The following is a 44,570-nucleotide window of genomic DNA, read 5'->3' as shown; positions in this document are numbered from 1 at the left end:
TCAACACAAGACCCCGAATGACCCTCGGCTGGGCCAACCCAGCTGACAAAATGGCCCAACTACTCGGTGTTGCAACCACCGGTTGAGCTCGCCTATGGCGACGCTGGAGCTCCAAGATCTGGCTGGTCTGCGGCGCGAAGCGGGCGAATCGCCCGCCTCCGCCGCCCCGCTGCCTTCGGCGGGATCAAGCGCGCCCGCGACGCGGCATCGGCCCCCCAGGACGCCCCGTCCGGCCCGCCCTCGACGGCCGTGAGCGCACACATCCGCCACACACCTGCCACAGACCCGCCGATCAAGGGCAAACCCATCGATCAAGGGCAAACGCACGCGGAAAAGAGATCCAACCGCGTGCATTCGCCCTTGATCGGCGGCGATGGCGCGGCGACACGCCGCCACACCCGGCGGATCGCGCGGCGACACGCCGCCACACCCGGCGGGGATGGCGTGGCGCCACGCCGCCCTTGGACGGCGGCGGCGTGGCGACGCCGCCTTACCCAGCGGAGATGGCGTGGTTGCGCGCCGCCTCGCGGGATGGACGTCAACAGCGCGGAGAGCGCGGCGACCAGCCCACGCGGACAGCCCAGCCCGCGCGCGACGGCTCGACGGGCGGGACGGCATGGCCCGCGGGACGGCATGGCTGCGTAGCGAGCGGAGCGGACGGCTAGAGGAGGGCGCCCTCGTCGTGGAGCCAGTCGACGAAGGAGGTGGCCACCGCCGCCCCGCAGTCGAGCATCTCGACGACCAGCGCGTCGTGGGCGCCAGCGCTGAGCGGCACCTGCATCTCGGCGTAGATCGGAAGCTGGCCGCGCTCGGTGGGGTCGCCGACATACGCCTTGCAGAACCGGCGCGTGTGGTTCCACTCGTTGACGACTCTGTAGGCGCGATCGGCCCAGTCGGGCGGGACGGTGGAGTGTGGCCGGGCGCGCATGACGAGGATCTCGTCGTCAGGCCCCTCCAGCGTGAAGAGCACCGCGTGCCGCTCCCACATCGCCAGCAGGCTGCCGTCGCCGTCGGCCAGATATCGCACATCGAGCAGGTCGAGGGCCTCGCCGATGCGGCTCAACGTGACCGGGCCGACCGCCACCGCCATGTCGTCCATAGTGGACACATCGGCTGGCAGGGTCACATGCTCCGGCTCCCGCTGCGCCGGCACCCCCACACGCCGGACTGTGCTGCGTTGAACTCCACGGGCTCCGCTTCGAGTCTCCGGCTCACCACTACCGGTGTGACCAGAGCGCCATGACCACCACGGCATCGCTCGCGCACCTCACTCCCCAGCGGATCCAGCCGCCTACGTTGCGTTGGACCCGACGCACGACGGTACCCGGACAGCCGGCTTCAGGCATCCCCCCAACGGCCCCACCAATCCAGAGAGACTACGGGACATCAGCCGTTCGTACGAGTGGTAGCTGGTCGTACCGCGAATTGACTTACAGGAAGTAGCCAGGCAATGCCGTAAGGTGCGGCAAGCCCGATCCACCGGCCAGCAAGTTGTACGTTGACGGTGCCGGCAGGGGTCATGTCCGATCGGCCGAGAAAGCCCATCCGGGCGACGCCCTGTACCAGCCGTTGCGGCACCTCGATGTGAGCCCCATCGGTCGTTACCACGATCGCCACATGGTCGAGGAGAGCGTCGCGCACCGCGCGTTCGGCCACCGGGCGCCCACCCACTCCCTCGGTGGCCGCGGCGCGCAGCGTGCCCGCGGCGGCCGCGGCGATGCGCCGCACCTCCGCGGCGGGCAGCTGCTCGACGACGCGGCCCGCCGCCGGCGGCAGCGGCCAGCGCCATTCCGCGTCGCGCCGAGCCGGCAACACCAGGTCACCCGGCAGATCGACTGCCTTCAACAGGTCCGCGGCCGCCACCGTCGCGTCGTCGGGTCCGGCTCCCGCCACGGTACGGCTGACGAGCACCGCCCACGGCAGCCGCCCCCACAGGGCGGTGCGATCGGGGGCGACCCGGCGGAGCCGGACGAGGGCGGCCGCATCCAGCCGGTTCAGCCGGGCCAGGAACGCGCCAACGTCCTGGCGGTCGGGTGTCATCGGTACCCGGTCAAGAAGGACCGCTCCGCGTCGGTGAGCCTGCGCGGACGCTGCCCCCGCAGGTCATAGGGGGCGCAGACGGACCGCGCCCGGCTGGCGACCTCGTCGCCGTCGAAAAGCTCGTATGCCACGGTGAACCGCGCGGCGCGGATCTCCTCGATCCACATCTCGATGCGGACCGGGTCGCCGTAGTCGACCGGGCGCAGGTAGTCGATCTCGTGCCGGACGATGACCACGCCCTCTTCGAGGGTGGTGACGCCGGCGTCCCGGGCGGCGACGAACATCATCGCCACCCGGGCCTCTTCGTAGAGCGTGAGGAATCGCGCGTTGTTGACGTGGCCGTAGACGTCCATGTCGGACCAGCGCAACGCGCAGTGGAAGACGAACCGGTCAGTCACGGGTGAGCTTGCGGTAGGTCACCCGGTGTGGCCGGGCCGCCTCCGCGCCGAGCCGGTCGATCTTGTTCTTCTCGTACGCCTCGAAGTTGCCTTCGAACCAGAACCACTTCGCCGGGTTCTCCTCGTCACCTTCCCAGGCGAGGATGTGCGTGGCGACCCGGTCGAGGAACATCCGGTCGTGCGAGATGACCACGGCACAGCCGGGGAACTCCAGCAGCGCGTTTTCGAGGCTCGACAGCGTTTCGACGTCGAGGTCGTTGGTCGGCTCGTCGAGCAGGATCACGTTGCCGCCGATCTTCAGCGTCATCGCGAGGTTGAGCCGGTTGCGCTCGCCGCCCGACAGCACCTTGGTCGGCTTCTGCTGGTCGGGGCCCTTGAAGCCGAACGCGGCCACATAGGCCCGGGACGGCATCTCGACCTTGCCGACCATCAGGTGGTCGAGCCCGTCCGAGACGACCTCCCACACCGTCTTGTTGCCGGCGAGACCCTCACGGTTCTGGTCGACGTACGACAGCGAGACCGTCTCGCCGACCTTGACGCCGCCCTTGTCGGCCTGCTCCAGACCGACGATGGTCTTGAAGAGCGTGGTCTTACCGACACCGTTCGGGCCGATGATGCCGACGATGCCGTTGCGGGGCAGCGAGAACGACAGGTTGTCGATCAGCACCCGGTCGCCAAAGCCCTTGACCAGCCCCTGCGCCTCGATCACCGTGCTGCCCAGGCGCGGGCCCGGCGGGATCTGGATCTCCTCGAAGTCGAGCTTGCGGGTGCGGTCGGCCTCGGCGGCCATCTCCTCGTACCGGTCGAGTCGCGCACGCGACTTCGTCTGCCGGGCCTTGGCGTTCGAGCGCACCCACTCCAGCTCCTCGGAGAGGCGCCGCTTGAGCTTGGCGTCCTTGCGCCCCTCGACGGCCAGCCGGGCGGCCTTCTTCTCGAGGTACGTCGAGTAGTTGCCCTCGTAGCCGATCGCGCGACCGCGGTCGAGCTCGAGGATCCAGCCCGCGACGTTGTCGAGGAAGTACCGGTCGTGCGTGATCGCGAGCACGGTGCCGGCGTACTTGGCGAGGTGCTGCTCCAGCCACTGCACGCTCTCGGCGTCGAGGTGGTTGGTGGGCTCGTCGAGCAACAGCAGGTCGGGCGCCTCGAGGAGCAGCTTGCACAGCGCCACCCGGCGGCGTTCACCACCGGAGAGCTGGGTGACGTCGGCGTCCGGCGGCGGGCACCGCAACGCGTCCATCGCCAGCTCCAGCTTGGAGTCGATGTCCCACGCGTCGCTGTGGTCGAGCTCCTCCTGGAGCTTGCCCATCTCCTCCATCAGCTCGTCGGAGTAGTCGGTGGCCATCTGCTCGGCGATCTTGTTGAACCGCTCCAGCTTGGCCTTGGTCTCCGCGACCGCCTCTTCGATGTTGCCGAGCACGGTCTTCGCGTCGTTGAGCGGCGGCTCCTGCGCGAGCATGCCCACGGAGTACCCGGGCATCAGGCGCGCCTCGCCATTGCTCGGCCGGTCGAGACCAGCCATGATCTTGAGCAGGCTGGACTTACCCGCGCCGTTCGGGCCGACCACACCGATCTTGGCGCCCGGCAGGAAGCTCAGCGTCACGTTGTCGAGCACGACCTTGTCGCCGTGCGCCTTACGCGCCTTCTCCAGGACGTAGATGTACTGGGCCACGGTGCGGCCTACCTCCAATAGATGTTTTCAATCCTGCGCCGTCGTCAATCCTGACAGGTACACGGTGCGAGCCGCGAATCACCCCTGTGGTGAGGGCACGCCAAGGGTTTTTATCCCCCGACATGCCTGCAACCTCTTGCTGTGGGGTTCGTGAGGTCTTAACTTCCCGCGGCATGGGACAGCTAACTATTGAGCGCACCGCGGGCGAGCGTTATTCCACCAACGCGGCGGCTGGGGCTACGGTCGGCGATATGACCCAGCAGGTCACCCTGACGCTCCCCGACGACGTCGTCGAGTTGCTCGCCAAGAAAGCCGATCCGTCCGCGTTCGTGGCGGAGCTGGTTCGCGGCCGGATGATGGGTGAGGTCGTTCGGGAGCAGCTGCGCGCCGCCGGCTTCGCGATCACCGACGAGGGCGTCGCGGAGGCTCGTGCCGAGATCGAGCGCCTGCGCAAGAGCATCACGCCGGAGACACGAGCCAAGGCCGCCGAGCTGTACGCCGAGGTCATGCGCATGAGGGCAGGCTTCCGTGGCTGAAGCGCAGATCGTGCTGGAGACGAGCGCTCTGCTGGCATACGCCCAGGGATCGGAGTGGGTGGGCCAGCACCTGACCCGCGCCACTCAGGACGCCGAAGACGTCGTGGTCCCCGCGCTGTGCCTGGCTGAGGCATACCGGCGCACCGACAGCGAGGGATGGCACATGCTCGACGTGCTCGCCGTCCATCCCAGCGTGGTCGTAGCGCCGGTCGAGCAGGACATGTGCAGCGTCCTCGGCGGCTGGAGCCGAAAGATGAAGACCATGGATCTCGCGCAGGCCGCGATCGAGGCAGCGGGCCGGCCGATGGCTCCCGTGATGACCGACAAACCTGAGCTGATCAGAGAGCATTTGCCGGAGGAGTGGCCGGTGGTGGAGCTATAAGTTGACGGCTGGCTCGGTGGCTCGGGTGCCGTCGGGGGTTTGGATGATGAGTTCCTTGGACGAGACGGAGTACACCGTCACTGAGCCGCCCTTGGTGTTGCGGGCGCGGTAGCCGTACTGGGTCGCCTCGACGTCCGTGAGAAAGATCGCGTTTACGTCGTTGACCAGTTCCTCGCCCGGCGGGCCGCTGTGGCCCTGGTAGTACAGCTTTTCGTCGGCGTCCACGCAGATCCAGACCTCCGACCGGCCGGTGCGCACGTAGAGCAGCCCCGTGAGGTCCTTCCCCGCCTTCTGCTGCGTGGAGGCAGGGCAGACGACGGCCGTCGGAGACGGTGACGGCGAGGGTGAAGGGGACGGTGTGAAGGGGTCGCCGATGTCCTCGCCAGTGTTCCGATCCGCCCCAGTGTTTTGCGGGTCGTCACCCCGATTGCCCAATACGAAACCTACCGACGCGCCGATGACGGCGAGAAATACGAGCGCGACGAGAAGCGGGCCGACGATGCGCGGCCGCGGGGTCGGTTCGGGTGTGGGCACGGTTCCAGCGTCCCACGGTGGGGCAATGACCTGCGGGACAAGTAGGCTCAGGGGAACCTGGACACCGGAGGTGTACGGAGCGTGACGGTCCGTAGTTCGTTCGTCGTGGTCGCCAACCGCCTGCCAGTCGACGAGATCACGACGTCCGAGGGGCGACAGTGGCGGCCCAGCCCGGGCGGTCTGGTCACCGCGCTGCACCCCGTTCTCGCGCAGTACCGGGGGACCTGGGTCGGCTGGTCAGGTGGGGTCGGTGAGGCGCCTGAGCCGTTCGATCTGGAGGGCATCCGGCTGCACCCGGTGCCGCTGAGCGCCGACGAGTTGGAGCGCTACTACGAGGGCCAGTCGAACGCGACGATCTGGCCGCTGTACCACGACGCGGTGGAGACGCCGGTCTTCAAGAGACGCTGGCGCGAGGCGTACCGGACGGTCAACGCGCGCTTCGCGGAGGCGGCCGCCGAGGTGGCCGCCGAGGGCGCCACGGTGTGGGTGCAGGACTACCAGCTCCAGCTCGTGCCGGCGATGCTCCGGGAGCTGCGCCCCGACCTGCGCATCGGGTTCTTCCTGCACATCCCGTTCCCGCCGATCGAGCTGTTCATGCAGATGCCACTGCGCGCCGAGGTGCTGCGTGGCCTGCTCGGCGCCGACCTGGTGGGCTTCCAGCAGCGGCTGGCGGCGCAGAACTTCGTCCGGCTGGCTCGGCACCTGCTCGGCCTGCGCTATGAGGGGCAGACGATCATCGTCGACGGGCGGCGGGTCAAGGCGGGCGCCTTCCCGATCTCGATCGACGTGGCCGAGATGGAGCGGATGGCCGCCGACCCGCAGGTACAGGCCAGGGCGAAGCAGATCCGCGCCGAGCTGGGCGACCCGAAGACGGTCGTACTGGGCGTCGACCGGCTCGACTACACCAAGGGCATCGAGCGCCGGCTCAAGGCGTTCCGCGAGTTGCTCGCCGACGGCAAGCTGTCGGTGCCGGACGCGGTCATGGTGCAGGTGGCGACGCCGAGCCGGGAGCGGGTGGAGCACTACCAGGCGTTGCGGGTGAAGGTCGAGCGCGAGGTGGGCCGGATCAACGGCGAGTTCGGCCGTGTTGGCGTACCGGCCGTGCACTACCTCCACCAGTCGTACAGTCGCAGTGAGCTGGCCGCTCTGTACTGCGCGGCCGACGTGATGATGGTGACGCCACTGCGAGACGGTATGAACCTCGTTGCCAAGGAGTACGTGGCCTCGCGCGCCGACACGGGCGGTGCGCTGGTGCTCAGCGAGTTCGCGGGCGCGGCCACCGAGCTGCGCCAGGCGTTCCTGTGCAATCCGCACGACCCCGATGGCGTCAAGGACGCGCTGCTGCGCGCGGTGCACGTCGACAAGGTCGAGGCGCGCCGCCGCATGCGGATCATGCAGCGTCACCTGCGCGCCCACGACGTCGGCCAGTGGGCCCGCTCCTTCCTGAACGAGCTAGGTGTCCCGGAGGCCACCTGATGGCTGAGCTAGCTGGCGCTCGCTACGCTCGCGCGAGTCATGCACCTCTGGTGCCTCCCTGTAGGCGCCAGTCGCTCCGGTCGCTGTCCTCGCTGCCGTCAGGTGGCACCACCCGCTTGGTGGCGCCTGCGGGAGGCGGCGCATGACTCAACTCGGGCGCCGCAGGCGGACCGACCTAGCCGACCTCGATCAGCGGGAAGTGGGCGAGATCGAGCCGGGGCTGCGGTCGGCCATCGGTCGGATCGCCCGGGCGCCTCAGCTGCTGGTCGCCTGCGACTACGACGGCACGCTCGCGCCGATCGTCACCGACCCGACGAAGGCGGTGCCGTTGCCCGAGGCGGTGGCCGCCGTTCGGGCGCTGGCCTCGCTCCCGCAGACCACGGTGGCGGTGGTGTCCGGACGAGCGCTGCGCGATCTGGCGGCGCTGTCCCGGCTGCCGTCCGAGGTGCACCTGGTGGGCAGCCACGGCTCCGAGTTCGACATCGGGTTCGTGGAGCGGCTGGCGCCGGAGCTGGTCGAGACCCGCACCCGGCTGCAGCAGGCGGTCCGCGAGGCCGTCGCGGGTGCCGTGGGGGTACGGCTGGAGGCGAAACCGGCGAGCGTCGCCGTACACGTGCGCGCGGCTGAGCCCGATGTGGCCGCGCGGGTCATCGAAGCGCTTCGAACAGGGCCGGCCACCTGGCCCGACGTGACCGTCACCAACGGTAAGCAGGTCATGGAGCTGTCGGTACTGCCGACCAACAAGGGCGCGGCGGTCGACCAGTTGCGCGCGCAGATGTCGGCGAGCGCGGCGCTCGTGATCGGCGATGACATCACCGACGAGCAGGCGTTCGCCCGGCTGCACGGTCCCGACGTCGGCATCAAGATCGGGCCCGGTGACACCGCCGCGGGTTACCGCGTCGGCGAGCCGATCGAGGCCGCCCGCGTACTGGCCCTGCTGCTGCAGACCCGGCGCAACTGGCTCTTCGGCGAGCGGGCGGTGCCGATCGAGCGGCACACCATGCTCGCCAACGGACGCACCGTCGCGCTGCTCACGCCCGAGGCCAAGGTGTCGTGGCTGTGCCACCCCCGCCCGGACTCGTCAGCCCTCTTCGCCGACCTGCTCGGCGGCGCACCGGCGGGACACTTCACGGTCGCGCCCGATCGGGGCGGCATCCCGCTGGGCCAGCGCTACCGCACCAACACGATGACCGTCGAGACCCGCTGGTCGGGGCTCACCGTCACCGACTGGCTGGACGACGCCGACGACTCCACGCTGGTCCGGGTCATCACCGGGCACGTGCGGGCGCGGCTGGAGTTCGCGCCCCGGCCCGAGTACGGGCAGGTGGCCGTCCGGCTCCAGCCGCTCGGTGACGGCCTGCTGGTACTCGGCTCTCCCGAGCCCGTCACGCTCTACTCCCCCGGCGTCGAGTGGGACATCGTCTCCGACGGCGGGCACGACACCGCGCGGGCGGTCGTCGACCTGTCCGCGCGCGGCGGTCAGGTGGCCTTGGAGCTGCGGTTCGGGTCCGACAGCCTCGACCACTCGGTCGTACCCCTCACAGAGCGCCAGGCCGCCGCGGAAGGCGCGTGGCGCGACTGGGCCGCGTCGCTGCGGCTGCCCGCCACCGCACGCGACCTGGTGCTGCGCTCGGCGCTCACGCTGCGCGGGCTGTGCCACGAGCCGACCGGAGGCATCCTCGCGGCCGCGACCACGTCGCTGCCCGAGGAGATCGGCGGCGTACGCAACTGGGACTACCGGTACTGCTGGTTCCGCGACGCGGCGATGACCGCTCGCGCGCTGGTCGACCTCGGCTCGCTCGACGAGGCGGAGCGCTTCCTGCGCTGGGTCGACGGCTGTGTGGAGCGCACCGGCGGCCACCCCGAACGGCTGCACCCGCTGTACACGGTCGAGGGGTACGAGTTGGGGGCCGAGGCGGTCATCGACACGCTGCCCGGCTGGGCCGGCTCCCGCCCGGTCCGGGTCGGCAACCTGGCCAACCACCAGCTCCAGCTCGACGTCTTCGGCCCGGTCGCCGACCTGCTGGCCGCCGTCGCCGACGCGCGCGGCTCGGTGCGCCCCGACGAGTGGCGGGTACTGGAAGCGATGGTCCAGGCCGTCGAGCGGCGGTGGCACGAGCCCGACCACGGCCTGTGGGAGGCCCGCCTGCCGCCGCGCCACCACGTGTACTCGAAGGTCATGTGCTGGATGACCGTCGACCGGGCACTGCAGGCGGTGCGCCGGCACGGTGACGGCGATCGGCCCGAGTGGGTCGAGCTGCGCGACCGGATCGGCCACAACGTGCTGGAGCACGGCTGGCACGACGGGGCGGGCGCCTACACGGTGGCGTACGGGGACGAAGACATGGACGCGTCCAGCCTCTGGATTGGCCTGTCCGGGCTGCTGCCCGACGACGACCCGCGCTTCCTCGCCACCGTGCTCAAGATCGAGGCCGAGCTGCGCAGCGGCCCGGTCGTCTACCGGTACCGGTGGGACGACGGGCTGCCGGGGCGCGAAGGCGGGTTCCACGTGTGTACGGCATGGCTGATCGAGGCGTACCTGCGCACCGGGCGGCGCGGCGACGCCGAGGAGCTCTTCGCGCAGATGCTCGACACGGCCGGACCGACCGGCCTGCTGCCGGAGCAGTACGACCCGCTGGCCGAGCGCGGCCTCGGCAACCACCCCCAGGCGTACAGCCACCTCGGCCTGATCCGCTGCGCCCTGTTGCTCGACTCCTAGGGCAGTACGCCCACGACCTCGCCGACCACCACGATCGCGGGTGGGCGGAACGACGACGCGACCTCGGTAACCGCACCCAGGGTCGTGCGGACCGTGCGTTGAGACGCCGTCGTGCCCTCCTGCACCACCGCCGTCGGGGTGTCCGGCGAGCGGCCGTGCGCCAGCAGCGTGGCGGCGATCGCGGGAAGGTTCTTCAACCCCATCAGCACCACGAGCGTGCCCCGCATCCGGGCCAGTGCCGGCCAGTCGACAAGAGACGTCGGGTCGTCGGGTGCCACGTGCCCCGACACCACCGTGAACTCGTGCGCCACCCCGCGATGGGTCACCGGGATGCCGGCCACCGCCGGGGCGGCGATCGAGCTGCTCACGCCCGGGATGACGGTCACCGGTACGCCCGCCTCGGCGCACGCGATGGCCTCCTCGCCGCCCCGCCCGAAGACGTACGGGTCGCCGCCCTTGAGCCGCACCACGAGCAGGCCGGCGCTCGCCCGCTCCACGATGATGCGGTTGATCTCTTCCTGCGCCCGCGCCGGCCCGTACGGGATCTTCGACGCGTCGACGAGCTCCACCTCGGGGCGCAGCTCGTCGAGGAGCAGCCCGGGGACCAGCCGGTCGGCGACCACCACGTCGGCCTCGGCCAGCATCCGCCGTCCCTTTACGGTGATCAGCTCAGGGTCGCCGGGCCCGGCGCCGACCAGCACGACGCGCCCACCGCCGACGACCTCGGCAGCCTCAGCGGGCCGCCCAGCGGCCACGGCTGGCGTGACGCACCCCGGCAGCGTCCCGTCGAGCAGGCCCTCCCGGATCGCGTCGCGGATCACCACGGCCCGGGGCGGGTCGCCGCCGGCCGTCACCGCGACCGTCACCGGCCCGTGCCGGGTCACCGCTGGCGTCCACGCCGTTGCCTGGTGCCGGTCGTCGGCGCGTACGCAGAAGACCCGCCGTTCCAGCGCCGCCGCGCTGACCGCCGCCGCCGCGAACCGGTCGTCGACGGCCACCTGCACCAGCCAGGCACCGTCTACATCGGACGCCTCGAAGCGGCGCGGCTCCCAGTGCAGCTTGCCGGCGTCGACCAGCGACTGAAGCGCCGGGGTGAGGCTGGGGCTGACCAGTACCACCCGGGCGCCGGCCTCCAGCAGCGCGGGCACCCGCCGGCTGGCGACCGCCCCACCACCGACGACGAGTACCCGGCGCCCCTCCAGCCGAAGCGCCAGCGGATATAAGTTCATTTTTCCGATACTCCCGCCGAGTCGAACGTCGCCACCTCGTGCAGCACGCGCACCGCCGCCGCCACGATCGGCAGTGCCAGCACGGCACCGCTGCCCTCACCGAGCCGCAACCCCAGGTCGATGAGCGGCTCCAGCCCCAGGTGCCGCAGGGCCACCGTCGCGCCCGGCTCCGACGAGCGGTGGCCACCGACCATCGCGCCCACCGCGTCCGGCGCCAGCGCCGCCGCGGCCAGGGCGGCGGACACCGCGATCACCCCGTCCAGGATCACGGGTACGCGGCGGGAGGCGGCGCCGAGGATGTAGCCGGCCAGGGCGGCGTGCTCCAAGCCGCCAACGGCCGCCAGGACGCCGACCGGGTCACCCGGGTCGGGCGCGTGCAGCCGCAGGGCCGACTCGACGACGGCGACCTTGCGGACGTACGTGTCGTCGTCGACCCCGGTGCCGCGGCCGGTCGTCGCGGAGGCGGGAGTGCCGGTGAACGCCGCGATCAGGGCCGCCGACGGCGTGGTGTTGGCGATGCCCATGTCGCCGGTGAGCAGGATGCCGGCTCCCTCGTCGATGAGACGGAACGCGATGCGGGTGCCCGCTTCGAGCGCGGCGGTCACCTCGTCGCGGGTCAGTGCCGGCCCGACCGCCATGTCGCGGGTGCCGGCGCGCACGCGGGCGTTGACGAGGCGGTCGGCGGCTTCCAGTGGGGCGGCCACCCCGACGTCCACCACGGTGACCGACGCGCCGACCTGCCGCGCGAACGCGTTGACCACCGCACCGCCGGCCAGGAAGTTCGCCACCATCTGCGCGGTGACCTCCTGCGGCCACGGCGTCACACCCTGGGCGTGCACGCCGTGATCACCGGCGAACACCGCGAGCGCCGCCGGCTCTGGCAGCGGCGGTGGACACACTCCCGCCAGCCCGGCAAGACGCACCGACAGCTCCTCGAGCTGCCCCAACGAGCCAGCCGGCTTGGTCAGCCGCGCCTGCAGCGCGCGGGCAGCCTCCATAGCTTCCTCGTCGAGCGGTGCGATCCCTTCGAGCATTTAAGCCTCCTGCTTTTCTTTAGGGTGGGGTGGCGGGCACGTAATCAGCAGAGCAACTGCGGTCACGAACGCGTCCGTGGTGGCAGTGTCCCGCACCGCGATCCGTAACCATTCGGTACCTAGCCCCGGAAACGTGTCGCCGCGCCGCACCGCGTACCCCTGCTCGCGCAGAGCCAGCCGCACGCGGTCCGCCCCCGCGAGCCGCACCAGGACAAACGAGCTGGCCGGATCGCCGGCCACCACGACGCCCGGCAGGTCGCGCAGCGCCGCCACGAGATGCGCCCGATCGGACGCCAGGCTCGCCGCTATCTCACGCTCCGCCGCCACGGCGACGGCGTCCGCACACGCGAGCGCCGCCGCGAGCGCCGGCGTCGACACGGCCCACAGCGGCTGTACGGTCGACAACCGGCCGAGCACCGATGGCTCGCCGAGCAGGTAGCCGATCCGCAGTCCCGCGAGCCCCCACGTCTTGGTGAGGCTGCGGACCACTACGAGACCCGGTACGTCGCGGCGGGCGGCCAGCGACTCGGTCTCGCCGGTGGTGTCGGCGAACGCCTCGTCGACCACCAGTACCCGCCCGGGGCGTGCCAGGGCGGCCACGGTGGCGGCCGGGTGCAGCACCGACGTGGGGTTCGTGGGATTGCCGATGAAGACGAGGTCGGCGTCGTCCGGTACGAGTGCAGGGTCGAGCCTGAAACCGGTGGCCTCCGGCAGGATCACGCGCGTGACCTCGTGACCGGCGTTGCGCAGGGCGGCTTCCGGCTCGGTGAACTGCGGGTGCACCACCACGGCACGGCGCGCGCCACGAAACGCCTGTGCCAGCAGCACGAACCCTTGCGCGGCGCCAGCGGTCAGCAGGACCTCGTCGACCGGACGCCCGTGCCGCGCCGCCACCGCCGCGCGGGCCGGGCCCTGATCCGGGTACGCCGCCAGGCTTCGCAGGGACTCGACGATCGGCTCGGACAGCCACGGTGGCATGGGATCGCGGCGCACGTTGACGGCCAGGTCCACCAGGCCGGGCGCCACCTCGGCATCACCATGGTGTGCCAGGTCAAGGCTGTCCGCGTACCCCATGCCTCGATCATGCCGGGCGGCGCGCAAGCCGGCGGCGCAGGGGGACACAGTCCTGGTTTGCCCGTTTAGATCATGTCTTAAGCTCTTATGTCCTAAGGTTTGTACGGTGATGAAGCGCGTACTCACCGCCAGCAGCAAGCTTGCGCCACTCGTGCGTGCCGGGCTCATCGCCGGGGTCATCGTCGCGGGCGCGGCGTATCCGATCGCCGCCGCCGCCGGACTCGGCGCCAAGAAGACGGCCGAACTGGTCGAGGGCATGCCATCCGTGCTCAATGTCACGCCGCCCGCGCAGACCACGTACGTGTACGCGGCCGACGGACGGACGCTGATCACGGCGTTCTACGAGGAACACCGCAAGTACATACCGATCAGCGAGATGTCCACGACGATCCAGCACGCCATCGTGGCGGCCGAGGACTCGCGCTTCTACGACCACAACGGCGTGGACGCCAAGGGCATCGCGCGCGCCTTCGTCGCCAACCACCAGGGCGGTGAGGTGCAGCAGGGCGCGTCGACCATCACGATGCAGTATGTGCGGATGGCGTTGCGCGACAGTGCCAAGACGCCACTGGAAGTGCAGCAGGCCACCGAGCAGACCAGCACCCGCAAGCTGCGCGAGATGCGGCTCGCGGTCGAGCTGGAGAAGCAGGTTTCCAAGGAACAGGTGCTGGAGCGGTACCTGAACTCGGCCTACTTCGGCCACCGGGCGTACGGGATCTTCGCGGCCGCGCAGGTGTTCTTCTCCAAGACGCCCAAGGATCTCACCGTGGTCGAAGCCGCCACGCTGGCCGGGCTGGTGAAGGCGCCGTCGGAGTTCGACCCGGCGAGCAAGGACAAGCGGGCCGCCACCGAGCGGCGCAACTACGTCATCGACCGCATGGTGGCGCTCACGTACCTCACGCCCGCCGCAGGCACCTCCGCGAAGGCGGAACCGATCAAACTGCGGCTCACCACGCCGGCCAACGACTGCGTCTCGGTTCCCAAGTCGCGCAACAACTGGGGCTTCTTCTGCGACTACTTCAAGTCATGGTGGACGGAGCAGAAGCAGTTCGGCAGCAGCCCACAGGAGCGCGAAGACCGCCTCCGCCGCGGCGGCTACCGCGTCGTCACCTCGCTCGACCCCAAGGTGCAGACGTTCGCGCAGAAGCATGTGTTCGCGAAGGAGCCGACACGCAGCAAGTGGGCTCACGGGCTGGTGATCGTCAAGCCCGGCACCGGACACATCAAGGCGATGACCGTCAACCGCGTCTACTCGCTCAACCAGAAGGGCAACGGGCCGCACTCCGACCCGAACAAGCGCGCGAGGCTGAAGGGGAACTACCCCAACACGGTCAACCCGTTGCTCGGCGGCAGCGACATGCCCGGGTACCAGGCCGGATCGACGTTCAAAATGTTCACGATGCTGGCCGCGCTCGACGCCGGACTGCCCATGTCAACATCGTTCTACGCGCCACAGCGGTACGTGTCGAAGTACCTCGCCGGGCCCGGTGAGCCGGGCAGTTGCGGCGGCCGGTGGTGCCCCGTCAACGCAAGCGGGTCGATGACGGGAAAGCACGCGATGTGGTCCGGTTTCGGAAAATCGGTGAACACGTACTTCGTCCAGCTCGAACAGAAGGTGGGCGCCGACAAGGCCGTCATGATGGCCGAGCGGCTCGGCCTGCGGTGGCGCACCGACATCGACCAGCTCCAGGCGTCACCCGCGAAGCGGAAGGGCTGGGGCGCGTTCACCCTCGGCGTCTCCGACGTCACGCCGATGGAGATGGCGAGCGCCTACGCCACGGTGGCCGCCGACGGCCGGTACTGCGAACCGTTGCCCGTCATGTCCATCACCCGGCCGGACGGCTCCGCTTTCACCGAGGCCACCGAGCCGCGCTGCAAGCAGGTGATCAGTACGGCGGTCGCCCGGGCGGCGGCGGACGCGGCGCGTTGCGTGACCGGGTACCGCGCGGCACGCGGCAACTGCGGCGACTGGTCGACGGCGCCCGGCGTGTACGGGATCGTGAAGCGCCCGGTGGCCGGCAAGACTGGTACGACGGACAACACGCGGGCGGCGTGGTTCGTGGGCTTCACGCCCGATCTGGCGGGTGCCAGCTTCATCGCCGACCCGGACAACCCGCGCAACGCGGTCGGTGACTGGCAGTCCCTAAAACCCATCAACTCGGTCTCGGAGACGTTACGCGACGCCCTAAAGGGCCAACCGATAGCCCGCTTCACCCCACCCCCAGACTCCATCCTGAAATAACCGTGATCAGGGCGGGGTGGCTAGCGGAGGTCGGCGGCTACCAGGGACCAGACCTCCAGGTCGACGCGGCCGGTGTGGACGTGGCCGGCGTTGCGGAGGAGGCCCTCGTAGGTGAAGCCGGCCTTCTCCGCCACCCGGCGGGACGCCGTGTTGCCGGGCGCTACCCGCAGCTCGATGCGCTGGAAATCGTGCTCCAGCAGCAGCGCGATCGCCACCGCGTCGACGGCTTCGGCGGCCACCCCGAAGCCTCGGGTGTCGGGGGCCACCGCGTACGCGACCTCGGTGACCCGCGAGACCCAGTCGGTGCGCTTGGTCCACAGGCAGCCGACGAGCCGGTCGTCTTCTCTGCGGATCACCGCGTAGTGGTCGCCGTTGCCGCTGTCGCGGCGCTCCTGGGCCATCTCGCCGCACCAGGAGGAGCCCTCAATCTGCCCAAACTCCGCCGGAAACGGCAGCCACCGCTGAGTTTGCTTGTCGCTGAAGATCTCGGTGACCGCCTTGGCGTCGGCGAGGTCGACCGGGCGCACGTGCAGCCGGGGCGTCGACACGGTCAGCGAGGGGAAGCGCCGCAACGCCACCTGGCCCGTCACGCGTTGACCTCGTCGCTCGGGCTTACCAGGCTGGGGTCGGTCGGCTCGTCGGAAGGAGGCCGCTGGGCGGGCGGTGTGGGCGGTGCCGGCGGGGTCGGTACGGGAGATGGCGGCGCGGCGGGTGCCGCGGCGGCCACCAATCGGTGCGCGATCTCGGGCACTCCGGCCCAGTGCAGCATGAGCTGCGAGGCGTGTACTCGTCGCAACACGAACCCCTCCGGTGAGCTGCCGCCCCAGGTCCAGGCGGGGTTCTGCCCGGAGCGCGGGTTGACCATGCCCCGGTGCTGCTTGTAGCCGACGACCCGGGCACCCACCTGTGCGACCGGCGTCGACGCCCGCGCGGTGGCCTCCCGGTACCCCACCACCATCTGGTCGGTGCTCATGCCGGTGGCGTCGATGACCCCGCACATGGGGCGGCCGTCGAACTCGCGCGCCAGCCACAGCAGGCCGGCTCCCTCGGCGATGATCGGCCGGCCGGCCTCGGCGAGGGCGGCGACCTCGGTGCAGAGGCGCCGGTTGGCGGACAGCTCCTCGGCGTACGACTCGGGCAGGCCGCCGCCGATGACGAGCGCGTCGGTGCCCTCGGGCAGCTGCTCGTCGCGGAGCGGGTCGACAGGTACCACCGTGGCCCGCGCCGCCGTGAGCAGCTCGGCCGTCTCGGCGTACGAATAGGAGAGCCCGGAGCTGCCGGCGAGCGCGACGACCGGGCGGCGACCGACCGCGACCGCCGGGGTTTCGCCCCTTGCCGACCACGGCTCGACCGTGAGCTGCGGAGCGGAGCGTGCCAGCGCGAGGAGGCGTTCGAGGTCGACGGCGCCCGCGATGCCCTCGCCCAGCCGGCGCACGCCGCGCGCGGCCTCGACGGCCCGGTGCACGACGGGCACCACGCCGTCGTGACGGGGCGGCAGTGTGGGCGGCAGGTCGCGCCGGCGGAGCGCGCCGAACACCGGCACCCCGATGTCGTCGAGCGCCTCGCGGAGCAGCTGCTCGTGGCGGTCGGAGGCGACCCGGTTGAGGATGACGCCGCCGAGCCAGAGCATCTCGTCGTACGCGCGGAAGCCGTGCACGAGCGCCGCGACCGACTGCCCCATGGCGCCGACGTCGACGACCAGCAGTACAGGTGCCCGCAGCGCCGCCGCGACGCCGGCTGTGGAGTGCGAGTCGGCGCGCCCGGTCAGGCTGTCGAACAGGCCCATCGTGCCTTCGACGACCGCGATGTCGGCGCCGTTGGCGCCGTGCGTGAACAGCGGCGCGACGCGCGGCGGCCCGACGAGCCGGGGGTCGAGGTTGCGACCCGGACGGCCGGCGGCGAGGCCGAGGTAGGCGGCGTCGGTGTGGTCGGGTCCGATCTTGAAACCGGACGCCCGCAGGCCGCGCTGGGCCAGCGCGGCGAGGAGTCCGACGGTCACGGCGGTTTTGCCGTGCCCTGACGACGGTGCGCTCACCACGATGCGTGGGACAGCGGTCATCTGCGGCTCCTCCCCTGTCTCGGCCGGCGACGTGAGCCGGCACCAGACTAGTGCCTGAGATCACACGAGTAGCCTCGTGCTGTGTACCGGTTCCTTCTCACCCCTCGCTGGCTGGGCTTAGGCGCCCTCATGGGCGTGGCGGCCGCCGTGATGGTGCTGCTCGGAAATTGGCAGCTCCACCGGTACCAGGAACGTAGCGCGATCAACGAACGGATCGACGCGACCGCCCAGCAGGCACCCGCGCCACTGGCCAGCGTGCTGCCCGGACCGGTCGGCACCGCGGCGCCCGCCGACGCGGCATGGATCCGTGTCACCGTAACCGGTCGATACGACCCCGCCAACGAGATCCTGGCACGGGGCCGCACCGTCGACGGGCACGTGGGCTTCGAGGTGGTGACCCCGCTCGTGCTGGCGGACGGTTCCGCGGTACTGGTCGACCGCGGTTGGGTACCACCGGCGCCGGGCGGTGCCCTGGCGGTACCTGACGTGCCGTCGGCGCCGTCGGGGCAGGTGACGCTGGTGGGGCGGGTACACCTGTCGGAGAGCCAGCCCGATTCGGTGACCCGGCGCGAGGGGCGGCTCGAGACGCGCCGGATCGGGGTGCATCGGCTGGCCGAGGAGCTGCCCTACCCCGTCTACGGCGCGTACCTGCTGGCCGAGGAGGTCGGGCCGGGGCTGACCGAGATTCCGATCGGGCACGAGAACTCCTGGCAGAACGCCGGGTACGTGGTGCAGTGGTGGCTGTTCGCCGCGATGGCCGTCATCGGGTTCGGCTGGCTGGCACGCCGCGAGGCGCACCCGCACTCCCCCGAAGACCGCGACCGGGCCGCGAAGCCCCTTGACCGCGTCGCGGCGGCGGACGCGGAGGGCACCGGGGTACTACCGTGACCCCATGTTCCCGCCGCCCACCGACCCCTGGTCCGTGCCGGACCCGACGGCGCCCCTCCCGGCGAGCGCACCGCCCGTAGACGCGGGCGTGGTGGTCGCGCAGATCGGCGAGATCGGCGTCACCGCCACCACCGTCCACACTCCGGCGGGCGCGATCCCGCTGGCGGGTTCCACCTGGCAGGTATCGGACTTCTGGCACACCGAGCAGAAGACACCCACCTGGGCGATCGTGATGGCGGTCGCGGGCTTCTGCGTGCTGACCGTGTTCAGCCTGTTCTTCCTGCTGGTCAAGGAGACGATCTACCGGGGCACCGTGCAGGTGACCGTGACGAACGGCCAGCGGCAGTACGTGGCCCGGATACCAGTGACCGGCGAGCCCCAGGTGCAGTACGTGCACCAGCAGGTCAACTACGTGCGTTCGCTGGCCGCCCTATAGCCAGGGCAGCGACGACGGCGCCATCGAACGCGCGAAGTGCCAGCCCTGCGCGGTGTCGCAGCCCAGTTCCCGCAGCACGGCCGCCTGGCTGGCGGTCTCGACGCCTTCGGCGATCACGCTCATCTTCAGCTTGTGCGCGAGCCGGATCACCGCTTCGAGGATCTCCTGGTCGACCTGGTCGGGGCCGCCGGGCGCGCGCAGGCCCGACATGAACGAGCCGGCCAGCTTCAGCGCGTGTACCGGCAGGCTGCGCAGGTAGGCCAGGTTGGAGTACCCGGTGCCGAAGTCGTCGATCGCCAGCCGTACGCCCAGGTCGGCGAGCGCGTGCAGGGTGCGCAACGGCTGCCCGCTGCTGCCCATGACGGAGCTCTCGGTCAGCTCCAGTTGGAGCCCTTCGGCAGGCAGCCCGGTCTCGGCGAGGATGCTCTTCACGTCTTCGACGATGGTGGCGTCGCGGATCTGCCGGGCGGCGACGTTGACGCTGAGCAGCGGGCGCGGTGACTCGGGCCAGCGCTGCGCCTGCTCGCACGCCTCGCGCAGTACCCAGCGGCCGAGCGGCACGATCAGCCCGGTCTCCTCGGCCAGCTCGATGAAGCGCCCCGGCCCGATCACGCCGCGTTCGGGGTGCCGCCACCGCACGAGCGCCTCGGCACCCACCGACACGCCGTCGGCGAGGCGCACCAGCGGCTGGTACTCGACGAAGAACTGCCGGCGCGCGAGTGCGGCGGGCAGTTGCGCGGAGAGCCGGTAGCGGCTCACGTCGTTGGCGTGCCGGTCGGCGTCGAATACCGCCCAGCGGTCGCGCCCGTCGGCCTTGGCCCAGTACAGGGTGGTGTCGGCGGCCTTCATCAGCTCGGCGACGGTGGTGCCGCGTACCGGCCGGTCGACGACGCCGACGCTGGCCGAGACCTTGAGCGCGTGCCCGCTGACCCGTACCGGTATCCGGACGGCGGCCAGCGCCGCTTCGGCCACCCGTACGAGCTCGGCGGTGCCGGCGGTGCGCTCCACGAGTACCACGAACTCGTCGCCGCCCATCCGGGCCACCAGGTGCCCGCTGCGGTGCAGGCGGCTGGCGAGGCGTCCGGCGACGGTACGCAGGAGTTGGTCGCCGACGTCGTGGCCGAGCGTGTCGTTGACGGCCTTGAACCCGTCGAGGTCGAGGTAGCAGACGCCGACCCGCGCGGACGGGTCCGGGTCGGCGAGGGCGAGCGCGAGCCGTTCGAAGAAGAGCGTGCGGTTGGGCAGGTCGGTGAGCGGGTCGTGGAGCGCCTGGTGGCGGAGCTGGATCTGGAGCCGGTGGCGTTCGGTGATGTCTTCGACCATGCCGACCGCGTACTTGGGTGTGCCGTCCTTGTCGCGGATCAGCGAGACCACCAGGTCGGTCCAGATCTCGGCACCGTCGCTGCGCGTGAACGGCTTCTCGGTGCGGAAGTTGTCGCTGCGCCCCGCCCACAGGTCGTTGTACGCCTGCCACACGTCACCGTCGTCGCCGGGCGGCTGGAAGAAGCTCGCGGTGGTCCGTTCGAGGAACTCCTCCCGCGGATACCCGAACATGTCGCACAGCGCCCGGTTGACCTCCAGCAGGCGCCCGCTGAGCGTGCCGATGCCGATACCGATCGCCGCCTCGGTGAACACCGCCTGGAACCGCGCCTCGCTCGCCCAGCGCGCCTCCTCGGCTTCCGCCTGCGCGACCAGGGCCGCCGCGTAGATGCCCTCCTGCTCGGTCATCGTGCGGTTGCGCAGCGCCTGGGCGTACCCCTCGGCGAGGCTGCCCTGCAGGCGGGCGAATCGCTTCCCGGCGCCGGTCGCGTCCACGTACGGCTGGAGGTGCTCACCGAGGACGGCGAGCGTGCGGCTGAGCGAGGTGGGGTGCGTGAAATGGGCAGCCACCAGCGCCGTGCCGACCTCGAAGCCAATGTGGCCGTCCGGCTCGTCGGTGCCCAACGCCTCGATGACGCGGCTAGCCGGGCCGGTCAGGTGAGCGACCAGCTCGGCACGACTCATGGACACATAACTCGTCCATGCGATGGCCTGCGCCCAGAGTTCGGCCAGGCGTTCGGGTTCGGGTGTGGGTACCGGCACGGGCCGCATCCGATCCTGGCGCACCTCTCCCAAATCTGAATGATTCAGGATCAGCATATGCGTGATTTTGCCTCGCGTGGAATTTTCACGTTCCGTTGTGGATCGCCCGCACCGCGTCAATGGTGTCGGCCTCCGCGGCCGTCTTGTCGTCGCGGTAACGCAGGACGCGAGCGAAGCGCAGCGCTACCCCTCCCGGGTATCGCGGGCTCGCCTGCACCCCGTCGAACGCGATCTCGACGACCTGTTCGGGCCGCACCGTGACGACCCAGTCGCCCTTGTCGACGGCCAGCTCCAGGAACCTTTCAGTCTGCCAGCGCAACGTGGAGTCCGTGAGGCCTTTGAAGGTCTTGCCCAGCATGACGAACCCGCCGGTCTCCGGGTCGCGCGCGCCGAGATGCAGGTTGGACAGCCAGCCCTTGCGCCGCCCGTGCCCCCACTCGACCGCCAGCACCACCAGGTCGAGCGTGTGCCTGGGCTTGACCTTGACCCAGGCGGCGCCGCGCCGGCCCACGTCGTAGGCGGCCTCCGGCGACTTGACCACCACGCCCTCCTGGCCCGCGGCCAGGGCGGCCGCGAAGGCGTCGGCCGCCTCCGCCGGTGTCGTCACCGTGGTGCGGCCGACGAGCAACGGCGCCGGCACCGCGCCGGCAAGAGCGGCCCAGCGTTCCCGTCCCGGCGCGTCGAGCAGATCCGCGCCGTCGAGGTGCAGCATGTCGAAGAAGTACGGGTTGAGTACCGTGGCCGCGGCACCTTTGGTGGCCGCCCTGGAGGCGGTCTCCTGGAACGGCCTCGGGCGCCCGGCCGCGTCCATCGCCATGGCTTCGCCGTCGAGCACGATCTCGCGCACCGGAAGGGCCCGCACGGCGGCGACGACCTCCGGCATCCGCGCGGTGATGTCGTCGAGGCTGCGGCTGTACACGCCGACGTCGTCGCCCGACCGGTGCACCTGGATGCGGACGCCATCGAGCTTGACGTCGACCACGGCGGGCACCCCGGTGGCGGCGAGCGCGTCGTCGACCGAGGCGGCGCTCTGGGCCAGCATCGGCGCGAGCGGCCTGCCCACCCGCAGCGTGAACGCTTCGAGTGCCGGCTGGCCGCCCGTGAGCGCCGCGACGGCGACCTCTTTCAGGTCACCGGCGAGCAGCAGCGCCCGCCGCACCACCGTCACCGGTACCTCGCTCGCCTTCGCGATCGCGTCGACCAGCAGACCCGCCTGGGCGCCCTGCCTCAGCTCGCCACCGAAGAGGGCGATGAGAACGCGCTGCTCATCGGCCGTCGCGGCGCCGAACAGCGCGCTCACGAGGTCGCGCCGCCGCGCCTGCGATCCGGCCCCGCTGACCCGGGACATCTCCTCGATCGCGGCGTCGACCGCCGCCACGGTCAGCGTGGGCGTCTCGGCGGGTGGCGGCGCCTGGCGCAGCGTGGCCCAGCCGACGCCGGTCTGCCGTTGACGCAGTTCGCCCGCGAGGTACGCCGCGCCGGCGGCGGTCTCCTCCGGCGCCAGCGCCCGCAGCGCTCCGGCCAGCAACTCCACCTTCGCCTTGCGGCTGGAGGTGGCACTGACGGCCGCGGAGACAGCGGCGACCTCGCTAAACAGCATGGGCGCTCGCGAGCTCGTTGATGGCGTCCGAGTCGAGCACCCGCTTCGTGGCACGGCCGCGGGCGGCGTTCAGCATCGCGTGGCCCATCGCCTCGGTCGTGGTGAACTGCTTCGGGAAGAGCCGGCGGAACACCGGTGTGAGGGGCTTGAGCACCGCGTACAGCGTCCGGTACAGCCGGGTCCGCGAGGTGATGCCATGCAGCGGCTGGATGAACCCGGGACGGAACATGTACGCCCGGAACGGCAGGGCGAGCACGTCGTCTTCGGCCTGTTTCTTGACCCGCGACCACATCGAGTTTCCGCTGCCGGTGCCGGCTCCGGAGACGAACACGAACGTCAGGTCGGGACTGCCGGCGGCGAGCGGGCGCGCGGCGGCCAGCGTGTAGTCGTACGTGATCCGCTTGTAGTCCGCCTCGTTCATGCCGACGGAGGAGACGCCGAGGCAGAAGAAACACGCGTCGTATCCGGACAGCTCGTCCGCGATCGGCGTGAGGTCGCCGAGGTCGGCGTGCGCGATCTCGCGAAGCTTGGCGTGCGACTGCCCCGTGGGCGTGCGCCCCACCGTGAGGACCGCCTCGACGTCGGACGCGAGCAGGCACTCGCGCAGCACGCCTTGACCGATCATCCCCGTCGCGCCAAAGACGATGACCTTCACGCAGAGAACCGTACCGCTGTGGCCTGGGCTTTGGGGGTGGCAAACGCGAGCAAGGCGGCGCCCTCTCGCTCGAGGTCGGCGCGCTCGCGCCGCCCGAGACGTCCAAAGGGCTCGATGAGCAGCTCGGCCTCGCCGCGCTGCTCGGTGATCTTCCACGTCGCGCGCACGTACCCGTCGACGAGCACCGCCCGCGGCGCCAGCCGGCTGTCCATCATGGTCTGCCAGTCCGCGCGGGCGATGACCCGCGTGCGGTCGGCGTGCGACAGGATGAGGTTGTCGAACTCGGCCAGGAAGCGCACGGGCGCGGGTGTCTCCTCGTCCGGACGCGGCGCCTCCGGCAGGTCGAACAGCTCCCGGCCCTGGTCGTCGCGCAGGCGCAGCAGCGGCAGCCGCTCGAAGACCGCGCGCAGCCCGGTGAGGCCCGCCCACGCCTGCGCATCCTGTACCGTGGCCGGCCCGAACGCGCCGAGGTACCGCGTGACCAGCGACGCGGCGTCCGGAGCCGCGAGCGGCTTGCCCAGCCAGGCGTCGGTCGTGGTGAGCGTCGGCTGGCCGCTGCGACGCCAAAGGCCGCGCGGCGGCACCTGCACCATCGGCAGCGTGTTGCGCGCGACGAAGGCCAGCGCCGACGCTTCACGCTCGGGCCAATGCTTCTGGAGCAGCGTGCCGAGGTCCTTTGTGGAGCGTGGTTGCTCCTCGACCAGCTTCCGGGCGGCCGCCGTCACCGCCGCCAGGTCGAGACCATCGATCCTGGGCGTGTGCGTCGCGTTGGTACGCAGGTCGCGGTCGAAGATCACCTGCGTGAGCGGGCGGAGCGCCAGCGCGTCCGCGGCGGTCACGAGGTGCACCGTGTTGCGCATGACCGCGATGCGCACCGCCCGCCGGTCCAGCAGGAGCTGGCTCAGCTCCTCCGCGTCAAAGCCGTCCAGCCGGCTCCACAGCCCGATGTAGGGAGCCTGCGGCGCCTGCCCCTGCATGCCGACGAGGTGCGTGAGGGCGTCCTCGGCGGTGAGCGGGGCGCGTGCCAGCAGGTGCTGGCGCGCGAGCGTGGCGCGCCCGAGAGCGCGCCACGACAGCGGCACGGTCACGAGGTCGCTGCGTTGGCCACGTTGCGCAGCAGGAGCGTCTCGGCCAGGCACACCCGCGCGAACTCGCCCAGGTGGAGGCTCTCGTTCGGGCCGTGCGCCAGCGAATGCGGGTCTTCCACGCCGGTCACCAGGATCGCCGCGCCGGGGAACATCTCCTGGAACGTCGCGATGAACGGGATCGAACCGCCCACCCCGATGTCCACAGGGGACACCCCGTCCCACGCGGTGCGGAACGCGTCCCGAGCGGCGTCGAACATCGGCCCCGTCGCGTCGATCACGCACGGCTCGCCATCGTGCTCGAAGGTCACCTCGACCTGCGCGCCCCACGGCACGTGCTTCTCCAGGTGCGCCTTGACTGCGGCGTACGCGCTCTTCGGCTCGTCGCCGGGCGCCAGCCGGAGGCTCAGCTTGGCCTTGGCAGACGGCACCAGCGCGTTCGGCGCCTCGGAGGTGCGCGGCGCGTCGACACCCAGGATCGACAGCGCCGGCTTGGTCCAGAGCCGCTCGGTGAGCCGGCCGGTGCCGACGAACGAGACGCCGTCGAGGACGCTCGCCTCGGCGCGCAGCCGGTCCTCCGGGTAGTCGACCACGGCGCCGCCCGGGCTGACCAGCCCTTCGACCACCACGGTGCCGTCGTCGTCGTGCAGGGTCGCGAGCAGCTTCACCAGTACTGTCAACGCGTCCGGCACGAGGCCGCCGAACATCCCGCTGTGCACCGCGTGCTCGGCGGTGCGCACCTCGACGAAGCAGTTGACGATGCCGCGCAGCGATGTGGTGAGCGCCGGTACGCCGATGTCCCAGTTGCCCGAGTCGGCGATCACGATGACGTCGGCGGCAAGCTCGTCACGGTGCTCCTCGAGCAGCCGCTCCAGCGAGTCCGACCCGTACTCCTCCTCGCCCTCGATGAAGAGCACCACACCCACGGGCAGCGCGTCACCGAACGCCCGCAGGGCCGCCACGTGCGCCATGATCCCGGCCTTGTCGTCGGCCGCGCCGCGCCCGTAGAGCCGCCCGTCGCGTTCCACCGGCTCGAACGGGTCGCTCTCCCACAGGAAGAGGTCACCGACCGGCTGCACGTCGTGGTGGGCGTACAGCAGCACCGTGGGCGCGCCGGGTGGCGCCGGCCGGGAACCAATCACGGCCGGCTGGCCGCCGGAACGCACGATCCGCGTGTCGAGGCCACAACCGCGCAGCAACTCGGCGACCGCCTCGGCGGAACGGTCGACGTGCGTATGGTCGAACCCGTCGAACGCGATGCCCGGGATGCGGACCAAGCGCTCAAGATCGGCACGGACTCCGGGAAACTCGCGCGTGATCGCCGCGCGCAGCTCTGCCTCGCTCAAGGTCATGAACGAATCCTACGTCTGCGCGCCGGGGTCACTCCTCGTCAGCGGTGGTCGTGGTCGTGGTGCCGTTGGTCCTCGGCGGCTCCTGACGCTCGCCGCGCGCCGCCCGCCCGGCGGCCTCCCCCGCAGCGTTGAACCACGCCCGCGCCCGCCCGGCCTGACCGCCGACCCACTCGCCGACGTCGGTGGCGCCGTCGCCCAGCCGGCGCAGCAACCCGACCAGCGGATCCTGGGTACGCCCGAACGCCTCCCGGTAGGACTCGGCGGCCGACTTGATCTCCTCGGTCACCGAGGCGTTGCCATCGTCTTCGCGGCGCGGATATTCGCCGGCCAGGATGCGCCCGTAGTCACCCTCGTCGATCCAGTGCCGCAGATGCGCCGCCCGCGCCACCGGCACCGGGTGCGTGCTCCACGCGGTCATCCGGATCTTGTGCAGGCTGTCGCGGAGGTCGCCGCCACCGTCGTACTCGGCGGCCTGCTCCAGGAACGCCGCGGTGTCGACCTCGGACAGGTCACCGCCGCCGGCCATCTTCATCAGCAGCCGCAGTGAGGCCGCCGGATCCTGCCCAGCCAGCAACCCGGCCCGGTCGGCGGACAGCTCCGCCTTCCGCCACCACTCGTACATCGCCGCGATGATCGCCCGCAGCGCGATCGCGCCCACCGGCAACCAGGCCAGGTTGGCCGCCCAACCGGTCAAAATCTTCAGGATCGTCTTGTAGACAGCGTGGCCGCTGCGCACGTGCCCCAACTCGTGCCCGAGCAGCGCCCGCAACTCGTCGTCGTCGAGCTGCTGCACACTGCCCGTGTTGATGACAATGAAGGGCTTGTCGAGCCCGATGGCCTCACCGTTGATCGTCGGATCCTGCCGCACGTACAGCTCGGGCAGCTCGGGCACGTCGAGCGACTGGGCAGCCTCCGAGTACAGCCGGAACACCCGCGGGTACTGCCGATGATCGACCCGGATCGCGGACGCGAGGTACATCAAGCGGAACCCGCGCTCGTTCCACATGCCGAAGAACGCCTTGACAACATCGTCGAAGCCGCGCAGCTCGCGCAGCGCCGTCAACGCCCCCCGGTCCGCCGGGTGCTCCCACGCCCGCGAACTGATCCCCGTCAGCACCACTCGTCGCCGCGCCGGTGGCGTCGCCGATGTGCCGCCTTCATCGCTTACCGTCATTGGTCGCTCCCCGTGGCTCAGGCGGGCCCCCGCTGTTGATGCCGATGCTGCCCCAGTCCCCGCCGAACGTCCATGCCTAACGCCCCGGATATCCCCCTGACATCCACCCCCCACCCCTCCCTCCCCCCGCTCCCCTCCCGCGCTCCGCGCCCGCGCCGCGCTCCCCGCGCCCGCCGCGCTCCCTCCCGCGCCGCGCTCCCCGCGCTCGCGCGCCCGCTTCTCCCGTCGATCAAGGGCAAAAGCACGCGCTTCGATCTCAAAACCACGTGCGTTCGCCCTTGATCCATGCAGATCTCCTTGATCGACGCCCGCGCCGGGCCTCGGGAGCGGTGTCTGCCCGCGGCGCATGCGGTGCGCTGCACGCCCGCGGCGCGCCCCCAGCCCGCCGATCAAGGGCGAATGCACGTGGTTGGATCTCTTCTCCACGCGCGTCCGCCCCCAGGCCAGCCCGGCACGGCGTGTCGCCACGCCAGGTCCGCCGATCAAGGGCGAATGCACGCGGTTGGATCGCTTTTCCGCGTGCATTCGCCCTTGATCCATGCGAATGCCCTTGATCGCGGAGGCCGCGCACCGCGCAGGGCGCGGCGACACGCCGCCGCCCCCTCAACCCCCGACGGCCAGCTCCAGCCACGACGGCGCGCCGCCACGCCAGCCACACGCCGATCAAGGGCAAACGCACGCGCTTCGATCGCATTTCCGCGTGCATTCGCCCTTGATCCATGCAAATGGCCTTGATCGACACCGCCGAGCGAGGCGCTACGGCGCTACCTCACGGTCTTGCGTCGGCGGGCGCGCCGGGTGGCAGCGCCGGAAGGCCCGCCGGGGCGCCCTTCTCGACGAGCCGCCAGAGCGCCGCGGTGTCCAGGTGCTCTTCGACCATGTCGCCGAGCAGGTCCAGCGTGCGCTCCCGCGCCGCGGCGAAGCTGGTGCCGTCTGCCACGCGAAACCCGCGCCGCCCCGCCAGCCGCGCCACCTCGACGAGAAACCGCCGGCGAAACTCGTCGGACTCGAACGTCCCGTGCCAGTGCGTACCGAAGACGGCTCCCGCGGCTGCCCCTTCCACCCGCCCGTCGACGTAGTGGATCAGGGGCGCCAGCTCGGGATCCGCCCACGATACGTACCCGTGATGGATCTCGTACCCGCGCACCGGCACCGCGCCGAACGCCGTGCCCGCCGACTGGGCGAGCGTCTTGCGCTCCCCGAACGTCACCTCGACCGGCAGCAGGCCGAGCCCCGGCACGGTGCCGCGGCGGCTCTCCACGTCGTCGTGGATCGCCCGGCCGAGCATCTGGAACCCGCCGCAGATGCCCAGTACGGGCCGGCCCGCCCTGGCGTGTGCGGTCACCGCGTCCGCTAGGCCCGTTTCGCGCAGCCACGCGAGGTCGGACACGGTCGACTTCGAGCCGGGCAGCACCACGAGGTCCGCGTCAGCCAGCTCCGCGGGCTCGACGGTCAGCCGTACCCGAACTCCCGGCTCGGCGGCCAGCGCCTCGGCGTCGGTGGCGTTGGAGATTCGCGGCAGCCGCACCACCGCGACCCGCAGCCACTCGTCTCCACGCGGTGGCGCGGGCCGGCCGAGCACCCGCCCGTACGCGAGCGAGTCTTCCGCGTCCAGCCACAGGTCGACGTGCCAGGGCAGCACCCCGTACACCGGCCGCTCGGTCACCGAAGTGATCATGTCGAGGGCCGGCTGGAGGAGGCCGAGGTCGCCGCGGAACTTGTTCACGACGAAGCCGCTGACCAGCGCCTGATCCTCCGGCGACAGCAGCGCCACCGTGCCGAAGAACGCCGCGAACACTCCGCCCCGGTCGATGTCGCCAACGACGACCACCGGCAGCCCGGCATGCCGGGCGAGCCCCATGTTGACGAAGTCGCCCGCACGCAGGTTGATCTCCGCGGGACTGCCGGCGCCTTCGCAGACCACCACGTCGTACTCGGTCCGCAGGTCAGCGAACGTGTCGAACACCGCCTCGGCCAGACGCGGCCGCAGCGCGTGGAAGTTGGCCGCCGTCACCGTGTCGACGGCCTCGCCGAGCAGCACCACCTGACTCGACCGGTCGCTGCCCGGCTTGAGCAACACCGGATTGAACCGTACGTCTGGCGCCACCCCGCTCGCTGCCGCCTGCATGGCCTGCGCACGGCCGATCTCGCCGCCCCGGCCCTGCGCGTCGACCACGACCGCCGAGTTGTTGGACATGTTCTGTGCCTTGAAGGGCGCGACCTTCACCCCGTTGCGATGCAGCCAACGACAGATGCCCGCCGTGAGCACACTCTTGCCCGCGTCGGAGGTCGTGCCGGCGATCAGAAGTCCCCCGTTCACCGCCGCCGCCCCGCCTCCGCCGCCGTTGGGCGCTGCGCGCCCGTTGTGCTGATCGCGCGGCCAGTGCCGAGGACGGCGCACGTCGCGTGTGCGCTCATCGGCGGCCTCGCGCCGAGCGGCCCGCAAGACTGTGGCCCGCCTTGGCCCTGCGTGCCCACGCTGCCCCGGTGGCCAGGGCGGTGGCAGCGGCCAGGGCGGTCGCCGCTGCGCCCACGGCCCCGGACAGGCGGGACGCGCGCCGGATGTCGAGCGCCACCGGCCGCGGCCCGTCTCCGAGGAACGGCCGGGTCTCCGACCGTCCGAAGTAGACGTTTCGACCGCCGAGCCGCACGCCGAGCGCCCCCGCCATCGCGGACTCGCACTGCCCCGCGTTGGGACTCGGGTGGTCTGCACCGTCGCGGCGCCAGATCCGCCAGGCTCGGTCACGGTCACCGTCGACGAGCGGCGCCCCGGCGATCGTGAGCAGGGCGGTCAGTCGCGAGGGCGCCAGGTTGAGCGCGTCGTCCAGCCGCGCTGCCGCCGTGCCAAACCGCGCGTATCGCGCCGATCGGTGCCCGACCATCGCGTCGAGCGTGTTGGCCGCCCGGTATCCGACCAGCCCGGGCAGGCCGGCGACCGCGCCCCAGAACAGCGGCGCCACCACCGCGTCGGACGTGTTCTCCGCTACCGACTCCACCGTCGCGCGGGCGAGCTCCGGCTCGTCGAGCCGCGACGGGTCGCGCCCGCACAGGTGCCCGAGGCGCTCCCGTGCCGCGGGCAGATCGCCGCGTTCGAGGGCGCCCGCCATGACGCCGGCTTCCCGCCGCAGCGTGCGAGCGCCGAGAACCGCCCAGGTGCCGGCCGCCACGAGCGCAGCCCGTGCCACCGGCTGCCGCCTGGTCAGCGCCGTCGCCGCGACCGCTGCCGCGACGGGCAAGCCAACTGCGACGGCCGCGTACGCCGTGCCGGCAGCTCGATCTGGCCGGTACAGCCTGCGCTCCAGAGCGGTGGCCGCCTGGCCGAAGCCGGCGACGGGGTGAAACCGTCGCGGGTCACCGAGAATCGCGTCGAGCGCGAACCCGGCGAGCAGCCCGACCGCGTTCGCCGCGCTCATGCCGGCACCTCGCCGAGCACGTCGACGCTGCCGATGCTCCACACGTCGATCACCCCCGGCGGCAGCCTAGCTGGGCGGGGCGGGGTGGCCGGCGGTACGGGGGGATCCGGCCACCCCGCCGGTCCTAGGCCGGCACGGCCTCCCTGCCGCGACCGCGCCGACGCCGGCCGGAGTCGCTGGCCGGCTCGTCGATCCCGGCCATGGCCGCCTCTTTCATGGGCGGACGGCCAACGGACTCCTCGTCGTCATCCGAGTCGGTCGACGCGTCGTCGGGCTCGTCGTCGGACACCGGCGCGAGGTCGTCGTCTGCGTCCAGGCTGGGTCCGAAGCCCGCACCACGGATGGCGGCCAACGCGTCGTACCCGGGTGCGGGCGAGATGGGCGCGTGCTGGAAATCGGGCTCGTTGAGGTCGTCGAACGGATGGTCGCCAAAGTGACTCGGCGCGTCCTCCTCCGGTACCCCTTCAGTCGCCTCACCGCGGACCCGGCTCTCTGCTCCTGGGTCTTCGAGCGAGCTCGTGGCGAGCGTCGGCCGGTTGCGGGCGAAGCGGCCCCGTCCGCGTGTCAGGTCGTGCCCGACGGCGACGGCCTCCATCTCGTAGAGCGTGCGGTTGTTGCCCTCGCCGTCTATCCAGTCGCGCGTGTAGAGCCGGCCCACGACGATGACCGGATCACCGACCATGATGGACGCGGCGACGCCCTCGGCGAGCTTGCGCCAGCAGTTCACCCGCAGCCGCAGGCTGTTGCCGTCGACCCACTGCCCGCTCTCGCGATTGAGCCGCCGCGCGGTGGAGGCGACCTTGAAGTTGGCCACGAGCGAGTTCGTCTGGGTCGTACGCCGCCATTCGGGAGCTGTCATGACGTTGCCGACAATAGTGACGTAAGTATCGAACATCATCCCAGCGTGGCGGACATATCCGAGCCACACCACCGGCAATCGCCGCGCTGTGGACAGCCGGCCCTCCTGTGGAAAAAGACCTGATCAACCTCCCATCTGCTAGCGGTCGACTTGTTACCACGAAGTAGTACCGTCACGATGTGGAACCTGACCTGCTCGGGGCGCCTTACGAACGCCACACGATCGAGCTGACCGACGACGATGAAGGCATCGTGGTGGCCACCCTGGTGAGTCGCCGCGCGCCGGAGTCCAACGGTCGGGCGGTGCTCTACGTGCACGGCTTCGTCGACTACTTCTTCCAGACCCACCTCGCCGACTTCTACATCGATCGAGGCTGGGACTTCTACGCGCTCGACCTGCGCAAGCACGGCCGCAGCCTGCTGCCGCACCAGACCGCGAACTTCTGTCACAGCCTCACCGACTACTACCCCGAGCTCGACGAGGCGACCCGCATCATCCGCGAGGAGCACGGCCACCACACCATGCTGGTCAACGCCCACTCCACCGGCGGCCTGCTCACCTCGCTCTGGGCGCACGACCGCCGGGACGCCGGCGTGGTCGACGGGCTGATCCTCAACAGCCCCTTCTTCGACTTCAACGCCCCCTGGTTCGTGCGGCGCCCCGTGGCGGCGGCGGTGGCCCGGGTCGGCCGCGGCGCGCCGTACCGGATCATCCCCCTCGGCGTCTCCCCCGTGTACGGCCAGAGCCTGCACGCCGATCACCAGGGCGAATGGACCTACAACCTGACGTGGAAGCCCATCGGCGGCTTCCCCGTACGGGCCGGCTGGCTGCACGCCATCCGCCAGGCGCAGCAGCGGCTACGGACAGGGCTGGCGATCCCGGTACCGGTGCTGCTGGCCTGCTCTGACCGCAGCTTCCGCGGCACTCGCTGGCACGACGCGGCGGCCCTTGCCGACGCGGTCCTCGACGTCGAACACATGGTCCGCTGGGCGCCGCGTTTGGGGCGGCACATCACGGTTGTCCGGTTCGACGGCGGGAAGCACGACCTCACGCTGTCCGGCGCGGCGGTGCGGGCGCGGGTCTTCGACGAGATGGGGCGCTGGGTGTCGGCGTACATGGAGGCGCCGAGAGTCGCGCCAGCCACCCCGGCAGACCCGACCTAAACGGGCATCTCGGGCGACACTGCGAGGACGGTAAACCTGATGCTCGTCAGGTGTGCCAGTGAAAACCTAGTATGTGCTGGCCAGACCGGGCGCTCGTAGCTCAGCGGATAGAGCAGCTGCCTTCTAAGCAGTTGGTCGCAGGTTCGAATCCTGCCGGGCGCACATCCACATAACCGCAGGTCAGGACCGCTCGCGCCGCCGGTGAGCGTTCGCGGCCACGCTCCATGCCCGTCGCGTGCCCGATCCACCCGCGCACAAGGCCGCCGATCAAGGGCAATCGCATCGATCAAGGGCGAATACACGCGGAAAAGCGATCAAACCACGTGCATTCGCCCTTGATCGACGAAGAGGGCGCAGGCGGCGGCGCGGCACGGCACGGTCGCAAGGCTCGGGTCGGTTGCGGGCAGTCAGGAATCGAGCGGGATGGCGAGCCGGTCAAGGCGATCCGGGTCAGCCAGCACGTCGATGGCGACGATCCGGTCGTCCACCACGGTGAAGGCCATCACGAACTGCGGCCTGCCCTGGGGCGCCACCACCACCCCGGCCACGCCGTTGATCAACGCGCGGTGCACGAACGGCGACAGCGCACGCGACGTGAACGCCTGCCGGGACACCGCCTGCGCGCCGCGCAGCACCAGATTGAGGCGTGGTCGCCCGGCGCCCCCGTCGGAGCGCAGCACCACGTCGGGGTCGAGCACCGCGACGAGCGCGTCAAGGTCGCCGTCGCGCGAGGCGGCGAAGAACGCGTCGACGACCGCGCGCTGCCGCCGCACGTCGGGGTCGGGCGCCGGTGCCTGCCCCTGTACCCGGCGACGAGCGCGGCTGGCGAGTTGGCGTGTCGCGGCGGCTGACCGGTCGACCACTGGCGCGATCTCCTCGAACGGCAGCGCGAACATGTCGTGCAGCACAAACGCGACCCGCTCAGCGGGGTTCAGCGTCCCCAGTACGACCAGCAGCGCGAGGCCGACGGCGTCGGACAGTACCGCCTCGTGCTCGGGGTCCACTCCGGACTCGGGGCTGACGATCGGATCAGGCACCCGCACGTCGAGCGGCTCCTCCAGACGGGAGCGGCGTGAGCGGAGCATGTTCAGGCAGATCCGGGAGACCACCGTGGTCAGCCAGGCCCGCAGGTCCTCGACGTCGCTGGTGTCGGCCCGGCTGGCCCGCAGCCACGACTCCTGCACGGCGTCGTCGGCCTCGGCGAGCGAACCGAGCATCCGGTAGGCGACCGCCCGCAGGTGTGACCTATGCCGCTCGAAGTCCAAAGCCCCGTCACGTTCCTTCCGCGCCGTGTGTCCCCCCGTTGAAGAGAGGAGCGAATCATGACATCAACCATCCTGGTCACCGGCGGTACTGGCCTGCTCGGCGGGCACCTCGTCCCCCTGCTCGACGGCCACGACGTCCGCGTTCTCAGCCGCCGGGCGGGAAACGGCGCGCACGTGACCGGTGACCTGCTCACCGGCGAGGGCCTGGACGCGGCGGTCACCGGCATCGACACGATCGTGCATCTCGCGGGTGGCCAGAAGGGCGACGACGTCGCGACCCGCAACCTGGTCGAGGCGGCGACCCGCGCCGGCGTACGGCATGTGGTCTACATCTCGGTGATCGGGTCGGACCGGGTGCCGCTGGGCTGGATGCGGATGAAGCTGGCAGCCGAGCGGGCGATCGCCGAGTCGGGCCTGCCGTGGACGACGCTGCGCGCGGCTCAGTTCCACGACCTCGTCCACAAGACGGTCCGGACGATGGCCAAGCTGCCGGTGGTACCGGTGCCCGGCGGGCTGCGGTTTCAGCCGGTGGACGCCGGAGACGTCGCGGCCCGGCTGGTGGAGTTGGCGCTGGGCGAGCCGGCGGGACTGGTGCCCGACATGGCGGGCCCGACGGTGTACCCGATCGGCGACCTCATCAAGAGCTACCTCCACGCACACGGCAAGCGCCGCCCGCTGCTGCCTGTGCGGATGCCCGGCAAGATGGGCCGCGCGTACCGTGCCGGCGCCAACCTCACCCTCGAAGGCGCGACCCTGGGCAGGCGCACCTGGGAGGACTTCCTCAAGCGGGCATGAGCGCACGGAACTCGTCGACGGGCAACGAGCCGGGCGCCCGCCCCTCCTGCGCGAACTGGTTGGCCAGCCGCTGGGCCAGTTCGTTGGCGGGTACCGGCACCCCGTGCGCCCGCCCGAGCAGCACGATCTCGCCGTTGAGGTAGTCGGCCTCGATTGAGCCGGTGCCGCGGGCCAGGCTCTGCCACGACGAGCCGCCCCGCCGAGGCTCGCCCTCGACGGGGCGCATCACCAGGATGTCGCCACGCCGCTCGCGGTCTTCCTCTTCCGAGGCGTACGGGATGCCCGCCGCCGTCAACACCGACGAGCCCTCGGCGCGGACGACTCGCGTGATCTCGTCGATGCCGTCCACCCGGCCGCACACCGCCTCGACGGCGTTGCCGGTGTTCGCCAGCAGTTTGCGGTACTTCCAGCGCATGATGTCCCGCCGCGGCTCGGAGTGGAACCCGGCGGCCCGGAACGCGGCAGCCAGCTCGGCAGCCGTCCGATCCGAGCCGAGAAGAGAGTCCGATCCCAAAAGAGAGTCCGAGCCGAGAAAAGAGCCAGACGGATACCGGCCGACGTCGAGGATGCCGGGGGTCGGCGCGCAGTTCGCGACCACGACACCGGGCACCAGATGGGTGGCGGGCAGCATCACGCACACCCCGTACACGTTGCGGAACATGCGCAGCGCGGCATGCTCGTTGGCGACGCCGTTCTGGACACAGGCGATCGGCGTGCCGGGGTCCGCGTGCGCGGCGATCGCGCTCAGTACGCCGGCCGTGTCCATGCTCTTCACAGCGAGCAGCACCACATCGCCGGGCCGCCAGTCGACCTCGCCAGGCGTCGCGGCGACCGGCAGCCGGTACACCTCCGAAGTGGAAGGTGACCGCACGCGGAGGCCGTCGTTGCGGATGGCCTCCAGGTTCGCGCCCCTGGCTACCAGCGTCACGTCGAACCCGGCACCGGCCAGGCGGCCGGCGATCACGCCGCCGACCGCGCCGGCGCCGACTACCACGAACCGCACTACACGCCCGCCTTCGCTGCCCGGTCCAGGAGCAGGTCGCGCTCCCGGGAGTTCCTGGTCAGGGCGGCCGCCTTCTCGAACTCCGCCCGCGCCTCCTCGTGCCGGCCGAGCTTGGCGAGCAGGTCGCCGCGCACGCTCGGCAGGTGGTGATACCCGGCGAGTGCCGGCGCGTCGGCGATCTGGTCGACCAGCGCCAGGCCAGCCGCCGGCCCGTACGCCATCGCCATCGCGACGGCCCGGTTGAGCTCCACGATCGGCGAGGGCGTCACCTCGCCCAGCAGCCCGTAGAGGGCCGCGATCCGGCGCCAGTCGGTCTCCTCAGCGGTGCGCGCCCGCACGTGGCACGCCGCGATGGCGGCCTGAAGCGCGTACGGGCCCAGGGCCGCGCCGAGCGCCTCGGCCCGCGCGAGGGCGGTGAGGCCGCGGCGGATCAGCAGCTGGTCCCAGCGCGCCCGGCTCTGCTCCAGCAGCGGCACCGGCTGGCCGCCCGGACCGATCCGCGCCCGCGACCGGGACGCCTGGATCTCCATGAGCGCCACGAGCCCGTGCACCTCTGGCTCGCGCGGCACGAGCTCGGCGAGCACCCGACCGAGCCGCAGCGCGTCTTCGCACAGGGCGGGGCGCAGCCAGTCGTCGCCGGATGTGGCCGAGTACCCCTCGTTGAAGATCAGGTAGATGACCTCCAGCACCGAGGAGAGCCGGACCGCGCGGTCGGGCTCCGGCGGTACCTCAAAAGGGATCTTTTTGGCGGCCAGCGTGCGCTTGGCGCGCACGATGCGCTGCGCGACCGTCGGTTCCGGCACCAGGTAGGCGCGCGCGATCTCGTCGGTGGTCAGGCCGCCGAGCAGGCGCAGCGTCAGCGCCACCCGGGCCTCCGTCGACAGCACGGGGTGGCACGAGACGAACATCAGCCGCAGCAGGTCGTCGCCCAGGTCCTCGTCGACCTCGAACTCCGGCTCGGCCTGCTGCCGGACCTCCAGGTCCGCGGCCAGTTCCTCCTGCTTGCGTTCCAGGCGCTTGCTGCGCCGGATGTGGTCGATGGCCCGATGCTTCGCGGTCGCCGTCAGCCACGCGCCGGGATTATCGGGTACGCCGTCGCGAGGCCACTGCTCCAGCGCCGCGACCAGCGCGTCCTGGGCCAACTCCTCGGCGAGCCCCACGTCGTTGACGATCCGGGCGAGCCCCGCGATGATCCGCGCCGACTCGATACGCCAGACCGCGTCGATGGTCCGGTGCGTCTCGACCGCCGTCACCCTGGAGATCCTACGGCGGTCGCCGGAGCGGGGCTGGCGTTGGCGGTCGGGCCCGCCGGCGACTCGGACTCCGGCCCGTCTTCGCTTTCGCTGGGCTCCGCCGAAGCCGGCGCGCTCGTTGGCGCCTCGGTGGGGCTCACGGACGGCGACACCGATCTCGTGGGCGCCGTCGTGCGCCCGCCGGGACGCCGGGTCGGTGAGCCGGCGCCGTCGGTGACGACGGGCTGCGACGTGGGCACGTCGCCCGGCCCGGGATTCTCGCCACCGCCGCCGTCGTCGGGCAAGAGCGCGACCGCCGTGGCCACGGCCACACCGACCAGCAGCGCGCCGCCGACGGCCCACCATTTCCGGTACCGGTTGCCGGCGGCCGCCGCGGGGAAGGAGGCCGTCGTGGCGGGCGTCGCGGCCGCGCCGGGCAGGGCGACGGTGGCGGTGCCGCTCGCGCCCGCGAGGACAGCCGTGGTCACGGCTGGACTGCCACCGCCCGCCGCCCGCATCGCGTCGGCGAGGGCTTCGGCGTTCGGGTACCGGTCATCCGGCTCCCGCGCCATCGCCCGCGTCACCACGGCACGCACCGCCTCGGGTATGTCGTCCGGCAGCGGGTCGGGATCACCCTCGATCCGCTGAAGGGCCACCTGCAGCGCGTTCTCGCCCTCGTACGGCGGCCGTCCCGCCAGGCAGTGATACGCAACCGCCCCCAGTGCGTACACGTCGGTGGCCGGCGACAGCGGCCGCTTCGACACCTGCTCGGGCGCCATGTACAGCGCGGTGCCGATCACCTCGTGCGTCTTGGTGACGCTGCCCTCGGCCGCCGAGCGGGCGACCCCGAAGTCCACCAGCACCACGGTGCCGTTGGGCTGGATGAGCAGATTGCCCGGTTTTACGTCGCGATGTACGACGCCCTTGAGGTGCACGGCGTGCAACGCGGCCGCCGCCTGCGTGACGATAGACACGGTCTGGTCGACGCTGAGCCGCCCGGCCGACTCGATCCGCGCCGACAGCGGCTCCCCCTCGACGAACGCCATCACCAGGTACGTGGTGTCGCCCTCGCCGTAGTCGTACACGCTGACGACATTCGCGTGGTGCAGGCCGGCGAGCGTGCGCGCCTCGGACCGGAAGCGTTCGGTGAAGCCTGGTTCGGCTACCAGTCCGGGGCGCAGCACCTTGACCGCGACCGCCCGATCGAGCAGCACGTCGGTGGCGCGCCACACCTCGCCCATGCCGCCGGTGGCGACCCGCTCACCCAACCGGTAGCGCTCGCCCAACAGATCTCCGGAATCCACCACCCGTCACCCGTACCCTGATCGGGCACACCTACGCAACCGAAGTCGGCAGATCGCGCCTTCCCCGGATCGGCTCGGCGAGCAGGATGAGTGCCGCGAGCACCACGCACGCGAGCATCAGCCACATCGTCTGGCGTACCCCGATCGTGCTGGCCAGCCCGCCCGCGAGCAGGGCGCCGAGCGGGATCGTGCCGAAGTTGACGAGCTGCTTGCTGGCGGTCACCCGACCCAGCAGGTGCGGTGGCGGGTACGACTGGCGGAAACTGGCCTTGATGACGTTGCCAGCCACCACGCCCGCCACCAGCACGAACCCGCCAACCACCACGAACCCGAGGCGCGGCCCGGGGCCGCCGAGCGCGATGAGCAGGCCGAACGGCGCCGCGCCCAGCTCGCACATGATCATGCCGCGGGCGGTGCCGAAGCGGCGGCCGATCGGCGTGGCGAGGGCCGCACCCGCCACCCCACCGAGCCCCATGGCGGCGATGAGCCCGCCGACGGCGCCGGGACTGACACCGACGACGCGAGTGAGAAAGACCACCAACACCGCCTGGTACCCGATGAGCCCGATGTTGCTCGCCGCACCGAAGGCGGTCAGCACCCGCAGGTACGGGTCGGAGAAGACGAACCGCAGCCCCTCGCCCACCTCTCGCAGAGTGTTGGTTTCCGCGCTCCTCGTGACCTTCTCCCGCGTCTCGATCCTCAGTAGACAGATCGCCGAGATCAGGAAGCTCAACGCGTCGCCGAGCAGCCCTGTCACCGCGCCGAACAACTGCGCCACGAGCCCGCCGATGCCCGGCCCGACGACCTGCGCGGCCGACTCGCTGCCTTGCAGCTTCGCGTTGGCCGCCGGCAGCGCGGCGGTGGGCAGGAGCACCGGCGGGTACGTCTGGTAGGCGGTCTGGAAGAACACGCTGGCCGCGCCCGTGAGCAGTGCGGCGGCGAGCAGGTGTCCGATGTGGAGCACGCCGAGCCAGGCCGCGATCGGCACGCTGAGCACCACCGCCAAGGCGATCAGGTCAGCGACGATCATCACGGTGCGGCGCGGCAGCCGGTCGACCCACACGCCGGCGGGCAGGCCGAGGATCAGCCACGGCAACCAGGTAGCGGCCGGCAGCATCGCCACGAGGAACGCACTAGCGTCCAGTGTGGACACGGCAACGAGGGGCAGTGCCACGCTCGTGATGGTGCTGCCGAGCTTGCTGCTGGTCTGGCCGATCCACAGCAGACGGAAGTCCCGGCGCGCACCCTCGCCGACCGGCACGACGACGGCGGTGCTCACGGCTGCGCCGGTACGCCGTACGCGAACGCGAACACGGGTTCGCGCCGCTCGCCGTCATCGGGGAGGTCGCGGTCGGCCCAGCGGCTGAACACCTCGATGAGCTCCGCCTCGAGCCGCGCCAGCTCGGCCGGCGTGAGGTGCATCCATTTGCCGGTGGCGAAGGGGCTGTTTTCCCAGCGCGCCCGCTCCGCCTCGCTGGTCGCGAACCACTGGCGTACCAGGCTGGCGTGCCGGTCGAGGTTGAGCGACTGGGCGGCGCTGGCGACCGCGGCGGCCGCGGGGTCGCCGTCGAAGTCGGCGGTCGTCCAGCGCACGCCGGCCGATACCAGCCGCCACCAGCGCTCCCGGCGGTCTCGCGCCAGCTCCGGCGCCTCCTCGATCAGCTCGCACGCGCCGAGCACCTTCAGGTGGTGGCTGACGTTGGCGACCGCCTGGTCGGTCCGGTCGGCGAGTTGGCTGACGGTCGACGGCCCGTAGACCTTCAGCACGTCCATGAGGCGGCGCCGCAGCGGGTGGGACATGGCTGCCAGCACCCCGGAGTCGGTGATCTGGCGGATCTCCTTCGTCATGCACGAAATATACAAGAGCTCTTGCACAACTTCCATTGCACAACCCCTCTTGTCTGAGAGCGCTCTCTTGACATGCCGGAAACGAGCCGTCAATCTCTGTGAGAGCGCTCTCAGCTCGATTCTCTTTGACCCTGAATTGTCGAGAGGGGTTCCTTTTCATGGGCATCACATCGCGCGGCCGACGGTCCGCGGTCATAGCCGGACTCGCGGTGGCCGCGCTCGCGGCAGCCGCCGGTTGCGGCGGTGGCGACGACGAGGCCAGCGGCGACGGCACGATCACGTTGACGGTCGACGTCTTCGGGCAGTTCGGCTACGAGGAGCTCTACAAGGAGTACATGGCCAGCCATCCCAACATCAAGATCGTCGAGCGCGGCACGGGCGCCAACCTCGACGAGTACTCGCCGCGGCTGACCCAGTGGCTGGCTGCCGGCAAGGGCGCCGGTGACGTGGTCGCCATCGAGGAGGGCCTGCTCGTCGAGTACAAGGCCAACCCGGGCAACTTCGTCAACCTGCTCGACCACGGCGCCGCCGACCTCAAGTCCAACTTCATGGAATGGAAGTGGAACCAGGGGCTGACCGCCGACGGCAAGCAGCTCCTCGGCCTCGGCACCGACGTCGGCGGCATGGCGATGTGCTACCGCAAGGACCTCTTCGAGAAGGCCGGCCTGCCCACCGATCGGGACGCGGTCTCCAAGCTGTGGCCCACCTGGGCCGACTACGTGAAGGTCGGCGAGCAGTTCAAGGCCAAGAACACCGGCGCGGCGTTCCTCGACGCGGCCACCAACACGTTCAACACGATCGTGCTGCAGACCGCCGGTGACGCGGGCGGCTACACGTACTACGACACCAGCAACAAGCTCGTCGTCGACAGCAACCCGGCCGTCAGGCAGGCGTGGGACACCACAATGGACATCATCGACTCGGGCCTGTCCGGCAAGTACGGCGCCTGGTCCGACGAGTGGGTGGCCGCGTTCAAGCAGGCCAAGTTCGCCACCATCGCCTGCCCAGCCTGGATGACCGGTGTCATCGAGGGCAACGCCGGCGCCGACGCCTCCGGAAAGTGGGACATCGCCAGCGTGCCCGGCAACGGTGGCAACTGGGGCGGCTCGTTCCTCGCCGTGCCCAAGCAGGGCAAGCACCAGAACGAAGCCGCCGAGCTCGCCAAGTTCCTCACCAGCCCGAAGGGCCAGATCGGCGCGTTCAAGGCCAAGGGGCCGCTGCCGTCCTCGCCGCAGGCGCTCGACGACCCGGCGATCGCGGGTGCCACCAACGCGTACTTCAGCAACGCGCCGACCGGCCAGATCTTCGCCGCCGGCGCCAAGAGCCTCAAGCCCGTCTACATGGGACCGCGCAACCAGGCGGTCCGCACCGAGGTGGAGAACGCCGTCCGCACCGTCGAACTCGGGCAGCGCGATCCCGCCCAGGGTTGGAGCGACGCGGTGGCCAACGCCAAGAAGGCCGCGGACAAGTAAGTGGCTCTCCACCTGGAAACCCGAGTACAGCCCGGGGCGGCGGCATCCCGCCCCGGGCCCCCACCCCGGTTCCGGCTGACGCGGCTGGACATGAAGGCGTCGCCGTACCTGTACATCGCGCCGTTCTTCGTCCTCTTCGGAGTCTTCGGGGCGTACCCGCTCGCGTACACGCTGTGGGTCTCGCTGCACGACTGGGATCTGCTCGCGGAGGACCACCCGTTCGTCGGGCTGGACAACTACACGAAGCTCATGGGCGATGCCGACTTCTGGCACTCGGTGGTCAACACGCTCGGCATCTTCGTCATCTCGACGGTGCCGCAGCTGCTGCTCGCGCTCTGGATCGCCAACCTGCTCAACCGGCAGCTGCGGGCCCGGACGTTCTTCCGGATGGGCATTCTCATCCCGAACATCACGTCCACCGCCGCCGTGGCCATCGTCTTCGGCCAGCTGTTCAGCCGCGAGTTCGGCCTCATCAACTGGACGCTGGACCTGGTCGGTATCGACGCCATCGACTGGCGCGCCAACCGGCTCGCATCCTGGGTCGCCGTGTCCACAATGGTCGACTGGCGATGGACCGGCTACAACGCGCTCATCTTCCTGGCCGCGATGCAGGCGATCCCGCGCGACCTTTACGAGTCGGCCGCGATCGACGGGGCGAACGCCTTCCGGCAGTTCTGGTCGATCACCGTGCCGATGCTCCGCCCGACGATCATCTTCTGCGTCATCGTGTCGACGATCGGCGGCCTACAGCTCTTCACAGAACCGCTGCTGTTCAACTCGGGCACCAACCCCATCCGCGGCGGGCCCAGCCGGGAGTCACAGACCATGACCATGTACATGTTCGAGAACGCCTTCGCGCCCAACTTCAACTTCGGGTACGGCTCAGCCGTCGCCTGGATGCTCTTCGCCCTCATCGCGATCGTGGCGATCGTCAACGTGGTGCTCATCCGGCGCCTCTCCCGTGGCGGGCGGTGACCATGCGGCTCTGGAGCGGCACCCGCCTGACGTATGCGGCGCTCGTCCTCGCGGTCCTGATGTCCGCCTTCCCCATCTACTGGATGTTCGTCGTGGCCACGCGTTCCAGCGACGCCATGGGCGAGGTGCCGCCGCCGGTGACCCCGGGCGGCAACCTCCCCGGCAACGTTGACCGGCTACTCAGCAACGCCGACGCGCACTTCCTGACCGGCATGCTCAACTCCGCCATCGTCGCCGGCTGCGTCACCGTGTCCGTGGTCTTCTTTTCGTCGCTGGCGGGTTTCGCGTTCGCCAAACTGCGGTTCCGCGGTGCGAACGCGCTGCTCCTGGTGATCATCGCGACCATGATGGTGCCCACCCAGCTCGGCGTCATTCCGCTCTACATGCTGATGACAAAGCTCGACTGGAACGACGAACTGCAAGCCGTCATCGTGCCCGCGCTCGTCACCGGGTTCGGTGTGTTCATGATGCGCCAGTACGCCAGCCAGGCCGTGTCGAGCGAGCTGATCGAAGCGGCCAGAGTGGACGGTTGCACCACGTTCCGCATCTTCTGGAGCGTGGTCGCCCCGGCACTCCGGCCCGCCGCCGCGGTGCTCGGCCTGCTCACGTTCATGACCACGTGGAATGACTTCCTCTGGCCGTACGCGGTGCTCAACGATCCCGAGAACCCGACGGTCCAGCTCTCCCTGCGCGCCCTGTCCAACGGCTACTACCAGGACATGTCGCAGGTATTCACCGGCACGGCGATCGCCACGCTTCCGTTGCTGCTGGTCTTCATCATCTTCGGTCGCCAGATCATCGGCGGAATCATGGAAGGCGCGGTCAAGGCGTGAGGTTTCCCGACGGCTTTGTGTGGGGCGCGGCCACGGCCGCATATCAGATCGAGGGCGCGGCGCGCGACGGCGGTCGCGGTCCGTCCATTTGGGACACCTTTTCGCGTACGCCGGGGAGGGTCGCCGCGGGACACACTGGTGACGTGGCGTGCGACCACTATCACCGGTACCCGGAAGACGTGGCGCTCATGGCGTCGCTCGGGCTGCGGGCATACCGGTTTTCGGTATCGTGGCCGCGCGTCCAGCCCGACGGCAGCGGACCCGTCAACCCGCGCGGGCTCGACTTCTACGACCGGCTCGTCGACGCGCTGCTGGCCGCCGGCATCGACCCGCTCGTCACGCTCTATCACTGGGACCTGCCACAGTCGCTTGAGGACAATGGCGGCTGGCCCGCGCGCGACACCGCCTACCGCTTCGCCGACTACGCGACCGCGGTGTACCGCCGGCTCGGCGACCGGGTGCGCGGCTGGACCACGCTTAACGAGCCGTGGTGCGCGGCGTACCTTGGGTACGGTTCGGGAGTCCACGCTCCGGGTCGCCAGGACGCGGCGGCCGCCTTCCGCTCAGTACACCATCTGCTGCTGGCGCACGGCCTGGCTGCGACCGCGCTGCGAGCCGGCGGCGCCGGCAGCGTCGCGATCACGCTGAACCCGGCGGCCGTCCTACCCGCCGACCCCGCCAGCGAAGCCGACGCGCACGCCGTGAGCGTGGTCGACGGTCTGCACAACCGCGTCTTTCTGGACCCGCTACTGGCCGGCGGCTACCCGCCCGATGTGCTGTCACACATCGCGCGTTTCACCGACCTGTCCCACGTGCAGGAGGGCGACGAAAAGACCATCGGCGCGCCGATCGACATGCTCGGCGTCAACTACTACTCCCCGACCTATGTGGCGGGGCGGCCGGGCGCTGCGGGCGGCGGTGGCGCGTACCCGGGCACCGAAGACATCCACTTCCTGCCGCCAAGCGGACCCGTCACCGGGATGGGCTGGCAGATCGAGCCGTCCGCGCTGACGACCCTCTTGTTGCGGCTGCACACCGACTACCCGGGCACCCCGCTGATGATCACGGAGAACGGGGCGGCCTTCGACGACGCCGGCCCCGACCACGACCGTATCTCCTATTTGGACGGTCATTTGCGGGCAGTGTGGGCGGCGATCGCGGGTGGCGCGGATGTGCGCGGGTATCTGGTGTGGTCGCTGCTCGACAACTTCGAATGGCACGACGGATACGCCAAACGCTTCGGAGTCATCCACGTCGACTACGAAACCCAGCGCCGCACCCCAAAACAAAGCGCAATGTGGTACCGCGGAGTCATCACAGCAAACACCCTCCCCACCTAGCCGCGCCACCGGTATCCCCCGCCGCGCTGCGCCGCACCGGAGCGCCCGCCGCGCCCCGCCGCACCGCGCCCGCGTGTCGCCACGCCGTCTCCGCCGATCAAGGGCGAACGCACGCGGTTGGATCTCCGATCCACGCGCAGGCGCCGCCCGGCCAGCACGGCACGGCGTGTCGCCACACCGCCCCCGCCGATCAAGGGCAAACGCACGCGATTGGATCTCCGATCCACGCGCAGGCGCCGCCCGGCCAGCACGGCACGGCGTGTCGCCACGCCGCCAGCGCCGATCAAGGGCGAATGCACGTGGTTGGATCGGCGGTCTCCACCGGTCAGTGCAACAGAGGGCTGATCTTGGGAGGCTGCTGGTATGGCACGTGCGGGAGTGATCACCGCTGATCTGCGGCGGGT

The 44,570-nt window shown here is 70.9% G+C and carries 38 protein-coding genes and 1 tRNA gene; 14 read left to right on the top strand and 25 right to left on the bottom strand.

All coding sequences use genetic code 11. The annotated features are described in order from the left end of the window. Positions 1-661 precede the first annotated feature (661 nt). The 4 genes from QMG73_RS43590 to ettA all read right to left on the bottom strand — a co-directional run bounded on the left by QMG73_RS43590 (position 662) and on the right by ettA (position 4,107). Entirely contained in the window at positions 662-1,255 is a 594-nt protein-coding gene (locus tag QMG73_RS43590; protein ID WP_281905715.1) for a type III secretion system chaperone family protein, read from the bottom strand. A 131-nt stretch (positions 1,256-1,386) separates the two neighbouring features. Further along, a complete protein-coding gene (locus tag QMG73_RS43585; protein ID WP_281905714.1) occupies positions 1,387-2,040 on the bottom strand; it encodes a hypothetical protein in 654 nt (217 codons plus the stop codon). Next, the gene (locus QMG73_RS43580; protein ID WP_281905712.1) at positions 2,037-2,438 is read right to left on the bottom strand and encodes an acyl-CoA thioesterase; all 402 of its coding nucleotides are present in this window, start codon (positions 2,436-2,438) and stop codon (positions 2,037-2,039) included. The genes QMG73_RS43585 and QMG73_RS43580 overlap by 4 nt, the downstream gene beginning before the upstream one ends. Next, positions 2,431-4,107: an energy-dependent translational throttle protein EttA gene (gene ettA, locus QMG73_RS43575; protein ID WP_281905710.1), complete on the bottom strand. Its 1,677-nt coding sequence runs from the start codon at positions 4,105-4,107 to the stop codon at positions 2,431-2,433. The genes QMG73_RS43580 and ettA overlap by 8 nt, the downstream gene beginning before the upstream one ends. 251 nt (positions 4,108-4,358) lie before the next feature. On the opposite strand from ettA, the gene QMG73_RS43570 reads away from it, so the two are divergent. Together QMG73_RS43570 and QMG73_RS43565 are read left to right on the top strand one after the other, a co-directional pair. Then, positions 4,359-4,643 carry a hypothetical protein gene (locus tag QMG73_RS43570; protein WP_281905707.1) on the top strand — a complete coding sequence of 95 codons (285 nt, stop codon included), beginning with the start codon at positions 4,359-4,361 and terminating at the stop codon, positions 4,641-4,643. After that, positions 4,636-5,025: a PIN domain-containing protein gene (locus QMG73_RS43565; protein ID WP_281905705.1), complete on the top strand. Its 390-nt coding sequence runs from the start codon at positions 4,636-4,638 to the stop codon at positions 5,023-5,025. The genes QMG73_RS43570 and QMG73_RS43565 overlap by 8 nt, the downstream gene beginning before the upstream one ends. On the opposite strand, the gene QMG73_RS43560 is transcribed toward QMG73_RS43565, so the two are convergent. Beyond that, positions 5,020-5,559, bottom strand: a complete 540-nt coding sequence (locus QMG73_RS43560) for a hypothetical protein (RefSeq protein WP_281905704.1) — start codon at positions 5,557-5,559, stop codon at positions 5,020-5,022. The genes QMG73_RS43565 and QMG73_RS43560 overlap by 6 nt on opposite strands. 81 nt (positions 5,560-5,640) lie before the next feature. Here QMG73_RS43560 and QMG73_RS43555 point away from each other — a divergent pair, with 81 nt between their 5' ends. Together QMG73_RS43555 and otsB are read left to right on the top strand one after the other, a co-directional pair. Continuing rightward, on the top strand, positions 5,641-7,035 hold the full coding sequence (locus tag QMG73_RS43555) for an alpha,alpha-trehalose-phosphate synthase (UDP-forming) (RefSeq protein ID WP_281905703.1): 1,395 nt from the start codon (positions 5,641-5,643) through the stop codon (positions 7,033-7,035). Between the two features lie 142 nt (positions 7,036-7,177). Then, on the top strand, positions 7,178-9,754 hold the full coding sequence (gene otsB / locus QMG73_RS43550) for a trehalose-phosphatase (protein ID WP_281905702.1): 2,577 nt from the start codon (positions 7,178-7,180) through the stop codon (positions 9,752-9,754). Here otsB and cobA read toward each other — a convergent pair. Genes cobA through cobC form a run of 3 tightly spaced genes read right to left on the bottom strand, consistent with a single transcriptional unit; the run spans position 9,751 to position 13,091 of the window. Continuing rightward, complete coding sequence (gene cobA, locus QMG73_RS43545; protein WP_281905700.1) at positions 9,751-10,983, bottom strand: uroporphyrinogen-III C-methyltransferase; 1,233 nt, start codon at positions 10,981-10,983, stop codon at positions 9,751-9,753. The two genes, otsB and cobA, sit on opposite strands and share 4 nt — an antisense overlap. After that, positions 10,980-12,017 (bottom strand): nicotinate-nucleotide--dimethylbenzimidazole phosphoribosyltransferase, encoded by a 1,038-nt coding sequence (gene cobT / locus QMG73_RS43540; RefSeq protein ID WP_281905699.1) that lies wholly within the window; start codon positions 12,015-12,017, stop codon positions 10,980-10,982. The genes cobA and cobT overlap by 4 nt, the downstream gene beginning before the upstream one ends. Next, positions 12,018-13,091, bottom strand: coding sequence for an Rv2231c family pyridoxal phosphate-dependent protein CobC (gene cobC, locus QMG73_RS43535; protein ID WP_281905698.1), 1,074 nt, complete (start codon positions 13,089-13,091; stop codon positions 12,018-12,020). It lies immediately after the preceding gene. A 109-nt stretch (positions 13,092-13,200) separates the two neighbouring features. On the opposite strand from cobC, the gene QMG73_RS43530 reads away from it, so the two are divergent. Continuing rightward, positions 13,201-15,333 (top strand): transglycosylase domain-containing protein, encoded by a 2,133-nt coding sequence (locus QMG73_RS43530; RefSeq protein WP_407676944.1) that lies wholly within the window; start codon positions 13,201-13,203, stop codon positions 15,331-15,333. Between the two features lie 20 nt (positions 15,334-15,353). On the opposite strand, the gene QMG73_RS43525 is transcribed toward QMG73_RS43530, so the two are convergent. Together QMG73_RS43525 and QMG73_RS43520 are read right to left on the bottom strand one after the other, a co-directional pair. Further along, positions 15,354-15,923 (bottom strand): GNAT family N-acetyltransferase, encoded by a 570-nt coding sequence (locus QMG73_RS43525; protein ID WP_281905696.1) that lies wholly within the window; start codon positions 15,921-15,923, stop codon positions 15,354-15,356. Beyond that, a complete protein-coding gene (locus tag QMG73_RS43520) occupies positions 15,920-17,392 on the bottom strand; it encodes a cobyrinate a,c-diamide synthase (RefSeq protein WP_281905695.1) in 1,473 nt (490 codons plus the stop codon). Before QMG73_RS43520 ends, QMG73_RS43525 begins: the two co-directional genes overlap by 4 nt. 81 nt (positions 17,393-17,473) lie before the next feature. Between QMG73_RS43520 and QMG73_RS43515 the strand changes: the two genes are divergently transcribed. Beyond that, entirely contained in the window at positions 17,474-18,280 is an 807-nt protein-coding gene (locus QMG73_RS43515) for an SURF1 family cytochrome oxidase biogenesis protein (protein ID WP_281905694.1), read from the top strand. Positions 18,281-18,284: 4 nt separating this feature from the next. After that, entirely contained in the window at positions 18,285-18,716 is a 432-nt protein-coding gene (locus QMG73_RS43510) for a hypothetical protein (RefSeq protein WP_281905693.1), read from the top strand. Here QMG73_RS43510 and QMG73_RS43505 read toward each other — a convergent pair. The 9 genes from QMG73_RS43505 to QMG73_RS43465 all read right to left on the bottom strand — a co-directional run bounded on the left by QMG73_RS43505 (position 18,711) and on the right by QMG73_RS43465 (position 30,972). Next, the gene (locus tag QMG73_RS43505) at positions 18,711-20,807 is read right to left on the bottom strand and encodes a putative bifunctional diguanylate cyclase/phosphodiesterase (protein ID WP_407676946.1); all 2,097 of its coding nucleotides are present in this window, start codon (positions 20,805-20,807) and stop codon (positions 18,711-18,713) included. The genes QMG73_RS43510 and QMG73_RS43505 overlap by 6 nt on opposite strands. A gap of 76 nt (positions 20,808-20,883) precedes the next feature. Continuing rightward, a complete protein-coding gene (locus QMG73_RS43500; protein ID WP_281905691.1) occupies positions 20,884-22,398 on the bottom strand; it encodes an ATP-dependent DNA ligase in 1,515 nt (504 codons plus the stop codon). Further along, positions 22,388-23,053, bottom strand: coding sequence for an NAD-dependent epimerase/dehydratase family protein (locus tag QMG73_RS43495; RefSeq protein WP_281905690.1), 666 nt, complete (start codon positions 23,051-23,053; stop codon positions 22,388-22,390). Before QMG73_RS43495 ends, QMG73_RS43500 begins: the two co-directional genes overlap by 11 nt. Continuing rightward, the gene (locus tag QMG73_RS43490; RefSeq protein WP_281905689.1) at positions 23,050-24,141 is read right to left on the bottom strand and encodes a winged helix DNA-binding domain-containing protein; all 1,092 of its coding nucleotides are present in this window, start codon (positions 24,139-24,141) and stop codon (positions 23,050-23,052) included. Before QMG73_RS43490 ends, QMG73_RS43495 begins: the two co-directional genes overlap by 4 nt. Further along, on the bottom strand, positions 24,138-25,484 hold the full coding sequence (locus QMG73_RS43485; RefSeq protein ID WP_407676945.1) for a dipeptidase: 1,347 nt from the start codon (positions 25,482-25,484) through the stop codon (positions 24,138-24,140). Before QMG73_RS43485 ends, QMG73_RS43490 begins: the two co-directional genes overlap by 4 nt. Positions 25,485-25,518: 34 nt before the next feature. After that, complete coding sequence (locus tag QMG73_RS43480) at positions 25,519-26,664, bottom strand: M48 family metallopeptidase (RefSeq protein WP_281905687.1); 1,146 nt, start codon at positions 26,662-26,664, stop codon at positions 25,519-25,521. Positions 26,665-27,433: 769 nt separating this feature from the next. Beyond that, positions 27,434-28,984, bottom strand: coding sequence for a cobyric acid synthase (locus tag QMG73_RS43475; RefSeq protein WP_281905686.1), 1,551 nt, complete (start codon positions 28,982-28,984; stop codon positions 27,434-27,436). Positions 28,985-29,078: 94 nt separating this feature from the next. Further along, complete coding sequence (locus tag QMG73_RS43470; protein ID WP_281905685.1) at positions 29,079-30,077, bottom strand: cobalamin biosynthesis protein; 999 nt, start codon at positions 30,075-30,077, stop codon at positions 29,079-29,081. Between the two features lie 124 nt (positions 30,078-30,201). Continuing rightward, on the bottom strand, positions 30,202-30,972 hold the full coding sequence (locus QMG73_RS43465; RefSeq protein ID WP_281905683.1) for a single-stranded DNA-binding protein: 771 nt from the start codon (positions 30,970-30,972) through the stop codon (positions 30,202-30,204). A 143-nt stretch (positions 30,973-31,115) separates the two neighbouring features. Between QMG73_RS43465 and QMG73_RS43460 the strand changes: the two genes are divergently transcribed. Together QMG73_RS43460 and QMG73_RS43455 are read left to right on the top strand one after the other, a co-directional pair. Continuing rightward, complete coding sequence (locus QMG73_RS43460; RefSeq protein ID WP_281905680.1) at positions 31,116-32,099, top strand: alpha/beta hydrolase; 984 nt, start codon at positions 31,116-31,118, stop codon at positions 32,097-32,099. 89 nt (positions 32,100-32,188) lie between these two features. Continuing rightward, positions 32,189-32,261: transfer RNA gene (locus tag QMG73_RS43455), tRNA-Arg, on the top strand. 245 nt (positions 32,262-32,506) lie between these two features. Here the strand turns inward: QMG73_RS43455 and sigJ are convergent. Continuing rightward, positions 32,507-33,364: an RNA polymerase sigma factor SigJ gene (gene sigJ, locus QMG73_RS43450; RefSeq protein WP_281905679.1), complete on the bottom strand. Its 858-nt coding sequence runs from the start codon at positions 33,362-33,364 to the stop codon at positions 32,507-32,509. A gap of 57 nt (positions 33,365-33,421) precedes the next feature. Between sigJ and QMG73_RS43445 the strand changes: the two genes are divergently transcribed. Then, a complete protein-coding gene (locus tag QMG73_RS43445) occupies positions 33,422-34,159 on the top strand; it encodes an SDR family oxidoreductase (RefSeq protein ID WP_281905677.1) in 738 nt (245 codons plus the stop codon). Here QMG73_RS43445 and QMG73_RS43440 read toward each other — a convergent pair. The 5 genes from QMG73_RS43440 to QMG73_RS43420 are packed head-to-tail and all read right to left on the bottom strand — an operon-like array spanning position 34,146 to position 39,546. Then, entirely contained in the window at positions 34,146-35,162 is a 1,017-nt protein-coding gene (locus tag QMG73_RS43440; RefSeq protein ID WP_281905674.1) for a ketopantoate reductase family protein, read from the bottom strand. The genes QMG73_RS43445 and QMG73_RS43440 overlap by 14 nt on opposite strands. Next, entirely contained in the window at positions 35,162-36,415 is a 1,254-nt protein-coding gene (locus QMG73_RS43435) for an RNA polymerase sigma factor (RefSeq protein ID WP_281905672.1), read from the bottom strand. Before QMG73_RS43435 ends, QMG73_RS43440 begins: the two co-directional genes overlap by 1 nt. Then, positions 36,412-37,698 carry a serine/threonine-protein kinase gene (locus tag QMG73_RS43430; protein ID WP_281905670.1) on the bottom strand — a complete coding sequence of 429 codons (1,287 nt, stop codon included), beginning with the start codon at positions 37,696-37,698 and terminating at the stop codon, positions 36,412-36,414. Before QMG73_RS43430 ends, QMG73_RS43435 begins: the two co-directional genes overlap by 4 nt. 31 nt (positions 37,699-37,729) lie before the next feature. Continuing rightward, positions 37,730-38,977: an MFS transporter gene (locus QMG73_RS43425; RefSeq protein WP_281905667.1), complete on the bottom strand. Its 1,248-nt coding sequence runs from the start codon at positions 38,975-38,977 to the stop codon at positions 37,730-37,732. Continuing rightward, a complete protein-coding gene (locus QMG73_RS43420; RefSeq protein WP_281905665.1) occupies positions 38,974-39,546 on the bottom strand; it encodes an ArsR/SmtB family transcription factor in 573 nt (190 codons plus the stop codon). Before QMG73_RS43420 ends, QMG73_RS43425 begins: the two co-directional genes overlap by 4 nt. A gap of 158 nt (positions 39,547-39,704) precedes the next feature. On the opposite strand from QMG73_RS43420, the gene QMG73_RS43415 reads away from it, so the two are divergent. From QMG73_RS43415 to QMG73_RS43400, 4 genes are all read left to right on the top strand, one after another. Further along, positions 39,705-41,018: an ABC transporter substrate-binding protein gene (locus tag QMG73_RS43415; protein WP_281905662.1), complete on the top strand. Its 1,314-nt coding sequence runs from the start codon at positions 39,705-39,707 to the stop codon at positions 41,016-41,018. A gap of 90 nt (positions 41,019-41,108) precedes the next feature. Then, complete coding sequence (locus QMG73_RS43410; protein ID WP_281905717.1) at positions 41,109-41,993, top strand: carbohydrate ABC transporter permease; 885 nt, start codon at positions 41,109-41,111, stop codon at positions 41,991-41,993. Positions 41,994-41,995: 2 nt separating this feature from the next. Further along, positions 41,996-42,826 carry a carbohydrate ABC transporter permease gene (locus QMG73_RS43405; RefSeq protein ID WP_281905716.1) on the top strand — a complete coding sequence of 277 codons (831 nt, stop codon included), beginning with the start codon at positions 41,996-41,998 and terminating at the stop codon, positions 42,824-42,826. Continuing rightward, complete coding sequence (locus QMG73_RS43400; RefSeq protein WP_281905659.1) at positions 42,823-44,166, top strand: GH1 family beta-glucosidase; 1,344 nt, start codon at positions 42,823-42,825, stop codon at positions 44,164-44,166. The genes QMG73_RS43405 and QMG73_RS43400 overlap by 4 nt, the downstream gene beginning before the upstream one ends. The last annotated feature ends 404 nt before the right edge of the window (positions 44,167-44,570 follow it).

This window comes from Phytohabitans aurantiacus (assembly GCF_027923225.1).
GTDB classification, from domain to species: domain Bacteria; phylum Actinomycetota; class Actinomycetes; order Mycobacteriales; family Micromonosporaceae; genus Phytohabitans; species Phytohabitans aurantiacus.
The sequence above is the reverse complement of the archived record's forward strand: the minus strand, read 5'-3'. Positions and strand labels throughout refer to the sequence as shown.

Excerpts from the sequence above, each read along its gene's own strand:
- QMG73_RS43480 (WP_281905687.1), bottom strand. The coding sequence starts at position 26,664 with ATGACGGTAAGCGATGAAGGCGGCACATCGGCGACGCCACCGGCGCGG.
- QMG73_RS43415 (WP_281905662.1), top strand. The coding sequence starts at position 39,705 with ATGGGCATCACATCGCGCGGCCGACGGTCCGCGGTCATAGCCGGACTC.
- QMG73_RS43570 (WP_281905707.1), top strand. The coding sequence starts at position 4,359 with ATGACCCAGCAGGTCACCCTGACGCTCCCCGACGACGTCGTCGAGTTG.
- QMG73_RS43420 (WP_281905665.1), bottom strand. The coding sequence starts at position 39,546 with ATGACGAAGGAGATCCGCCAGATCACCGACTCCGGGGTGCTGGCAGCC.
- QMG73_RS43405 (WP_281905716.1), top strand. The coding sequence starts at position 41,996 with ATGCGGCTCTGGAGCGGCACCCGCCTGACGTATGCGGCGCTCGTCCTC.
- QMG73_RS43505 (WP_407676946.1), bottom strand. The coding sequence starts at position 20,807 with ATGCGGCCCGTGCCGGTACCCACACCCGAACCCGAACGCCTGGCCGAA.
- otsB (WP_281905702.1), top strand. The coding sequence starts at position 7,178 with ATGACTCAACTCGGGCGCCGCAGGCGGACCGACCTAGCCGACCTCGAT.
- QMG73_RS43410 (WP_281905717.1), top strand. The coding sequence starts at position 41,109 with ATGAAGGCGTCGCCGTACCTGTACATCGCGCCGTTCTTCGTCCTCTTC.
- QMG73_RS43520 (WP_281905695.1), bottom strand. The coding sequence starts at position 17,392 with ATGACCGCTGTCCCACGCATCGTGGTGAGCGCACCGTCGTCAGGGCAC.
- QMG73_RS43530 (WP_407676944.1), top strand. The coding sequence starts at position 13,201 with ATGAAGCGCGTACTCACCGCCAGCAGCAAGCTTGCGCCACTCGTGCGT.
- QMG73_RS43465 (WP_281905683.1), bottom strand. The coding sequence starts at position 30,972 with ATGTTCGATACTTACGTCACTATTGTCGGCAACGTCATGACAGCTCCC.
- cobC (WP_281905698.1), bottom strand. The coding sequence starts at position 13,091 with ATGGGGTACGCGGACAGCCTTGACCTGGCACACCATGGTGATGCCGAG.
- cobT (WP_281905699.1), bottom strand. The coding sequence starts at position 12,017 with ATGCTCGAAGGGATCGCACCGCTCGACGAGGAAGCTATGGAGGCTGCC.
- QMG73_RS43470 (WP_281905685.1), bottom strand. The coding sequence starts at position 30,077 with ATGAGCGCGGCGAACGCGGTCGGGCTGCTCGCCGGGTTCGCGCTCGAC.
- QMG73_RS43510 (WP_281905693.1), top strand. The coding sequence starts at position 18,285 with ATGTTCCCGCCGCCCACCGACCCCTGGTCCGTGCCGGACCCGACGGCG.
- QMG73_RS43500 (WP_281905691.1), bottom strand. The coding sequence starts at position 22,398 with ATGCTGTTTAGCGAGGTCGCCGCTGTCTCCGCGGCCGTCAGTGCCACC.
- QMG73_RS43590 (WP_281905715.1), bottom strand. The coding sequence starts at position 1,255 with ATGCCGTGGTGGTCATGGCGCTCTGGTCACACCGGTAGTGGTGAGCCG.
- cobA (WP_281905700.1), bottom strand. The coding sequence starts at position 10,983 with ATGAACTTATATCCGCTGGCGCTTCGGCTGGAGGGGCGCCGGGTACTC.
- QMG73_RS43585 (WP_281905714.1), bottom strand. The coding sequence starts at position 2,040 with ATGACACCCGACCGCCAGGACGTTGGCGCGTTCCTGGCCCGGCTGAAC.
- QMG73_RS43445 (WP_281905677.1), top strand. The coding sequence starts at position 33,422 with ATGACATCAACCATCCTGGTCACCGGCGGTACTGGCCTGCTCGGCGGG.